Genomic DNA, 57,671 nt, shown 5'->3' with positions numbered 1-57,671 from the left:
TAACTTAAAGTCTTCTTATTTTTCACGAACGCAACGAACCGGATATAGATTTTTTTCTCCGGTTGTACCACTGGTATTAAATTTACCTGTTTGAAAATAGATTACCGAACGTACACTAAAATAAGGCTTTCCAACCGAACTACTCCAATAAGGAACCACCACATTTTGTGCATTTCTAACTCCCATTCCATCCCCAAATGTATATGTCGCTGCTTCATCGTCAGTTGCATCAAAGTTACTTCCCCTGCATATATCCCATATTGCATATAACTCAATCATTGTCGGAATACGCCACCCCTTTCCCTTATCTGTACAAACTTTTATTGCAGCTGCAGTGTACATATTAAGACTTTTACTCTGTGTTGCTTCAACCTCTATAGTATAAGGAGCATCTACCAGATAAGTATCAGAATTACCTTTGTAGTCCCCTCCATAGGGACCAGACAAACCATAATTTCCTCCATCATAATAAAAAGGCAAAGCTGTCGCACTCGAACTATAATCTTCGTAATATTTTTTATAAGAATCTGCAACCGCCTGATTTATCGTTATCGTATTCAACCCACTGGCTTGTTTAACCGTAACCGTATCCGAATGATTACCGCCGGTTACAGCAAGGATAAAATCCGCTGAACGTTCTCCGCCTTCGTTTGCTTGGGCACTAAATGTTACGGTGTGGGAAGTACTTGTCAATTCTCCGCTAGTTACCACAGTAGTTATCGCTTCATCTCCCGTTTTTGCTCTCGTTAATTCCCATGACAATCCAGATGTTCCTGTGATTGTCGCTTCGGCGGAAGAGGCAGTATTTGGTAATTCAATCGTTCGAGGTTCCACCTTGAACACCGAAGCCTCCTGTGATATGGCAGTTCCCTTTGCCATGTTTCCGGCTGCCACCGATATATTCCCGTTGCGTGCCTCTTTGTTTTTGTTTATGCTATTGGTCTTGTAGTTAAAGGTTTGTTTGCCTCCACTCGTAGAACCTGTTGTTTCACCAGTAAAGGTCAGCCAATCCGGGTAAGTGATAATGTAGGAAAGGCCTTTCGTTGCCGTAAAAGCGACAGAACCCGAAGCCTCCGCTGTCGGAGCCAAAGATGTGGGAATTTCATCTACTGTTAAGGATGAAGCCGCCTGCTGAACGGCTATATTACCCGTCGGCCCTTTGGATTCATCTCCCACACGGACTATTATTGCACCCGTACGTTCCTCGGAATTGGGATTGACAGGAACATTAAAAACAACATTTTGAGAATTTGTCGTGGTCTGCCCCGTCGTTTGACCGGTCAGACCAATCCAGTTATCAGCTTCCGAAACTGTTATTTTCCACGATAAATAGGGAGTGGCTGTAAACTGAGAAGACGCATCGATCGCTCCCTCCGCACTTACTTCTACCGGTTGGGTGGGACAAGTGACCGTGGAACCGGTCTGCTCTACGGATATCTCTTTTTTCAGATCGTTATATGTTGAACTGCCGACCGACCCACCTCCTTCTACCGTTATACTTCCCGTTCGTGCTGATGCATACGGGTTACTGGAAGCCGCTTTGACTTTTAGGATTTGTTCCCCTCCTGTAGCTTCATCACCGCTGTTGGCCAGATCGCCTGACGCCCAACTCAGCCAACCGTCGGATAAAAGAGCACGCCAGTTTAGTCCCTTTGTGAGGGTAAATGTTGATTGACCTTCCGAACCGGAAGCGGCCTCCAACGAAATGGCGCCGCCTACATTCAAGGTCGATCCTTCCTGTACGATTTTAATATTTTGTTCCTCGCCGGTTACCGTTGTAACTGCATCCCCTCGAACGGCCGTTCCTCAGGCCGCCCTTTCCAACCTCGGCAGGCACGGTTGTACATCGCACGCAGGTTGCTGATATAACTATTCACCGAATTTACACGCAGTTTCTTTCCTTTCAGATACCGAATAAACTCCTGCACAACATCCTGCGTCACATCCCCCAGCAACCCGCTCTTTCCTCTCTCACGAACGAATGTGGCAAAATGATTTCGGGTAGCACGATACAAATCGGCCGTGCTTTCATCCCCATTACTGCGCTTCTGCTTTTCCTGCTCGAGCATCAGTATGCAAAAATCTTTATTTCTCATAACTTTTTCCTTCTTTATCGTTATTAATCAAAAAGATAAAGATAAACATTCCCGGCTTGCAGATTGTTCGGTTTTCGCGGTTTTCGCTAACTGCACTATCTCTAAAAAAGCATGTTTTAGAAAGAAAATCACATCTTTCACCATCATTTCCTACCCTCATTTCCACCTTTACACAAATTCATTGCAATGATTCTTCCCTATCATCACAATACCTTGTGGAAGTCATCACAATGACTCCAGGTACTTATCACAATGAACCGGACTGGTCATTGCAATGATTTTTTTAACATTACAAAATATCAGGAAATTTACTTCGTGATTATCTCATAAAACGGGGGTAATAGACCTTCCATAAGGCTGGAAGGTATTTCCGGACAGGTAGTTTTCAGGTGACAGATTGTAACTGGTTTTGTCTTATTTCTGCCACTAGCTCTAAAATCATTACGATGATTTTATTATTACCTACTTAAATGTACATTTTATCTTCTACAAATATCTCTACGTCAAACCTTAACTCTTGCAGAAACACAAAAAAATATCCCCTACATTCCTGTTTCCAAATAGAGCCGGGAATGTAAGGGATAATTATCAAAATGACAATTTTCTATTTTGCGAATAACGATAATCGAAACTCTCTAAAAAATTATCGTCATTTCGTTAATTATTGCTAGCAATCCGAATAAAATCCGAACCTATAAAGAATTAGTAATGTTTAATTTATACACCCAGTCAATTCTATTTGGCAATTGATATTTTTTTTATTCAACCTGTATTAATATTAAATGTATATATGTATGGAAACATTCACAAAACAGTCATCCGTGAAACTATTGGATTCAGAAACCTGTATAGATAACAAGGTAGTTATATATAAATCCAGAAGTAAGGCCATTCTATTTATTTTAGTTAGTTTGCTACTGGCAATTGCCGGTAAACTTTTCCTTCACCATCCCGATTATTATGTGGTGGGCTGGAGTTTTATTATCTTGTCCGTTCTATGTCTGATTTTCGGTATCGGCACTTACTTCGACAGAAAACCTTACATTATTCTGACAGAAAACGGTATCACGGAAATGTCCGATATACGTGAAGAAATCGAATGGGACGCAATCCTCAGAGCAGATGAATTCTATTACAGGGGACAATATTTTATACGTCTTCTGATAGACAGGGATTATAAACCAGCCACCGTCCGTCCCACGTGGTTTTGGCGCTTTGACAAACTGTATGAGAAAAACGGAATCAAAGCTATATTTATACGCATAGGCTTTTATGAAGTCAGTGCTATGAAACTAACCGGATTTATAAAGAAGATGATCAGAGCCAATACAGAAAAAAGAGAGGAATTGTTGAACGAAAAACATTTATAACAGTTAATATTCAGACCTTAAACAGAACTTTCCACTTATCAGTTCTGTTTTATAAAAACTAGTATTAATTAAATACCAATTAAACAAATGAGAAAGTTAGTTTTAGCAGCAATAGCAGGCACAGTCGTCCTGCTATTAGCATCCTGCGGTAACAAGACAACCCAGGATAAAGTAAATCACAAAGTAGAAAATGCCAAAGAATCTGTCGACCATGCGATGGACAAAGCTGCGGACAAGATCGACAAAGGGGCTGACAAAGTGAAAGATGCCTGGAACGACACCAAAGAAGATGTCAAAGAAAATGCACAAGAGGCGAAAAAGAATATCAAGGAGGGTTACGACAAAACCAAAAAGGATATAAAAGAAAAACTCGACTGATCTCGCCGGATTACCAAAGTAAAAGGGGGAAGAAAACTTAATTTCTTTCCCCTTTTTGTGTGATCCCCATAACAGATCAAATTCAAGTGAGTACCCCTAAAAAAGTGCTTAATTTGCAAGAGGTCTCTGATTAATCGAGGTACTCCCTTTTTCAGAGTAGGTTACGGTTTAGAGATATACGATTATTCAACATACAGCCTTCTTTTTCCTGGGCATAAGAAATCTGCATGACGCCTAAAAGCGCCATAGATATAATTATTTTATTCATAACTTTTTCTATTTGTTTAAAACGATAGTTGTCTTCTTACTAGAAACGGTATCCCCAACCAAATGCGATAACGGAGTTGTTATCTTTGCCGAATACATATTTATACTCGACATTCAGAAAGTTGCGTTTATCTAAATTATAGGTAAGGCCGGCACCCAGGTTAAACCCGAAATTGGTAGAACTATGTGAATCGAGCGTAGTTTCTTTACCATCATCCCCCTTGATGGTTTGTTTGCCCTGGAAATTATTCTGTAGATTAAAACCGGCTAACGGATAAAGCGACAAGTTATCTTCATGCAAGTTGAAGACATAATGAGCGTTCACATCGATATCGAACCCTGTCACCTTATTCTTCGGAAAGAAAAACATCAGGTCGGGGGCCAGACGTACATGGTTCGTCAGGTTATAGCGCCCCTGGGCTCCGATCATAACACGTTTGAAATCGGTTTGATAACCGAAATTTCCCAATAATGAGAAATCTCCCTTTTGCGCAAATGAACTTAATGAGATTGTCAATAAGACAACTAAACCTATAAACTTTTTCATGATCATTCAATTTAATTAAAAAACTTATTCCTATAAAAGATCACCCTGGTACATACCGCCAGCTACCTTATGACAACCGATAGATGAAATCCAGGGTAATCGGATTCTAAACATGTTCAGACTTCCTAGTTGGAATGTTTATTCGTTTTAGAATTCTTCTTCATGTTTCCGTCAGGCTGATAATGGCTCCACTGCATATCCTTTGCCGGAGTTTTGGAAAGAATCATTTTCTTCCGTTCCTTGGCAAGTTTCTCATCCTTCTCTTTTACCATCTCTTCAGTCCGGTCGGTTCCTTTAGGAGTTACATTAGTCAACCCGTCGGTGGAAGTAACATATTCCTGGGGCTTATCGATATATTGCCACTCCTCTTTCAACTGGGTACTACTTCCTTCATTCCACGGTCCGCGTGCTTCTTCCTCCTTCGACATATCGAAATACAGATTGCTATATTTCGGGTTAGTCTGAAAAATACCCGGCGGGAAATTGGGTTTAATAGAATCCAAAGCTGCTTCGAATTGCTGATAATGGGCAACTTCACGGGTCATCAGGAAATCGAGAGTTTCCTTCACATACGGATCATCCGTAAACGGAATAAGATATTCATACATGATCTTTGCACGAGACTCAGCTGCCAGATTCGACCGTAAATCGACCGTCGGTTCGGCATTGGCTGTGACGTAAGTGGCACTCCAGGGATTCCCGTTACTGTCGGTCAGCGCCGGGCTACCGGGGGCCAAAACCAGGAAATGAGGATTTGTATAAGCCTGGTGAATAAAATCTTCTTTCGCTGCTCTACCATTCATCATCTTATTAATTTCCATATTCTCGACCACATCTTTCATCTCACCGTTGACCGGTCCCAGCAACATCTGGATGGTTGCACCTACAATCTCCAAATGACCCAACTCTTCAGTCGCAATATCCATCAGCATATCGTACTTTTCCGGGAAAGGATTACGGCAACTGAATGCCTGTACAAAATACTGCATAGCGGCTTTCAACTCACCATTCGACCCGCCGAACTGCTCTAATAACAAACGTGCAAAACGTGGATCGGGGGCAGATACTCTGGCGTTATATTGCAAATCTTTTACATGATAAAACATAACTCAATATTTTAAATTACACATTATCATTTCTTCGCATTATCTGCAAAAGCATGTACTTTATTCTTCACCTCATCGGCTTTTTCCGCAAGATTAAAAGTACCGTCGGCTACCTTATCCGCTACTTTTGTTCCGGTTTGCAATGCTTTGTCTTTTGCTTCATCCACTAATTCTTCGGCGTTATCACTGGCCTTATGAAAGACATGACGTACTTTTTCTTTCAGTTGTTTGCCTCTTGAAGAGCAAGAGAAATGATAGACAACTGCACCGATAATCGAGCCCAAACCCAGGCCCATCCAAAATTTTGAATGATTAGTTTCCATAAATCTGATAAGTTTAAAACGATTAATACTAGAACGATAAATTAAATGTCTGCTTTGTGAGGTTTCCTGAAGAAAGAAACGATCCACAGCAGTAAGACAGCCCCTATAACAGAAGTAATAAGACTGCCCAGGATACCGGCAGTTGCAATACCTAACAGGCCGAATACCCAACCTCCTAATACGCCACCGATGATTCCCACCAACAAATTAATGAGGAGCCCGAAACCTCCACCATTCATGATCTTTCCGGCAAGAAATCCGGAAACGATCCCAATAATAATATACCAAATAAAATTCATAATAAAAAATTTAGGATGTAAATAAAATAATTAAATAAATCACCGAGTAGGAGCGTCAGGCCTGACAAAAACTCTACTTATCACCATACACGAGAAAAAACAGGTTCTGTAAAAATATGGTTTGGATAGAGCTATGTTAATTAACGACTTTTTCGAAAACAGAAACATACAAGCCTTTATTAGTCTAAAATTGTATATAGCTGTCAATACATCTGCAACAAACCCGATAATCAGATGCTTCAAGATTATCGTTATTTGACTGGACATAATATAGTACTAGTAAAAAACTGACTGTAAGGTATAATTCGGGACTAAGCCCAACTAAAATTACCTTAATAAATCTTTTTATTTTCATAAATACTCCTTTTCGAACCGGACATTTTAATCTTTCAATTGTTTTTAAAAAGTCGAGGGAATAAGTAGATTCTATTCAGCTAAAACAGTATAGTTTAGGCAGTATTAATATTAAATTTATATATATGGAGACTTTAACAGATCATCCGTCTACGGAACGATTGGATTCGTATGACAAGTATCCGTCTTATTATGGGAGTGACCTGGAACTGGTTTATACACCCGAACAATCTGTTTTCACTTTATGGGCACCGTCTGCAGACCGTGTCCGGCTGAACCTGTATGCGTCCGGTGAGGGAGGCGACCCGGAAGAACAGGTAGAAATGGAAAAAGCCGGCTATGGAACCTGGCGAATCCATATCGACCGTGACCTGAAAGGTTCTTTCTACACCTTTCAGATAGAGAAAAACGGAAAATGGTTGAACGAAACACCCGGTATCTGGGCAAAAGCCGTCGGTATCAATGGGAACCGTGCCGCTGTGATCGATTGGAATGAAACGAATCCGGAAGGTTGGGAATCGGACCGGTCACCAGAACTGAAAATGTATTCCGACATTATTCTTTACGAGTTGCATCACCGGGATTTCAGTATTGCGCCTGATTCAGGAATAGAGAATAAAGGGAAGTTTCTGGCTCTGACGGAGACAGGGACAAAAACTCCCGAAGGAGAAGCTACCGGTTTGGATCATTTGAAAGAGCTCGGTGTAACTCATATCCATATCCTGCCTTCGTTCGATTTTGCCACTGTAGATGAAACAAAGCTGGACGAGAATCATTACAACTGGGGATATGACCCTAAGAATTACAATGTTCCCGATGGAAGTTATTCTACAGATCCGGCCAATCCGGTCGTCCGTATCCGCGAATTTAAAGAGATGGTGAAAAGCCTGCATCAAAACGGTTTCCGCATTGTACTCGATGTGGTCTATAACCACACGGCATCGACCGACCATTCGAATTTCGACCTGACTGTCCCTGGATATTTTTACCGGCAAAACGCCGACGGTTCTTATTCCAACGCTTCCGGTTGCGGAAACGAGACGGCCTCGGAGCGCGAAATGGTGAGGCATTATATCATCGAATCGGTCAAATTCTGGGCCAGGGAATATCATATCGACGGCTTCCGTTTCGACCTGATGGGCATACATGATATCGAGACGATGAACCGCTTGAGAAGTGAACTCCTGGAGATCGATCCGACCATCTTCGTATACGGCGAAGGCTGGGTAGCAGCCGACTCGCCCCTCCCCTTCGAACAACGGGCAGTAAAAGAAAATGTCGGGCAGATGGAAGGTATCGGCGTATTCAACGATGAATTTCGTGACGGGTTGAAAGGCAGTACCTTCGACGAACAGGAGCCCGGTTATGCTTCCGGAAATATCAACGGTCATTTCGAACCGGTCAAGTATGGTATCGTCGGTGGAACCGATCATCCGCAAATCGACTATGACGGATTGCTCTATTGCAATGCTCCTTATGCAGGTGCTCCTTCGCAAATGATCAATTTCGTCTCCTGCCACGACGGTTATACGCTGGTCGACAAGCTAAAATTATCCGTTCAAGGCGACCATGCGGCGGATGAACTCATCCCGATCGACAAACTAGTGCATACCGTGTTACTGACAGCACAGGGAATCCCTTTCATCCGCAGCGGTGAAGAGATCATGCAGGATAAACAAGGGGAACCAAACAGTTACAAATCACCCGATTCCATCAACCGGATCGACTGGTCGTTAAAAGCTAAAAACCGGGAGGTATTCGACTTTATCAGAGGGTTGATCGCACTCCGTAAGGCACACCCGGCTTTCCGCATTCCCACAGTCGAAGGTCTGCAACAATGGCTTCGTTTTATGGACACCGGTGATTCGGGAGTAATAGCCTATACGCTGGGCGAATATGCCAATAACGATGAATGGAAAGAAATCCTTGTCGCTTACAATGGCAATCGCCATGAAGCAGAGATCGGCATTCCGGAAGGCGAATGGAATGTTGTTTGCCGCAACGGACAGATCGACCCGGAGGGCAAGGATCGTTTACTGGGAGGAAGTGTAAAGATTGCAGCTTCATCGGCTCTTATACTCTATCGGCAATAAACGATTCATAGAATTTTATCAAATCAATTAAAATACAAAACAAATAAAAAAAGTAAGATTATGGAAAATGGTGTAATGATGCAGTATTTTGAATGGAATCTCCCCAATGACGGGAAACTGTGGAAACAATTAAAGGAAGAGGCTTCGCACTTGCATGATATTGGTGTGACAGCTGTATGGATTCCACCGGCATACAAAGCAGACGAACAACAGGATGAAGGCTATGCTACCTATGACTTATACGACCTGGGGGAATTTGAACAGAAAGGAACCGTACGAACAAAATACGGCACGAAAGACGAACTGAAAGAAATGATCGACGAACTGCATAAAAATCATATTTCAGTCTACCTCGATGTGGTATTGAACCATAAAGCAGGCGGCGACTTCACCGAAAAGTTCATGGTTGTGGAAGTCGACCCAAACCAAAGGAACAAAGCATTGGGCGAACCGTTCGAGATACAGGGGTGGACCGGTTACAGTTTTCATGGTCGTAAAGATAAATATTCCGATTTCAAATGGCATTGGTATCATTTCTCCGGTACAGGCTTCGACGATGCACAGAAGCGTAGCGGCATCTTCCAGATTCAGGGTGAAGGGAAAGCATGGAGCGACGGAGTAGACGGCGAGAATGGTAATTACGATTTCCTGCTGTGCAACGACCTCGACCTCGACCATCCGGAAGTGATCGCCGAATTGAACCGATGGGGAAAATGGGTCTCCAACGAACTGAACCTCGACGGTATGCGTCTGGATGCTATCAAACATATGAAAGATCAATTTATCGCCCAGTTCCTCGATGCCGTACGAAGCGAGAAAGGCAATGACTTCTACGCTGTCGGCGAATACTGGAACGGGGATATGGAAACGCTGGACAACTATGTGGAAGCTGTCGGTCATAAAGTCAACTTGTTCGATGTGCCCCTACATTATAATATGTTTCAGGCATCACAGGAAGGAAAAGATTACGACCTGCAGAATATTCTCAAAAATACTTTGGTCGAACATCATTGTGAATTAGCCGTCACTTTCGTAGATAACCATGATTCGCAACACGGAAGTTCTCTGGAATCACAGATCGAGGATTGGTTCAAACCGTTAGCTTACGGACTGATCTTCCTGATGAAAGACGGCTATCCATGCCTGTTCTATGGTGACTACTACAGTATTAAAGGAGAGAAATCTCCTCATACCCGAATCATCGATATCCTGTTGGATGCAAGACGTAAATACGCCTACGGCGATCAGATCGACTATTTCGACCATCCGTCGACTGTCGGGTTTGTGCGCACAGGTGATGAAGAACATCCCGGCTCCGGCCTGGTATTCCTAATGTCGAACGATGAAGCCGGTAGTAAAACGATGAGCCTGGGGAAAGAGCATCAGGGTGAAATATGGCATGAAATAACCGGAAGCATCCCGGAAGAAGTTACGCTGGATAAAGAAGGTAACGGAGAGTTTTCTGTTGCTACCCGCAATATTGCGGTTTGGATAAAGAAATAAATAAGAGATGGTTAAGATGTTAAACTAAAAACAAAACAAGAATATGTTAGAATATGAATTATGGGGGAATACGCTGGAAAGCTGGGGTATCTCCATCCTTATTATTGTAGGAGCTGTTGTAGTTGTCAAGCTGATCTCGTTGTTCAGCAGGAAAGTGCTTAAGCCTTTCATCACCCGTACACCAAACCATCTGGATAATGTTATTTATTACTCCCTCGAATCACCCATAAAGTTTGCCGTTATGCTGTTGGGAATCTGGATCGCGATCCACCGGCTGGTTTATCCGGACAATTTCGTGAAGGCGATCGACAATGCTTACCGGATCCTGATCGTTCTGGATATCACCTGGGTCTTTGCCCGCCTGATTGGTGGCCTGCTTGAGATCTACCTGGGAAAAGAATCGACCGGACAGACCCACAAAATGATGCCGATCATCAAACGAACAGCACTTGTTCTCGTCTGGATCATCGGTATTGTGATGGCATTGAGTAATATCGGGGTGAATATCAGTGCTCTGTTAGGTACGCTGGGTATCGGTGGTATTGCATTCGCCCTGGCAGCACAGGATACGGTGAAAAATATTTTCGGCGCTTTCACTATTTTTACAGACAAGCCGTTCAACATAGGTGATACGATCCGTGTAGACAATTTCGAAGGGACTGTGATCGATGTGGGTGCCCGAAGTACGAGGATTATGGACTATGACAAACGTATCATCACTTTTCCGAATTATAAGATCACTGATGCAAACATCATCAATATATCTTCCGAACCGATGCGCCGCGTAGTTTTAAATCTCGGACTGACATACGACACGACACCTGAAAAAATGAAAGAGGCATTGGATATATTGAAAGCCATTCCCGAAAGAGTCGAAAACGTATCCTCCAACCCTTCGGATACTACTGCCGTTTTCACAAATTATGCGGATTCAGCATTGGTTATCATGTATATTTATTTCATTGAAAAGCAGGGAGACATATTAGGTGTAACTTCCAACATGAACATGGAGATACTATCCTCCTTCAATAAAGCAGGTCTCGAATTTGCCTTCCCGACCCAAACGATTTATATACAGAAAGATGAAATTGAATAAACTCAAAGTAGGTGCAAGATACTCTTAAATATCTTGCACCTAAAAATAAGTGATATCTAAATTCATCGTTTCAACAAGAATCAACCTATTCCGGTTGTTTTCCAAAAATCAACCCAAACAGGTTGTTATTTTCATAACACATTTCGCCATCGACTTATGGAAAATCACTCAGAAAGAGAAACTATATTCATTTATCATAGATCAGGTCTTACACATCCTGGTACTGGCTTTCTACTCATCCGAGAAGTGTTATTTAGTCTTATCATACCCCCGAAACTCCCAAACTTATCCATTACTTTTGTCTGAAAGAAGAGATTTTAGACATGAAAACAAAATTAAGCTTCAAGATTATAGCCACTTTGATCAGTATATCACTAGCGGCGCTGTTGTTCTCGCAGGGATACTGGCTGAAAGGATTGTATGACTCGACCTGGATGCAAATCAATGGCAACATAGAGGAAGCTATGCGTATGGCTGATTATAAGGAAATATTTATCCGCATCGACGAACTAACCCAAGGAGATACCCATGGAGAGATAAGTCAAAGTTTTACCTTTTCAAAAGAAGAAGATGAAGAAACTGAAAAAGTAGGGATGATGGATACTTTTGCCGTCCATACGGATAAGAATCCATTCAAAAATGAGGATATATCTAAATCGCTGAATGAATATCTTAGTTTGCTTACCGACCTGGAAGGGCAAATACAACAAGCCCTCCACATGAAAATAGATTCACTCATGCCAGTCAACTATAATAAATACGACAGCCTCCTTTCCATAGAACTCAAACAGCATGATATTTTTGTACCTCACAAGCTGGAAGTCGTACAATTGGTCGACAGCTTGCCGGAGGTAGTAATGAGCATCCAGTCCACCGACTCTGTTATTGCGACAGAGAACTGGGATAAAGCCTCCCAATTCAACTATCCGATCTCTACACAATCGGAGCAATATTACCGGTTAACATTAAAAACTCCTTTTCAACTGATATTCAAACAAATGGCAGGAATACTCATCTCCTCCCTCCTGCTCGTGATCCTGATCCTGATAGCTTTCATCTATCTGATACATACTATTCTCCGGCAAAAGACCGTAGAAGAATTGAAAACGGACTTCACCAACAATATGACACACGAACTGAAAACGCCGATCTCCGTTGCTTACGCGGCCAACGACGTATTACTCAATTACGACAACAACGCCAACGAGAAACAAAAGAAATACCTCGGAATTATCCGTGAACAACTGACCCAGCTAAGCGGCCTGGTCGAACAGATCCTTACGCTTTCGGTAGAGAATCGTAATACATTCCGTCTGAAGCAGGAATCGATTCCTATCACGGATATCATTCCCCCGCTCATTGAACAACACAAGTTGAAGGCCGGTAAGCCTGTCAACTTCACCGTAAATATCCCGGACAACATTGCAGTATTTGCAGACCGTACGCATTTCTATAATATGTTGGGAAACCTGATCGATAATGCAGTGAAATATTCGGGAGACAAACCTTGTGATATCTCCATACAGGCAGAGACACAGGCAAACGGGATCCGTATCTCCGTTACCGACAACGGAATCGGTATCAGTGAAGCCAGCCTGCCACATATATTCGATAAGTTCTACCGGGTACCCAGCGGTAACCTGCATAATGTAAAAGGATTCGGTCTGGGACTCTATTACGTAAAGGACATGATGAGCAAACACGGAGGATCGGTATCTGTAAAAAGCCAACCGGGCAAAGGAACCACATTTACCCTCCATTTTAAAAACTGAAAAAGAAAAGAAAGACTATGGCAAAGATAAAAGTATTACTGGTTGAAGACGAACCGACCCTTGCAATGATCATCAAAGATACATTGGATGGTGAAGAGTTCGACATCGTATTGGCTGCCGACGGCGAAGAAGGCCTGGCTCTTTACAAAGAAGTAAAACCGGATATCATTGTAACAGATATCATGATGCCGAAGATAGACGGTTTCACCCTGATACGTCATATCCGCAAGACCGACAGCCAGATCCCAGTCCTTTTCCTTTCGGCCCGTTCAGCAGCGAATGATGTGGTCGAAGGTTTCGAACTGGGCGGTAACGATTATCTCAAAAAGCCCTTCGGCATGGCCGAGCTGATCATCCGTATCAAAGCCCTGCTGAATAAGATCACGGTCCGTAAAGAAGAAAAGTCGACCTTCAGCCTCGGACAATACACATTCGACTCCATCACGCAAACCCTGCAATATTGTGGAGAAAAGCAACTGTTAAGCAACCGCGAGTCGGAAATACTCAAACGTCTTTGCGAAAACAAGGATCATGTATTACCGATGAAAGATGTCCTGCTCGACCTTTGGGGCGACGACTCTTTCTTTAATGCCCGCAGCCTTCATGTTTTCATTACAAAGCTGCGTCATAAACTATCGGACGATCCCAGTATAAAGATACTGAATGTACGGGGAATCGGTTACAAACTTATCATTGACTAATGAATATGAAAATACTGATAAGCTTGTTACTTCTCTGCTGTACCTCATGGCTAACAGCAAACGACCGGTACGTAATACAAGCGCATATAACAGGCGTAAAAGACGGTACTGTCTTCTTTCTGAAACAATTCGATAACCAGCGGATCATCAACTCCATGCGAATCGAAAAAGGAGAATTCACCATGAAAGGAACCCTGCCCGATATTCCTCAACATTTATGGTTATGCACTACGATAGACGACGAATTCTATTATTGCGACCTGCTTATCGACCGGGACACCCTGTTCATCAAAGGCGACTTATCCGATTTCCCGAACGGATTACATTTCAAAGGAGCCGCCACCCACATGGGATATGCCGTCTATCTGGAAAACACCCACGACCTGAATATAAAAATAGACAGTCTCAGCACCGTCTCCATGTTTTTGCACGACTTGGGTGCCACCGGCAAGAAAAAGGATGATGACAAAAAGAAAAAGACACTCAAGCTATCCTTCGGCGGTGGAAGCCCCAGGCCGGTACGGGGAAGCCAGGAGCTGGAAGTCGATATCGAATTACATGCCGCCCAGCAGGAACGCGATTCCATCCGCATTGACTTTATTGAAAGCAATATGGACAAATATGCCGGCCAATTCCTCCTTACCCGTATCATGAAAAAGTTATCGCCGGACTCATTACGTCAGTTCTATCGCCTGATCCCGGTAGAGATGAAAAAGACGAAATTCGCCCGCCTCATCAGTAACCAGATCAATCCCTATGCAGATGACTGTATCCGGCAGGCAGACAACCTGCTATCATTAAGCGGCAGTGCTATTCAAATCAATAAATATACGGAAGAAGCATATAAACTATATGAACAGGGAGTGCGCCTGGACCCGGAACGAACCGACGGATATATTGCCCTGTCAACGATGTACGAACGCCTGCTCCCGCTAAAAGGGGATGAAGCATACGACATATCCATCTCCTACCTCAACAAATTCATCGAAAGTGATGTCAGGGAGGAAGATCGCGAAGAAGCCCGGAAACGAATAAAAGATATAGAATTTCGCAAATGGCTGTCGACCAATATCAATCCGGAAATGATTGAAGTGAAAGGCAGTACATTTATAATGGGATCGACCTATAAAGAAGACAATAATCCACCCCATAAAGTAACGGTTAAAAGCTTCTCCATCAGCAAATACGAAATAACCAATTTCCAGTTTGCCGCTTTTTTGAAAGCCTACGGAAGTCAGGTGGTAAAAGAAGGGCCGGATGCAGGACAACCCTTATATTATGAATGTAACTGGGGCATCGGACAAGGGAAACCGATCCACGGTTATGAAGCACACCCGGCCATTTATATTACCTGGTACGGAGCACAGGCTTATTGCCAATGGGCGGGCGGACGTCTGCCCACAGAAGAAGAATGGGAATACGCTGCCCGCGGCGGATTATACGGTAAACGCGATCATCTATACAGCGGGGGAATGGAACTCGACAGTCTGGGATGGTATGCCGGAAACTCGGAAGGCAAACCGCATCCGGTCGGCATGAAGAAACCGAATGAACTGGGCATCCATGATATGAGCGGAAATGTATGGGAATGGTGTTCCGACAGTTTTGAAAAGGATGGCAAACTATATGCTGTCGTACGGGGAGGCACCTGGTTCAACGAACGGGCGAGCTGCCGTCCTACCTGTCATTATTATATTTACCCGGGAAGTAAACATTTCAACAACGGATTCAGGATCGTGAAAGATATCCCTTAATCCGTCGGAAATAAAACCTGGCAGCAGGGTTCAACTCAATTTCTTTAGAGCCTGTGCCAGTTGGTCCGGGCAAGAGGTACCCCGTTCACGGCAATCGATGCCCTCCAATCGTTGTATGGCGTCCTGTACTTCCATACCGACCAGTAATTTTGATAAACCTTGTGTGTTTCCTTGGCATCCGCCCACGATCTGAACTCCGGTAATCATATTGTCTTCAGCCTCAACAATCATCATTTTAGAACATACCCCACCTATAGGAGTGTAAGCTATACGTTGTTTACTCATCTCTTTGTACTTTTATATTCACGGGGTGCAAAGGTATAAATAAAATTAAGTACTTTTGCCAATTATAAAAAACTAACAGCATGACTTACGAAGAAACGCTTCACTATCTATATACAAGCATTCCGGTATTTCAACACAGCGGAGCATCCGCTTACAAGCCGGGACTGGACACCAGTATTGCACTGGACAACTATCTGGGAAATCCCCATAAAGCCTATAAGACAATCCACGTAGCAGGGACAAACGGAAAAGGTTCCGTCAGTCATTTACTGGCAGCGATCCTTCATCAGGCGGGATATAAAGTCGGACTTTTCACATCTCCCCACCTGATCGATTTCCGTGAACGCATCCGTGTCAACGGTAAAATGATACCCAAAGAATATGTAATAGATTTTGTAGAGCGCCATCGCACCACTTTCGAACCACTTCACCCTTCCTTCTTCGAACTGACTTCTACCATGGCTTTCGATTATTTCCGTGCTGAAGAAGTTGATTTTGCCATTATTGAAGTAGGCATGGGCGGTCGGTTGGACAGTACCAACATTATCACTCCTATCCTGAGTATTATCACGAATATCAGTCTCGACCATACCCAGTTCCTGGGCGATACGGTAGAAAAGATCGCCTTTGAAAAAGCAGGGATCATCAAACCCAAAGTTCCGGCACTGGTAGGTGAAATATATACCCAAAGCGTTGCACAGGTATTTGCCGATGCAGCTCACAGGAATGAGACACTGGTTTATTTTGCTTCACAGGCAGACCTGCTAAACGAATCATATCTGATGGATACCGGCGAATGGTATTTCGATTCCGTCGAGTACGGACAACTATTCGGTGAACTGGGCGGAGTAGCACAAGTAAGAAATGCCAAAACCGTATTGGCTGCTCTCAATCTGCTTTACACTCAGGGAATCGATATACCTCAGGAAGCTGTACGCGAAGGATTCGAGCATGTCGTTGAATTCACCGGACTAATGGGACGCTGGCAGGTTTTGCAGAAAAAACCGAAAGTGATATGCGATACAGGCCACAACACCGGCGGATGGCAATATCTGAACATGCAGCTGAAAGAAGTAATGAAGCGTTCCCACCATACTTATATGATCATCGGCATGGTAAACGACAAAGATATTAACGGTGTGCTGGACCTGATGCCCCAGGATGCTTTCTACTTTTTTACACAGGCATCCGTTCCACGGGCAATGCCGGCAGCCGAAATTGCCGCCATGGGTATGATGCACGGCCTTAGCGGCGTCACATGCGACTCCGTCGCCATTGCTGTTGAACGGGCGTTAGCCAGAGCCGGCGAAGAAGATACGATCTTTATCGGAGGAAGCACATTCATCGTAGCCGATGCCCTCCCCCTTTTCATGAAAGAAGACAAATAATACAACTTAATAAAAACAAATATCATGGTAAAACAAATTCAAATGAAATTGAGCGAATCCAAAACGGCACGATGGTCGGTTTTGGCACTCGTTGCATTTACAATGCTTTGCGGTTACTTCATCACGGATATGATGGCTCCGCTTCAGGATTTATTACAAACCCCCGTTATGAGCGGCGGCCTTGGATGGAGTGGCGATGACTACGGTAAATTTACAAGTGCATACGGCTGGTTCAATGTATTCCTGTTAATGCTTATTTTCGGTGGTATGATCCTTGATAAGATGGGAGTACGTTTCACCGGTTTAATGGCCACTGGTATCATGCTGGTCGGTGTTTTCATTAAATGGTTCGGTATCTCTCATGATTTCGGTGGTGAAACAGTTTCAATTTTCGGAACCGAATGGGGATATCCTCTACTCATAGCCTCTTTAGGTTATGCACTCTTTGGCGTAGGCATCGAGATTGCCGGTATAACCGTATCGAAAATCATTGTCAAATGGTTTAAAGGTAAAGAAATGGCATTAGCAATGGGACTTGAAATGGCGTGTGCCCGTATCGGAACAGGTTTGGCAATCGGTATAACGCCTATTCTGAGCCGTGCTTTCAATAATTCTATCAGCATACCTATTTTTATCGGACTAATCTTATTATGCATCGGATTCCTGTCATTCATCGTATTCGTTGTAATGGATAAAAAACGGGATCAGGAAATTCTCGACGAAGGTGAAGAAGAGGAAGAAGCTCCTTTCCGTGCCAAAGATATCCTGGATATTATTACCCTTAAAGGCTTTTGGTATGTCGCCCTTTTATGCGTATTGTTCTATTCCGCCGTATTCCCGTTTCTTAAATACGCACCCAGCCTGATGATTAATAAATTCGGTATTGAACCTACTCTTTCCGGAATCATCCCTTCGATCCTGCCGTTTGGTACTATCCTGCTGACTCCATTCTTCGGCAACCTGTACGACCGGAAAGGAAAAGGTGCCACCATCATGATGATCGGAGCAATCATGCTTGTATGCATTCATTTCACATTCTCTGTACCATTCCTGGATAATTGGTTGATAGCGCTTGCATTGGTTATCCTGTTAGGAATTGCTTTCTCGCTTGTACCTTCAGCCATGTGGCCTTCTGTTCCGAAAATTATTCCGGAAAATAAGTTAGGAACAGCATATGCCCTTATTTTTTGGGTACAAAACTGGGGATTAATGGGTGTGCCTTACCTCATAGGTAAAGTACTCGATAAATACTGCATAACCGGTTATGTCAATGAAAAACCGACTTACGATTATACCATTCCAATGATTATCTTTACCTGTTTTGGTATACTTGCACTTCTCATTTCATATCTCCTGAAAAGAGAAGACCGTATAAAAGGTTACGGTTTGGAATTACCCAATATCCAAAAAGATGCAGATAAATATCTGGCTGAAGAAATGATTGGTGAAGGTCAGAGATAAATTCATTATATAAAAAGACAATCATAAGGAGAGCGGTGTCAGTAATTTATGTGATTTACTGACACCGTTCTCTTTATTTATAAAAAGCTGCATCCGGTCAACTCCTGTTTCTTTTAATGATAACTACTATTCTTATCCGACAATTTTCCATATTCGTATCGATTGCTCAAGGTTTATTTTATCTCTTGTTGAATAAATCAACACCGAACTTGTAAATGTTAGACATATACAAGCTGCAAACTTGTAAATCCTACTCAGTATCAGACACTTTTAGCCTATAAATATTAAGATTGAGTGTTAAGTATTAATATTATGCAAAGAATTAGTTTCATTGATTTAAATTACATATTTTTGTATTGTGCTTCAGTATTGAAATACAGCACATAACCGACAATAAACATTCAAAAAGTAAGTAATATGAATGGGATACAATTTCAACAAAAATTATTGAGCTTGCAAGAAAACATGATGAATTTTGCACTTATGCTCACTGCAAACCGGGACGATGCTCAGGATTTGCTACAGGATACAACATTAAAGGTACTAGATAATCAGGATAAATTCGTTGACAACGTTAATTTCAAAGGATGGGTTTTAACTGTCATGCGTAATATTTTCATAAACAATTATCATAAGATTGTACGTGTACAGACAGTTGTTGACTCAAGTGCAGATTTATATAATCTGGATGTTGTCAATGATTCCGGATTTGATTCACCGGATAAAGCATATCAAATCAAAGAGATCACTAAAGCGATCAACGGCTTGAACGATGATCTGAAGGTTCCCTTCTCTATGTTTTTAAGTGGCTATAAGTATAACGAAATAGCAGAAAAACTAAATGTGCCCTTAGGAACTGTGAAGAGTCGTATCTTCTTTGCTCGTCAAGAATTACAGAAAAGGTTAAAGGACTTCCAAAATATGTAATCCCTCTTCCCTTTCCCAGTATAACATAAAAGCGACTACTATTCATTTGGTAGTCGCTTTTGCTATTTTCAAACAAATGTTAGTTACCGATAAATTACATGACAACTATTTATTTGAAAAATAAATAAGTTCTTTTCTTTAGATTTATGACAGCTTCGATTATACAAGCTATACGTTACGTTTGTTTATCCTAATTATTTTGCCTACGTTTGTCTAAAAAACATAATTTAAAGGATCTATTCTATGATTTGTTTTCCTAATGCCAAAATAAACTTGGGACTAAACGTTGTTAGTAAACGGACAGACGGTTATCATAACATCGAGACTGTGTTCTATCCTATCCCTGTGAAAGATGCACTTGAAATAGTGAATGCAGAAAAACTATCTTTCACCCAGACAGGAATACAGGTGGATGCTCCCATGGAAAAAAACCTTGTGATAAAAGCACTGAACCTGCTGAAAACACAATATGAAATACCGTCTCTGGAAATCCATCTCCTTAAAGCGATCCCTTTCGGAGCCGGACTGGGTGGAGGATCGGCTGATGCCGCTTTCATGCTGAAACTGCTGAATGATTTCTGCAAACTGGATATCCACGCAGACGAACTGGAAAAAATTGCAGCTTCCATCGGTGCTGACTGTCCGTTCTTTATCCGCAATACACCGGTATTCGCTACCGGAACAGGGAATATATTCGAACCAGTCGAATTATCATTAAAAGGCTATCATTTCTGCCTGATAAAACCGGATGTTGCCGTTTCCACTCCGGAAGCCTATTCATTAGTTACTCCAAAAGTTCCGGCAATCTCACTAAAAGAGATTATAAACAAACCGGTCTCCGAATGGAAAAACTTAATGATAAATGATTTCGAAAAAAGCGTCTTCAGCAAACATCCGGTTATCGGCCGGATCAAAGAAACACTCTATCAGGCAGGAGCTGTCTACGCTTCTATGTCGGGGTCAGGTTCCTCCGTATTCGGATTGTTCGAAGCACCGACTCAGTTCAAAGAGCAATTCACCGATTGTTTTGTATGGGAGGGACAATTACCATGAATGTTATAGCCGGTTTCTTTGATGCATTAGCAGATCGCTGGGACGAACTTTGCTATCATGCACCAGAAAAAATCAATCAGATACTGGAACAGACCACTCTGCACAAAGGACTTCGCATATTGGATGTCGGATGCGGAACTGGTGTACTCGAACAGTATCTGTTAACTTATTCACCAGCCCATATCACAGGAATAGACATTTCGCCACGGATGATTGAAGCAGCACAAAACAAATATGCTACCCCGATAGTCGATTTCCGTTGCATAGATGTTATGGAACTGAAAGACGAACAGTTCGATTTTATTATTGCCTATAGTGTTTTTCCTCATTTCGAACATCCGGAAAAGGTAATCGGCCATCTGGCAGAATTACTTATCCCGGGAGGCGAACTTGTGATCTGTCACAGCGAAGGGAGGGAAAACATAAACGGACATCACAATAAACAAGCTAACAAAATATCGTTCGGCCTGCCTACAGCCAGGGAAGTTGCCGCCTTAATGGAACCTTATTTTCATATCGAGGCAATGGAAGATACCGACGAACTTTATATGGTCAGCGGAATTCGCTATTAATTAATACAAGATAACATGAATAAATGTACCTATTTACTTTCTGCATTACTTCTCTCCGCCTTTACTCTACAGGCAGCAGAAGATATAAAAGTGATGCAATTTCTGCATACCGGTCCTGTTCCGGTTAATAAACCGATCATGGCAGACAGTCTGAATGTAAACGGAAAACCTTTCGAGATCAAAAATCTGTTGAAATCGACAGTTCCTTTCTACAAAGCATTCGCCAGCGCGACCATTCTGGATGCAGATACAGCTGGAATAATCAGTTTTCAGGCTCCGGAAAAAGGATATGCCCTGCATCTTTTCTCCTTTTATCTGAACAGTGACCGTTATACCAAAGGAACTTTAGAAGTTTCCGGACCCGGTTCTTTCGATGTGTATGTAAATAACAAACCAGTGAGTGCAACTTCTGAACTGACAATGGAACCGCACCGGTATGAAGTGGTTGTGAAATACCTGACAGCCGACAGCGATACCTGTCCGCCTACATTAAAGGCAATCTATAAAAGTAAGGAAGAAGCGAAAGTCGTTGCTTCACTTAATCCGGATAAAAGATATACCTCACGGGATATTCTGGAAGGAACAAACTTTCGTGGCGTCAGCCTGTCCCCCAACGGCAAATATGTATTAGTGAAATATTATACACGCCTGGAAGGTGGAAAAAGCGAATCATACGCTCAATTGCGTGAAGCCGCCAGCGGACGTATCCTTTTGCAGGATAAAGGGTTTATCATGAGTGCCAGCTGGATGCCGACCAGTAATAAAATGTATTTCACCCGTACCGGCATGAATGGAAAGGAACTGGTGACAGTCGATCCGACCAACATGCAGGAAGAGATACTGGCAGATAACCTGCCGGAAGGTAGCTTCAATTTTACCCCGGATGAAAAAACACTCCTTTTCACCATACAGGAGGAAGGTCCGAAGGATGGTCCTGACATGCTCCGTATCCTCGAACCGAACGACCGTCTGCCGGGATTCCGTAACCGTTATTTCATTTGGCGCTACGATCTGCAATCCGGACTATACGAACAACTGACATTCGGACATAACAGTACATATATTAATGATGTCAGCCCGGATAGCCGTTACCTGTTGTTCAGTACCAGTGAAACGGATTATACATCTCTACCTCATTCCAGCAACTCGTTATACAAACTCGACTTGCAAACGATGGCAGTCGATACCCTTTGGGAACATGCCAAATATGTGAACGGCGGAACTTTCTCTCCCGACGGAAAACAATTACTGGTTAGCGGATCGGGAAATGCTTTCGGTGGAATCGGTTTAAATATCAGGGAAGGACAAATCTCAAATACATACGACGGCCAGTTGTTCCTGTATGATCCGGCTACCCGGAAAGCAACGGCACTAACCAAGGATTTCAATCCGAATGTAACTGGTGCACTCTGGAACAAATACGACGGTCAGATTTATATGATGACGGAAGACCAGGACTATCTGCGTATCTATACCTGTAATCCGGCAAACGGGAAAATCAAACAGATCAATGCTTCTGAAGACGTCGTTTATAATTACTCATTGGCAGAAACAGCTCCGGTAATGTATTATTACGGACAAAGTACTTCAAACGCAAACCGTTTGTATGCTTACGACCTGAAAAGTGGAAAGAACCGTCTGATCTACGACCTGTCTGCTGAAAAACTGAAAGATGTTAAACTTGGAGAAGTTCATGACTGGAACTTCACGGCAGAAGGCGGAACAACCATACAGGGACGTTATTACCTGCCACCTAATTTCGATCCGGACAAAAAATACCCGATGATCGTCTATTACTATGGAGGAACTTCGCCGACGAACCGTGCTTTGGAATTCAGCTACTCCATGCATATGTATGCCGCCCAGGGATATGTAGTCTATACGCTCAATCCCAGCGGGACAACCGGATTCGGACAAGAATTTGCTGCCCGCCACGTAAATGCCTGGGGAGAACCGACTGCCGATGAAATCATCCGCGGCACAGAATTGTTCTGTAAAGAACATTCCTTTGTAAATCCTAAAAAGATCGGTTGTGCAGGTGCCAGCTACGGAGGGTTTATGACACAATATCTGCAAACCCGCACCGATTTATTTGCTGCTGCTGTCAGCCATGCCGGTATCAGTGCATTGAGCAGTTATTGGGGAGAAGGATATTGGGGATATGGTTACTGTTCGGTAGCCAATACCGGAACTTATCCCTGGAATAACCCCGAGTTCTTCACTAAACACAGTCCGTTGTTCAACGCTGACAAGATCAAAACTCCGTTATTGCTGTTGCATGGCAATGCCGATACAAATGTTCCGGTTGGAGAAAGTATCCAGATGTTCCTGGCATTGAAACTACTCGGCAAGACAGTGGAATTTATCCAGGTTGACGGAGAAAACCACGGTGTAGCTGATTATAAGAAACGCCTGGAATGGCAGAACACGATCTTTGCCTGGTTTGCCAAATGGCTGAAAGATGAACCGGAATGGTGGGATGCCCTGTATCCGGAAAGAACATTATAAATAAAATTGCAAAGAAAGAAAGGGAGTGCCGATTAACGGTCGCTCCCTTCTTCGTATATAACATATAAGAAACGGCTTATTTCATGTGCGGATTCAATGTATGCCACAGATGGATTTCAGGAATAATACCCATGCTGATCACTTCATCACGCAGTTTGCTCAGATGAACATAACTATCTGCCAGTTCTGCATTTTCTTTCGGTGTTCCTTCTACTTCTTTATAGAAAATACCGTCCTTAGTGATTTCTGTTTCCATAGCCATCATGATATGGTCGAATTTACCGGAGTGAACATATGTTCCGGCAGGCCAGCGGAATGCTTCGCCACCCATAGCGGCACGGATCATTTCGATTGACAGGTAAGACGGACTCTGGAAAGAAGAACGACCGCGAAGTTCGATAATACGTTTTCCACCCTGTATAACTTTCACTTTCAAGTCTTCCCATTGTTCGTCTGTGAGTTCCGGAGTACCGATCAAATCCAATAACGGTTTACCGTCGACAGTTGCAGTAGAAGCAAAAACAGCCATCTGTTCGCCATGCCCTCCATAAGTACGACAACCTTTTACCAGGTTCTGACGGATTCCGAAGTGCTGTGCCAAAGCTGTTTGCAGACGGGTGCTGTCAAGTGCAGCCAAAGTACTTACCTGGGAAGGTTTCAATCCGGAATACAGCAATGTGATCAATCCGGTAATATCGGCCGGATTAAAAATAACTACCACATGTTTTACATCCGGACAATTAGCACGGAGATCCTTTCCGAACTGAGCAGCAATCTCAGCATTACCTTTCAATAAGTCCTCACGAGTCATACCGGCTTTACGGGCTGCACCACCGGATGAAACAACATATTTGGCACCTCTCAGCGCTTCGCTGATATCAGATGTAAAAGTTATGTTTGCATATTCAAATCCGGACTGGAACATTTCTTCTGCAACACCTTCCAAAGCCGGAGCAAAAGGGTCGTAAAGACAAATATTAGAAGTTAACCCCATCATTAAAGCTGTCTGGGCCATGTTAGAACCGATCATACCTGCTGCACCTACGATAGTGAGCTTTTCGTCTGTTAATGCTTTCATACTGTATTGTTTTTTAATAATTGTGTTTGTTAAGAGAACACATATCTTATTGATAATGTTTGCCGTTTCGCCTATATTTTTCTTTTCGGTTACAAAGGTAAAACATCCTTTCCTTATATGCCAATCATTAAATTCTATCCCCTATAAGCTAAAGTTATAGCTCAAATTCCTACCTTTGCAACATGAAAACATTCAGACCGGAAGCATGGTTGCCCACCACCAAGAAAGAAGTTGAAGCGCGTGGATGGGATTATATAGATGTAATTCTTTTCAGTGGGGATGCCTATGTGGATCATCCTTCGTTTGGTGCTGCCGTTATCGGGCGTACCTTGGAAGCCTTGGGACTGCGGGTGGCTATTGTTCCGCAGCCGGACTGGCGCGGAGATTATCGTGATTTTAAGAAACTGGGAACTCCCCGCCTCTTCTTCGGAGTCTCACCCGGAGCGATGGATTCGATGATCAATCATTATACGGCCAATAAGCGGTTACGTAGCGATGATGCCTATACTCCGGATCGCCGGGCAGGAATGCGCCCGGATTATCCCAGCATTGTCTATACCAAAATACTGAAAGAACTTTATCCTGACGTACCGGTCGTACTCGGTGGAATCGAGGCTTCTTTACGCAGGCTGTCTCATTATGATTACTGGCAGGACAGACTCCGGCCGGGTATTCTGGCAGACAGTCCGGCCGATCTTCTGATCTACGGTATGGGGGAACTTCCCATGAAGGAATTGGTTACCCGCTTACAGGCCGGAGAATCTTTTAATTCATTAAAAGATATTCGCCAAACAGTTTATCTGACAGGAAAAGAAGAGATAAAGCCCGATGACATCGTACTTTTTTCACATGAAGAATGTCTTCGCGATAAATTAAAACAGGCTAAAAACTTCCGTCATATCGAAGAAGAATCGAACAAATATAATGCATCGCGTATTCTTCAGCAGGTTGGAAAGCAGACTATTGTAGTGAATCCTCCTTTCCCTCCTATGACGGAAACCGAAGTCGATGCTTCGTTCGATCTGCCTTACACCCGCTTGCCGCATCCCAAATATAAGGGAAAAGTCATACCGGCATTCGAGATGATCAAGTTTTCAGTAAATATGCACCGGGGATGCTTTGGTGGCTGTGCATTCTGTACAATCTCCGCCCACCAGGGAAAGTTCATCGCTTCCCGGAGCAAAGAGTCTATCCTGAAAGAAGTAAAGGCTATCACGGAAATGCCAGATTTCAAAGGATACCTGAGTGATTTGGGAGGTCCTTCCGCCAATATGTACCGGATGAAAGGCAAAGATCAGAGTATTTGTGCCAAATGTAAAAAACCGTCCTGCATCTCTCCTGTCATCTGTAAAAATCTGAATGCGGATCATACTCCGTTACTGGACATTTATAAAGCAGTAGACAGTATGCCACAGATCAAACGCTCATTTATCGGTAGTGGCGTACGTTATGATCTGCTGTTGCACCGTTACGACGATGAAATCGTGAATAAGTCGGCTCAGAGCTACACGGAAGAGTTGATCGCCCGGCATGTATCGGGCCGTCTGAAAGTGGCTCCCGAACATACGGAAGACAATGTTCTGAAAATGATGCGCAAACCTTCTTTCGATCAATTCGGACAATTCAAAAAAATATTCGACCGTATCAACAAGCAGCAGGGACTTAACCAACAATTAATTCCATACTTCATTTCCAGTCACCCAGGCTGCACGGAAGAGGATATGGCGAAACTGGCAATCGAAACAAAGAAACTGCATTTCCAACTGGAACAGGTACAGGACTTCACTCCTACACCCATGACACTGGCTACGGAAATATATTACACAGGTTATCATCCTTATACATTAGAAAAAGTATATACAGCCCGTACCAAAGAGCAGAAACTGGCACAACGGCAATTCTTCTTCTGGTATAAACCGGAATTTCGCAGGCAGATAACCCAGGCGTTACAAAAAATAGGAAAAAAAGACCTGCTTACTAAATTATTCGGCCGGTAAACAATAATATTTCACCTATCCTGCTTGTTAATTACGAAAAAATCGTAATATTGCATTTACTTAATTCATATAAATATGGTAAAAGCACTTTTAGCAGGTATATCGCTTATATTCGTTATATCTGCACAAGCACAAAACGAATTCACGATAAAAGGCAAAATCTCCGGACTGAAGGACAGTACCCAGATTGTCCTTTATCGTAGTGACGGACAAGTCATGAGCCAGATCGCTCAGGATACGGTCATCAATGAATGTTTTACCTTCAAAGGTGAAACCGTCGACAATGCTCCCGAAGCATTAATGGTCTCCAGCCATGACAAAGGGTTTCCAAACACCTGGCTGGATGTATGGGTGGCTCCCGGCAAAGAGACAACCGTTACCGGTAATAATAAACTTATCAGAACATGGAATGTATCGGCCGATATCCAGGAACAGCAGGATTTAAACCGGTATGCCGACGCTTGCCGGGAAGAATGTAGTAAAGAACAGGAAATCTATATACAGTTAATGGATTTGTTCTCCAAAGGAAGGACGGGCAATCCTTCCGAAGAAGAAAAGAATGCGATCAGGAATGAAATGAAAGAACTTCAGAAAAAAACGGATTCATTACGACTGATCTCCTCCCAAAAAGAAATCGAAATAATGCAGCAAACTCCTAAAGGAACAGTCTGGATGGATAAATTGCTAGGCCAATGCAAGCAAAGTAAATACATGGAGAACTATCCTTATAAGGAAGATTTGATTGCTTTATACAACAAGTTATCCGATAATGAGAAAAACTCTCAGGCAGGTAAGGAAATCACGGTATGTCTTTATCCTCCCGTTACAGTGAAAGAAGGCGATGAAATGGCGGATACCGACCTTTACGACCTGCAAGGCAATATTCATCATCTGGCCGACTATAAAGGTAAATATCTCCTGGTCGATTTTTGGAGCCGCGGTTGTGGTCCTTGTATGATGGCTTTGCCGGAAATGAAAGAAATATCCGAAACATGGAAAGACAAAGTAACTGTCATAAGTCTGAGCACAGACACAGAAAAAGGATGGAAAGAGATTTCTAAAACGAAAGATATGTCATGGGTAAACCTGAATGATTTTGGAGGAATGAGCGGACTGGCAGCTAAATATAATGTAAGAGGAATACCTCATTACGTCATTATCTCACCGGAAGGGATCATTCTGCATAGCTGGAGCGGATACGGAAAAGGATTACTTAAACGTAAGCTAAACAAATGGGTAAACAAATCAGACCGTGTTATGTCTGTGAAAAAGGAAGGGAACACGACCATTGTTGATTTTCCTATTGAAAAATCAAGCAATACGGAAACTGTAGAGATCAACAGAATAGAGTTGACCGGTTCTGAAACGATTTTCCATATGAAAGCCTTTAATTCTCCCGGATACTGGGTAAGTATCGGCAAGGATACTTTCCTGAAAACAGAAGACGGTACTCATTATCCGCTAACATCAGCAGACGGCATCACACCGGACGAACGCTTCACAATGCCGGAATCAGGTGAATATTCCTTTAAACTGCACTTTCCCGCTTTGCCGGCCGGAACAAAAACAGTCGATTTCATCGAAGGTGATTGCGATTCCTGTTTCAAAATAGTAGGTTTGTCACTGACTCAAGAATAAAGATACGGACTTACCTGAAAAAAAATAAGGGACTTTTGAAATGTTAAGACAGGACTTTTAAAAACGAAAGTCCTGACTTTTAACTTCAAAAGTCCCTTATTTTTTTGACAGTGATTATCAAGCCTTTACAGCGATCACTTCAATCTCTACCAAACCATTCTTCGGCAAAGTCTTTACAGCAACAGCCGAACGTGCTGGAAAAGCACCTTCAAACTGAGAGGCGTATACTTCGTTCATCGCTCCGAAATCCCCCATATCAGCAAGAAAAACAGTAGTTTTGACTACGTCGCTGATATCAAGACCGACTTCTGCCAGGATAGCCTTCACATTCTTGAAAGCCTGAGCAGTCTGTTCCTTTACAGCTCCTTCTACGAAATTACCGGTTGCCGGATCGATACCCAGCTGTCCGGAAGCGAAAAGCATATTTCCTACTTGTATGGCCTGGCTGTAAGGACCGATGGCGGCCGGTGCATTTGTTGTTGCAATAACTTTTTTCATTGTGTTTATCTTTTTAGTTGTTTTGTTCTTCATTCATACGCTGGCGGACAACCTCATAAATCAGGATGGAGCTGGCTACCGAGACGTTCAGGGAACCGATCGTTCCGAACTGCGGTATTTTCACCATGCTGTCGCAGATTCGCAGGTTATCCATAGAAACTCCTTTATCCTCTGCTCCCATTACGATAGCAACCGGACCGTCATATTTGATAGAAGTATAGTTCTCATAAGCTTTTTCGCTGGCTGCATAGACCTTGACTCCGCTAGCCTGTAAAAAACGAATGGATTCTTCAATGCTTTTCTCTTTACAAACAGGCAATACATGTAACGCTCCGGCAGATGTTTTGATGGCATCCGCATTCACTGTCACGCTTCCTTTAGCCGGAATAACAATAGCATCCACACCGGCACATTCGCAGGTACGGGCAATTGCCCCGAAATTACGGACATCGGTTATGCCGTCCAAAAGTACGATGAAAGGATTCTTTCCCTGTTCATAAACGAAAAGAATAATATCTTCCAGACGCTGATAAGTAACAGCCGGAATAAAGGCGATCACTCCTTGATGATTCTTCCGGGTCAGGCGGTCAAGACGTTCGGCCGGTACACGCTGTACAGGAATATCGCGTCCTTTCAGCACCTCGAACAATTCACGGGAAAGTTCTCCCTGCAACTCGCGCTTAACAAGTATTTTATCTATTTCCTTATCGGCCTGGATAGCCTCGATTACGGCACGTATGCCGAACACCATTTCGTTTTCCTTCATATTCCTTATTATCAGCAGTTTATTATATAAATTGCAAATATATAACCACTATACAACTACAATCTATGCTTATTTTACTGCAAAGATAAGAATATTATATCAACCAGCAGTCATCTGATTATGGCAAGCGGGTAAAAACAAGCTATATATCAGACAACCCACCCGGGGCATATATCAGCCCTTTAGACTTTGGCTCTACTTTATCATTGCCTTTTGTTCGAATAAGAATCGCTCCGGCAAAGCCTAAGGAGGTATACCGTAATGCCTGTGCCGGCGTAAGTCTTTCGATAGAACGAATATCCGCAGGATGCAGAGATTCCAAAGCCCAGGTTGTATCGACTACGTATCCGTCAAGCAAAACAACCAACGTATTCCCATTCCGGGTAATTGAATTACCAATTAAAGCCGCTCCCCGCGTCGTTCGTATCTCATATTTTTCATTTACAGACATTTTTTCATCTTCTCCCTGCTGAATCTCACATATTTCAAATCCGATCATTCGTTCCAGGTAAGGGATTATGTTAGGATACGGTGGATTTTCAAATTCTTTTTCACCCAAATAATTTACGCCATAAAATTCTTTTGTAGAGGGAATGTCTTCCTTTATACGAGCCGTAACAGTGATAGAAGGCAGATGGTAGATTGAAAAAGAATCAATATAGGCAGAAGAAGCAGGCTCCTTTATGCCCATAGAAAATTCTTTATACAAATTTACCACACCCGGAAAAGTATCATTATCCATTATTATCTTATAATCATAACTTTTCCCTTTCTCATTATAGGCTTGCAAAAAGAAACTCTCTCCTTCTTTAAAATCATCAACACCGATAACAAAACGTCCATTTAGAATATCTGCATCATAAGTAAAGCCTTTATCATTATTAATGGCAATCAGATGTCCTTTTTTAAGAGGGCGACCGGATTCTGTTTCAACATATCCTGATAAAGCCAATACATCCTCCGGTTTATAAAGATAATCATAAGAATCCTGCAATATATCCTGCCACATAAAGCGTCCCCATTTTCTGGTTAGCAAATATGTCCTCAATTTATTCGTTGAGTCCATACAAAGTGCCAGATCAGGAATGGGTCGGGACAAATCACTGTTAAGTAATGCTGCCTTTTCTTCTGTTGTAAATTGATTGGCAGAACTGCGCCGGGAATCATAATAAATTAATGTTTCTGAAACCACCCGGTTCTTTTTGTCCAATAAGATACCGGCTATCAACCCCGACGTATAATCTGTAAACGGAATAACACCACTTCTATGTGCTGTATCGATCTTTTGTTGCAAACAGACCGCTCCCCTGTGGAAAAGCATAAAAGAGTAGGTATCGGTATCATCACCGGAGAAAAGTATATTATAACAAATTCGTTCCCTGTTCTGATTTAATTGCAACACAGGTACTGAGGTTACAGACGGACAAGGAAAACGATGTGACCCTATCCGGATATAATAAAGACGAAGAATCAGGAATAAAAGAAAAAGAACCGATCCCATAGCTATCTGTAACCAAATTGGAATAAACCGTATCAGACGAGCCTTTGCACAGAGAAGCAGTTGTTTGTACCGGCAATCCATTTTCATCTTTTACTTCAAAAGCTACATTTTGTAAACTGCCGGATAACAAATGACCGCCTTCAGGGTAAAAATAAACATGGCTGGGAATGTTACCGCTATACCGGGTAGTCGATAGGTTATCGACCGGTATTGTTATTAGGGTAAAAGCTGTTGGAGAAAAATTTTGCATCAAACGAGTATAAGCACGCAGATAATAATTACCGGAAGGCAAATCTGTTTCGAGAAATAACTCTCCCTTAAAACAAGCGGAGTCACACTTATATTTCTGTCGGCACAAAACAGAATCTTCCCTATTTATTAATTCTATATAAACATATTTACTATAAGTTGAGGGTTCTAAAGTAGTCGCTTCCAGTAAGGTTCCGGAAAAAGAAATAGTATCTCCCTGTCTGTAATCAGAATGATCGGTATGCAATAAAATCTTTTCACTCCGCAAAAAAGTAAACGAAGTGAAAAGATTTGTTATACAAACCAAGAGTAGATAACAGAAACCCTTCATGTTTTAGTTTGCTTTTGTGATATTCAATTCAACATGATAATAGCATTGATAGTCATGCCCTGCAACAGTTCCCCGCTTATTAACAACAATATCTAATAATGCGATACCACTTTCTGTGACAGATTTTCTAAGAACAATTTTAATCCTATTACCATCATATCCCCAATCAAAAACAGGAAGAGGAGAATTAATGCCAATAACATCAACAGGTGGCTTGGGTACATATATTGTAACTTCTGTCGCATTAACAAAAGAGACGCTACAAGAAGCCAATAAACCAAGACATGCAGGATCACGACACTCACTATGTGATTGATATTGCGCAAAACCGTGAACAGTTATGCCTAAAAATAACATAAAGAATAAGATTAACTTTTTCATAAGACAATACATTTATTAGTTATAAAAAAGGAAATAACTCTAATTTAATTAACAATTCTATTTGAGAAAAATTATTTCAATAAGCACATTAAACTTGTTAACAAATATACTAATAAATATTATAATTCATATAAAATAGAACAAAAAAAATTATCATTCCAACAATTCTAATATTCAATAAATTACGTCATATAAACTTTTAACTCTTTATTCCTCGAATGAGAAACAATATTCCGGTAATGATCAGTGCAGATGACAAACCTGTATAAAAAACGGAAATAAAAGAGTCCGGCAATAAACGGGAATGACGAATTCCCACTCCTAAAGTGATCATAAAAATCATCACAATCCAACCTTTGGCATCAAAGAAAGAGAAAGGACAATTCTTTTCTCCTTTTTGGGCAATACGACGGCTATGCTTTCTGAACAAACGTAAAAACACAAAATTGAGGAATAACAGAAACACAATAACTGCTTCTCCTACCTTTAACACCGAGTAATGGGCATCATGCATCCACGTAAGAATTCCGATCCGGAGAATATTGACTCCGGCTATAATCCATACGCAACCTGCTATAAATAATAATATCCGCTTATTAACTCTGAACATCCGTCTACTTTTACTGAAATGCAAAAGTACGATTTTTAACGACATATCCTAATCCTGAAAGTTCATGAGGCCTCCTTTTCACTATCCAACTCTTTAATCTCCTTATTCAGAAAAACGGAAAGGATGGTCCTTAAAACAACAATACCGCCAAGGATAGCCAGTTCGTCCAAACTGGGTTCCAAGACGGTTTTAAGAATATCTGAAGCGATCAGCAACTCCAATCCCAATAATAAATAAGTACCTAATTCCGCTCGCAGCCGACGGATATTGACTGTTGAATATTGTCCGGTAAATCGCTTGAGTTCGTTTCCCAGAAAAGAGATAAAAGCGACCAGTGCCCCATAAGTAACGATCAGCAGGCTTACCACACTGATAACCGTAGCCAGAATATTTAGAAAATGCGTGAACATGAGTTTATTCTTTATACTAGGAACAAACTCATGTTCCGGAAAGTTCAATCAGTATTTTCAGCTTCTGCGGTAAACTTCAGAGCGTTTACTTTCCTGCCGTTTATTGTCTTTTTCCTTTTTATCCTTTTCTTTTCTGTCTTTGTCTTTCCTGTCTCTATCACGGTCGCGGTCTCTCCGGTTGTCCGGTCTTTTATCCTTATCGTACCGATCATTTCCCGGTCTGGACGGTTTATTGAAATGCTGGTTATTATTGGGACGATTATGGTTGTCCGGACGCCACTGTCCGTTATCATGATGATTGGGACGATCGTATTTACCCCGATACCACTTACCGTCATCAAAACGCCCATGCCATCGTCCGTTTGAATATTCCCATTGATTATGCCAGTAATGGTCTTCATAACGCCAGCAAATATCAGAGGGACGATAATTCGGATAGTGGGGGTTATTATACCATCCCTGATAATCATGGATACGCTGCGGACGTTCGCGAACAAAACGAACATACAGACGGAACTGCGAAGGAGAAAGAACTCGTTGCAACTTACGGTCACGTTCCATACGCAGATTAAATATCTTCTTGGCAGACTGGTCCCAATAGCGGTAATGCTTACGGGCTTCCTTTTCTATTCTCTGACCGTACTTATGTACGATATTATGATAATCGGCGGCCTGTCTTCCGTTCAGGCGCATGGCCTGTTCCATCCAGAGACAACTCTGGCAATGTGGCTCATTCCAACCAAAACTGATCCAAAACTGAGCTTGTCCCGGCAAACTGCACAATAAAATCAACAAACATATAAAGCTAATCCGTTTCATGACTGTTCATTTTTAGTTAGTAATTACATCTATGACCGTTCTAGATATAAAAGGTTTAATAGACATATCAGCGTTTAGTTTTCAATAACTCTTTTGCATTGGCTATCGAAGCGCCGGTTAGTGACGCACCGCTCAACATGCGGGCAACCTCTTTAACACGTTCTTCTTTATTCAATTTTTTAATGCGGGTTATCGTACGTTCCGTTGTATCTTCCTTATAGACAAAGAAATGATCTTTACCTTTCGCAGCAATCTGTGGCAAATGGGTAATGGTTATCACTTGCATCTTTGTACCCAGATCCTGCATAATATCCCCCATTTTATCGGCGATATCACCGGAAACTCCTGTATCCACTTCATCAAAAATAATAGCGGGAAGAGCTGTGAAGCCGGCAATCATTGCCTTGATGCATAACATAAGACGGGATATTTCACCACCGGAAGCAGTTTGGGCAACCGGTTGCAGTTCGCCACTCTTATTGGCAGAGAAAAGGAAACGAATATCGTCCATTCCATCGCTTTCCGGCTCCGGACGGGTAACAAAACCGATGGCAAACCTCACGTTCGGCATCCCCAGCGGAATAACCATTTTTACCAGTTGAGAGGCAATAGCTTTGGAGGCGATCTTACGTTGCTCACTCAAAACAGCGGCCTGCTGAAGTAATTCCTGATATGATATTTCCAACTGGGCTTTTATACCCTCGATCTGCTCGTCGAAAGAGTCTATATCATGTAGCTGTTCCGTATATTTATCCTGAATGGCAATCAACTCTTCCACTGTCGGAACCCGGTGTTTCTGTTCCAATGTGTACAAAGTGTTCAGGCGTTCGTTCACCCATTCGAGACGTTCAGGATTGAACTCGACATCTTCTTTAAGAACATCGGTTTCTGAGGCCAGGTCGTTCAGATCAATATAGGCAGAACGCAGACGTTCGGCAATCTCCCTGGCTTTTGGATAAAACCTTTCCAACGAATCGGCGGTCGAAAGGGCCTCTTTGATAAGCTGTACGCTTCCCTGCTCTTCGCCATTCAACAATTCTGTTATTTTATATAAGGATCCTTTAATATCTTCGGCATGCGACAATGTCTCCAACTCCTGCTCCAGTTCTTCCTGTTCACCGGCAACCAGATGAGCATCCGTCAGTTGTTCCAGTTGGAAACGGATATAATCCTCTTCCTGGCGGTTCTGATCAGCCTTCTCCGTCAAATCTTTCAACTCCCGTTTCAAAGAGAGATAACGCTGGTATTCTTTACGATACAGGATCAGAAGGATTTCGTTTTCCGCCATTACATCGATTACCTTCATCTGGAAGCGATTATCTCCGAGCAACAGGTTCTGATGTTGCGAATGTATATCGATCAGTCGGCTTCCCAGTTCCTTCATGACGGTAAGCGGCACAGGTGAATCGTTAACGAAAGCACGCGACTTGCCGGATGCAAACAGTTCCCTGCGAAGAATACATATTTCCGGATCATACTCCAGATCATTCACATGAAAAAATTCTTCCAGTTGATATTTGGAAACATCAAATGTTGCTTCGATCACACATTTATCCGAACCACTCTTGATACTTTTCCCGTCGGCCCGTTGGCCCAATACCAGCGACAAAGCCCCTAAAATAATAGACTTCCCGGCTCCCGTTTCACCGGTTATCACCGAAAAGCCGTTATCAAACTGAATATCCAGACTATCTATTAAGACAAAATTCTGTATGAATAAAGATCTCAGCATAATTCTCTTTTACTTTTTAAGTGGCTCCAAACGGGTTGTCATTGCCGGATACAGGTTAGAAAGCATTTTGTATCCTTCCTGCTTTTCGGTCGTAGTTGCTTTGGAATATATGGCAACAACTTCATCCAATTTGGAATCGGCAAACATTTGTAACAGGACAGATGTCGGACGGGTTTTCTTCAATTCCTCCAATGTCGGCAATAAAGACAAGATCGTAGTACGTCCACGATCCACATTAGCAGCCATTTCATCGAGACCTTTCCGGTGATAATTATACCACATGTCACGATATCCTTCCGAAGCATTTTCATTCAATGCTGTTGCTATTGCGTGCCGGTTACGGTCACTGTCAAAGGCTTTCCAACCGTTCCACGACATTTGAGACTGCGCCAGGGTGACAACCTGTTGCGCTTGTTGGAAAAAAGCTGTTCCGCCTCTAGGTGAAAAGCTGTCGAAATCGAGTCCCAGAATCGTATATAAATAGAAAACAACAGTAGCGATCAGGTTACTGTTTAACGTATTCTCCGTATATTCCAACTGTTCGAACTCTGTGTAATCAAAGTCTAATTGTGTATCACGGAAATTCAGCAAAGTCGTTACATAACTTGAGTTGTACACCGGACGACTAGCCTGAATCTGCAATTCAGCCTTATAACTGTTATCAGTAGCCTCGTTGATAATGATATTAAAAGTACAGTCAATCCGTTCGTTGATACCAAAAGTTGCATCCGTCCATTTCCGGGTATTGATAAACTGAGTCAAAGCGTCCTGCAAAGTAGTATATACCTGCTTATTAGTCCCCTGGATCTTATCACTGTTGATTTTGACCTGGGCATTAAACTCGTTTGCTCTATCTTGCGCATAACCGATAAAGGATGTAGTTCCCAACAGGAACAGGAATAACAGTCTTTTAATCATTTTCATTTCAATAATGTTGCCAACTTATTTACGATATCAACAGCTACCCCTTGTTTTGATTTCAACGGATAACCGGTTGTTTCTCCCTGACGGTCGATAATGGATATCTTATTGGTATCGCAACGGAAACCAGCGCCTACGTCACGAAGCGAGTTCAACACGATGAAATCGAGATTTTTCCGCTTCAATTTGCTTTCGGCATTCGTTGCTTCGTTATTTGTCTCCAAAGCAAAACCGACCAGAACCTGTCCTTCCCGTTTAATTGCCCCTAAGGAGGCAGCAATATCTTTGTTCGGAACCAGGTGAAGCATCATTTCCCCTTTACTTTCGCGTTTGATCTTTTCGTCTGCTTGTATCTCCGGACGATAATCGGCTACAGCCGCACATAATATACCGGCATCCGCTTCGGGAAAAGCCGTCATGGCCGCCTGATACATTTCTTCGGCAGATTCCACATCAATCCGTTGTATATTCGGATGCGTGGTCGTCAACGATACCGGGCCGGCTATCAATGTAACTTCGGCCCCTTGCTGTGCACAGGCCTCTGCCAGTGCAAATCCCATCTTCCCGGAAGAATAGTTACCTATAAAACGTACGGGATCAATCTTTTCGTACGTCGGACCGGCTGTTATTACAATCTTTTTTTTTTCAAGGACGGTGCGGGAAGCGAAAAACTCTTCCAGAACAGCTATAATCTTATCCGGTTCCTCCATCCTGCCTTTACCTACCAGATGGCTTGCCAATTCACCTTCAGCTGGTTCGATGATATGGTTTCCGAATGAACGGAGACGGTCCAGATTCTGTTGTGTAGAAGGATGGGCAAACATATCCAGGTCCATTGCCGGAGCGATGAAAACGGGTGCTTTGCAAGACAGGTAAGTTGTCACCAGCATGTTATCGGCTATTCCATTAGCCATCTTGCCGATTGTCGACGCTGTTGCCGGAGCAATCAGCATGGCATCTGCCCACAGTCCCAAATCGACATGGCTGTGCCACGAGCCGTCGCGGTTAGAGAAAAACTCACTGATAACGGGATTACTACTTAAGGCAGAGAGTGTTATCGGTGTAATAAACTCTTTCCCAGCAGGTGTTATTACAACCTGTACCTCGGCACCTTTCTTTACCAATGCACGGATAATATAAGCAGCTTTATAAGCAGCTATACTTCCTGTAATTCCTAATATGATATGTTTACCTTTCAGCATCATTCTTATTCATTCAAATAAATATTCATCCGAAAGGGATTTTAGTTTCATCCGAGAGAAATTTGACTTTCTCCCGGATGGAATTAATTTTCCTCCCGGATGTATCTTTTTCCTTATAAACGCAACAATAAGATATCGCGCGTTACCTTACTGTCAATATTGTGATGTTCACCCAGATGCCAGCCTTGTTTATCCACAGGAGCAGCCAATGCATCCAAGTCGTTTTCTGTAATGCCACATTCACTCAAACGGGTATTCAACCCCATCCGGCGGAAAAAATCTTCGCAGGCCGTGATTGTTTGACGGGCACGTTCTTCTTCCGTTCCGCCGGTTATACCGAAAACTACTTCACCTATACGGGCCAGTTTTACTTGTTTCTCCTTAAACATATATGTCATAACGCCCGGCAAAAGTATTGCCAACGTCTGTGCATGGTCCAGGCCGAATTGGGCAGTCAGTGCATATCCCATACGGTGAGACGACCAATCCTGAGGAACCCCTTGTCCGATCCATACGTTCAAAGCATTGGTAGCGGCCCACATCAGATTGGCACGGATATCATAATCATGCGGATTATCCAACACCTTGAGACCTTCCTCATAGATCACTTTCATCAGTCCTTCGGAAAAAGCATCCTGTACCTTGGCATTAACCGGATAAGTAAGATATTGCTCTACGACATGAATAAATGAATCGACAACACCATTGGCTACCTGTCTCGCCGGTAATGAATAAGTTACTTCCGGATCAAGTATTGCAAACTGCGGAAATACCAACGGAGATGCAAAATTCAGTTTCTCACGGGTTTCGGCACGTGAAATAACAGAACGCTCATTCATTTCGGAACCGGTAGCCGATAATGTCAATACGACACCCAGTGGCAATGCTTTCTTAATCACACCGCCTTTGGATAAAATATCCCAAGGTTCGCCTTCATAATAATAAGCTGCGGCAATGAACTTGGTGGCATCTATAACCGAACCGCCTCCTACTGCCAGCAGGAAATCAATATTTTTCTCTTTAACGACATCAACGGCTTTCATGCAGGTTTCATAATGCGGATTGGCTTCGATTCCTGAAAATTCAGTCACTTCAAAACCGTTCAATGCATTTGTCACCTGGTCATAGATTCCGTTTTTCTTAATACTTCCGCCTCCATAGACCATTAACACTCTACTTCCGGCAGGAATCAAGGCTGATAAACGTGCAATTGTACCTTTCCCGAATACAACTTTTACAGGATTAGCAAACTCAAAGTTATTCATTGCGTTATTTCGAATTAAAACCTCTCAATTTGATTTCGGTAAGAATCTTCTTCGTATTCAGCGGGAAGTCTCCATTCATAATCCAGGAATAATATCCGGGGTCTGTTTTCAGAACTTCTTCCACCAACTTTCCCTTGTATTTACCAAAGTTAATGACCTCTTTACCATCTTCATTGTAGATCATACGACCAGCAAAATCGACATTGTTAGTAAAACTGGAATATTTGGATAAGAAGTCGATATCATTCTGCAAATCGTCCGGATAACGGTCTAACTGAGCTTTCAAAATCTCATAAGTCGCCATTGTATCAGCCTCTGCCGTGTGAGCATTTTCGAGGCTTTTGTCACAATAAAACTTATAGGCAGCCGATAATGTACGTTGCTCCATCTTATGAAAAATGGTCTGCACATCGACAAATTTACGTTTGTTCAAATCAATATCTACCCCGGCACGAAGGAATTCTTCTGCCAGCAGAGGGATATCAAAACGGTTGGAATTATATCCGGCCAGATCACAGCCTTCAATCTGTGCCGCCAGCGATTTGGCTATTTCTTTAAAGGTCGGGCAATCTTTTACATCTTCGTCCGTAATACCGTGAATCGCTGTCGACTCCGGTGGAATGGGCATTTCCGGATTGATCCGTCTCGTTTTTGATTCTTCCTTGCCGTTAGGGTGAACTTTCACAAAAGAGATTTCAACGATACGGTCTTTTACTATATTTATACCCGTAGTCTCCAGGTCGAAGAAGACTATCGGGTTTTTCAGGTTTAATTGCATTTCTTATTTATTAGTCATTCAACATCATTGGCATAAGCAGCATCAGCTGGTCCTCGTTCTCTTCGTTTTCAGCAGGAACAATTAAGCCGGCACGTGAGGGGTCTGCCAATTCGAGAATTACTTCTTCCGAATTGATGTTACTTAATATTTCAATCAGATAAGTTGCCTTGAAACCGATATTCAATTCTGTTCCGTCAAACTGGCAAACAATCTTTTCTTCAGCAGAAGTGGAGAAGTCGATATCCTGTGCGGAAACCACCATTTCACTTTCCTTCAACTGCAATTTAACCAGGCTGCTTGCCGGATTAGAGAAAACAGATACACGTTTCAATGCATTCAGGAAAGAGATGCGGTCAATAGTAACCTTAAACGGATTTTCCTGTGGAATAACGCTGTTATAATTCGGATAACGGCCTTCGATCAGACGGCAAACCATTTCAAAGTTCGCACAGTTCACATAAGCATTGTTATCATCAAACTTGATATTAACCATTTCTGTTTCCTTACCCAGCAGGTTCTTCAGTAGGTTAGCCGGCTTTTTAGGCAAAATGAAAGAAGCTCTTTCCGGTGATTTCACTGAAAGATTACGCAAACGAACCAGCTTATGTCCGTCTGATGCGACAAACGTCAAATCGTCTGTATGGATATCAAAATAGATACCGTTCATCACCGGACGAAGTTCGTCGTCGGCAGTTGCGAAAAGCGAGCGGCTGATGCCGTTCAGCAACATTTGTGAATCCACAATGATTGCAATTGCGTTATCATTCAACGGCTTTTGGAGTGGATAAGTATCCCCTTTCTGTCCGATAAAATTATATTTACCGTTCTGGAAATGGATAAAGATTTCCAGGTTTTCGTCATTGATATCAAAAGTAAGCGGTTGTTCCGGCAGTTCCTTCAACGGATCGAGCAGAATCTTGGCAGAAACAGCGAAAAGTCCGGTACCTTTTGAATTCATCACCTCAACAGAAGTAACCAGACGTGTTTCAGCATCCGAAGCTGTTATAGTCAGTTTATTACCATCAAGGTCGAACAGGAAGCTGTCGAGGATCGGTAAAGAGTTCTTAGACGCAATAACTTTGCTGATAGACTGCAAACGGGATAACAGCGCAGTGCTGGATACATCAAATCTCATGGTTCTTAATTGTTTATATTATTAATTTTATTATTTGACAATATAGTCAGGGCATATCGCAAACGCCCATACAAAAGTAAAAAAATATTTGATTAGTGAGGCTATCTTTTATGTTCTTTTCAGCAGAAAGGAAAGAACAAAAAAAGAGGCCCTTCATATCGAAGAACCTCTTTTCTATATCTTTATTAGGAAAGATTATTTCGCGAAATAATCTTTTACAGCTTCATTAGGAATCATTTCTTCCTGGAAGATGTAAGCACCAGTCTTCGGAGACTTAACCATCTTAATTACTTTTGAGTAAGTACGACCGTCACCTTTCTTAAATGTTGCAACTGCTTTTTTTGCCATCGTTTAAAATCTCCTATTACTTAATTTCTTTGTGTAAAGTCATCTTCTTCAGGATCGGGTTGTATTTCATCAACTCCAATCTCTGAGTAGTATTTTTTCTATTCTTAGTAGTGATGTATCTGGATGTACCCGGCATACCACTTTCTTTGTGTTCAGTACATTCCATGATTACCTGAACTCTGTTACCTTTTGCTTTCTTTGCCATTTCTTATTTTCCTCCAAATTAAGCGTTTAAATAACCTTTTTCAGCTGCTTTTTTAATTGCTGCATCTAAGCCCAGCTTATTGATAGTACGCAAGCCTGCGGCTGAAATATTCAGGCTAACCCAACAATCCTGTTCTACCCAGTAGAACTTTTTAGTAAACAGGTTAACATCAAACTTACGTTTCGTTCTTCTCTTAGAGTGAGAAACGTTGTTGCCAACCATTGCTTTCTTTCCGGTAATTTGACAAATTTTAGACATTGCTATCTTCTTTTTTTATTAACGCAATAAATTAATTACAACTCCTGCTATCTGTCTTCCCTTTCCGAACTAGCATCATGATCAGAACGAAGATTCTAATAGAGTTTCTCTCTTTACAGGGCGCAAAGGTAAAAATTATTTTTGATTATTCCACACAAAACGCCAATAAATTTCACTTATAAATACATACAAGCTTCCGTACAACAAAAATACAACTTTATTGGTTCTAGTAATAATAATAAACATAAATACTTACGTAAAAATTATGACTAGAAACTTTAAAGAAGCAGTAGAACACAGGAGAACCTACTATAACATCACCAACAACTCTCCTATTTCGGACCATGAGATTAAAGAACTCATCGCATTCGCAGTGAAAAACGTACCTTCTGCCTTCAACTCGCAGTCGACACGAATCGTTCTTCTTTTGGGCAAAAATCATAAGAAGTTCTGGGACATCACCAAAGAAGCATTGAAAGCTATCGTTCCGGCAGAAGCTTTTAAAAAGACACTTGCCAAAATAAATACCAGCTTCGATTGCGGATATGGCATCGTCTTGTTCTTTGAAGATATGGAAGTGGTTGAAAATTTGCAGAAAGCATTTCCCAGCTACAAGGATAATTTCCCTGTCTGGTCGCAACAGACTTCTGCCATGCACCAGTTCGCTATCTGGACGATGCTGGAGGATGCCGGTTTAGGCGCTTCCCTTCAACATTACAATCCTTTAATCGATGAAAAGGTGCAAAATGAATGGAAACTCAATCCGAACTGGAAGCTTATCGCACAAATGCCGTTCGGAACACCGACCCAAAAGCCGGGAGAAAAAGAATTCAATCCCATCCAGGAACGTTTCTTTACTTTTGAATAATTTAATTTGCAGGTTATGAAATATGACATAGCCATTATCGGAGGAGGACCGGCCGGCTATACAGCCGGTGAACGGGCCGCCGAAAATGGATTAAAAACAATCCTCTTTGAGAAGAATGCCATTGGCGGGGTTTGCCTGAACGAAGGCTGTATTCCGACTAAGACATTATTATATTCAGCCAAAATACTGGATAGCATAAAGAGCGCCGCCAAATACGGAATCCAGGTAGACAATGCCCCGAGCTTCGACCTGGGCAAAATTATCGCACGTAAAAATAAGACCGTCAAAAAACTGACACTGGGTGTCAAAGCCAAGCTGAACGGCAACGGCGTGACAATCATACAGGGAGAAGCTGTAATCCGGGGAGAGGAAGACGGATATATATTGATTCAGTGCGGCGAGGAAGTTTTTGCGGTAAAGAATATCTTGCTTTGTACCGGTTCGGAAACCGTCATTCCACCGATAAAAGGATTGTCGGAGATTGCTTACTGGACTTCGAAAGAAGCACTGGATGTGAAAGAACTTCCCCGGTCGATTGCTATTATCGGTGGCGGAGTAATCGGAATCGAATTCGCCTCTTTCTTCAACAGCATGAGGGTTAAAGTGAAGGTTATCGAGATGATGCCCGAGATACTCGGTACGATGGATAAAGAGATATCAGCAATGCTGCGGTCCGAATATACCAAAAAGGGCGTCGAATTCTTTCTTGAGACAAAAGTCATCGAAGTCACACCCGACAGCGTGATTGTGGAAAAGGACGGAAAGACTGAGACAATTGAGGCCAACAAGATACTGGTCAGTGTCGGACGAAAAGCCAACACAAAAAACCTGGGCATCGAAACACTGGGCATCGAACTTCTCCGAAACGGCATAAAGGTAAACGAATACATGCAAACCTCCCACCCTAACGTCTATGCCTGTGGGGACATCACCGGCTTTTCCATGCTGGCCCATACTGCATATCGGGAAGCGGAAGTCGCCATCAACCACTTACTGGGACACGATGACCGGATGAGTTATAAGGCTGTCCCGGCCGTGGTCTACACCAATCCGGAAGTTGCCGGCGTAGGAAAGACAGAAGAGGAGTTACAGGCTGCCGGTATTATATATAATGTAGTAAAGATACCGATGACCTACTCCGGACGCTTTATGGCCGAGAACGAATCGTTCGCCGGACTGTGCAAACTAATAACGGATACCGACGACCGTATTATCGGTTGCCACCTTCTGGGAAATCCGGCTTCCGAAATCATCATCGCAGCCGGCATCGCCATCGGGAACGGCTTTACCACCGAAGAATTCAAAAAGAACATCTTCCCCCACCCGACAGTCGGGGAAGTCATCCACGAAAGCTTATATTTATAATGCTTTGCATTCATAACACCCATACAGACGCCTGGTTCAATCTTGCCGCAGAAGAATACCTCCTAAAGAATTTCTCAGAAGATATCTTCATGCTGTGGCAAAATGAACCGGCTGTCGTTATCGGCAAATACCAGAATATACGGGCAGAAACGGATATCGAATATGCCCGGCAAAAACGAATCAGGCTGGCACGCCGTTATTCCGGTGGCGGTGCCGTTTATCACGATATGGGAAACCTGAACCTCACTTTCATCGAAAACAGCAATCAGATACGCTCTTCCGTATTTACCGAAAGTATTATCTGCTTTCTGAAACATTACGGACTACATGCCCGTTCCGACGAAAGGCAGGGGCTGACAATCGACGGCCTGAAAATTTCGGGCAGCGCGCAAGCTATCCATAAACAGAGAATGCTGCATCATGCCACGCTCCTTTTCTCCACAGATTTGGAGATACTCGACCGGGCCCTTCAGCCTTCTCCCGAATATACCGGCGGGGAAGTTACGGCACATCCTTATTACGTTCCATCAGTAAAAAGCCCGGTAACCAACCTGGCGGACAAGCTGCCTGTTTCCGTTTCCATCGACGAATTCAAACAGTCTTTATCCGATTATTTCTCCAACGAAAACACCTCCAGCGAACCATACGAATTCACCTGCCACGACCTGGAAGAAATCCGGTTGTTAAGGAATAAAAAATATGCAGACGTAAACTGGATTTTCAATACTTACACCCTGTAATATAGAACTTTCACCCTCCCTTCCTTGTTCCATTAAAACAATAGAATAAACCCGGACACGTCCGTTTGATTTATTCATCCGGCGATAAACAAAAAGATAAAAGTTAATTATATTATGGCTACATTTGAAATAAAAATGCCCAAGCTGGGCGAAAGCATTACAGAAGGAACGATTATCTCCTGGTCTGTAAAAACCGGCGACTCTATCAATGAGGACGACGTACTCTTTGAAGTAAGCACAGCCAAAGTAAGCGCGGAAATCCCCTCTCCCGTTGCCGGGAAAGTCCTTGAAATATTATTCCAGGAAGGCGACACCGTTGCGGTTGGCACAACCGTTGCCATTATCGGACTCGAAGGCTCGGAAGATGATACGGATAATGATACAGCCGCCCATACGACCATTCCCGAAAAAGAATTTGCTGAAACACCGGCAAATGACAAGAACGTTCCCTCCGCCGCTCCCGTCCCTAAAGCACAGGCCGCCAAAGAAGACGAAAGATGGTATTCACCCGTCGTACTTCAGATGGCCCGCGACGCTAATCTGTCGCAGGATGAACTGGACCGGATTCCAGGAACTGGCTATATGGGGCGCCTGAGTAAAAAAGATATGAAAGATTATCTCTCCGGAAAGAAAGGTGCGACAACGAAAACGCAATCCCAACCAGCCTCACAGACTGTAACTGAAAGTAAACCGGCTCCGGCTTCACAGACCAAACCGGCACAGACAAGTCCGGCATCTTCCGCTCCCGCTTCACAAGTAATATCTTCCGCCCCGGTATCAGCCGGCAGCGAAGACAAGGTGATGGAAATGGACCGTGTAGGCAAGATTATCGCCGACCATATGGTTATGTCGAAGAACGTATCGCCCCATGTGACAACTGTCGTGGAAGTGGATGTCACCAAACTGGTTCAATGGCGCTCACGCAACAAGGAGACATTCCGGAAACGGGAAGGCATCAGCTTGACTTATATGCCGGCCATTACGGAGGCAACGGCAAAAGCCTTGTCCGAATTTCCCCAGGTAAACGCCTCCGTCAATGGCTATCAAATCATTCTGAAGAAACATATCAATGTAGGAATCGCAGTCTCGCTGGATGACGGAAATCTGATTGTCCCGGTTGTTCGCGACGCCGACAAGCTGAACCTGAATGGCCTGGCTGTCGCCATAGACACCCTGGCAAACAAGGCACGCGACAACAAACTCGCGCCGGACGATATTCAGGGAGGCACCTTCACAATCACGAACTTCGGTACATTCAAGAACCTGTTCGCTACACCAATCATCAACCAACCACAGGTTGCCATCCTGGGAGTCGGTTATATAGAGAAAAAGCCGGCGGTCATCGAAACACCGGAAGGCGACACCATCGGAATCCGGCATAAAATGTATCTGTCCCTGTCATACGACCACCGTCTTATCAACGGTGCCCTGGGAGGTGCTTTCCTCCGCCGCATTGCCGATTATCTGGAAAACTGGAATCTTTAATAAGTAAATCAATTAAACATGAAAAAGTACGATATAAAAAATACAGACAAAGAAACGCTGCAAAAGTGGTTCTATCTGATGACACTCGGCCGGGCTCTCGACGAAAAGGCCCCTGCCTACCTGCTGCAATCGCTGGGCTGGTCGTATCATGCTCCCTACGCCGGACATGATGGGATTCAGCTTGCGGTCGGGCAGGTTTTCAAAAAGGGAGAAGATTTCCTGTTCCCTTATTACCGCGACATGCTCACCGTCCTGTCGGCAGGAATGACTCCCGAAGAAATTATACTCAACGGCATCTCCAAGGCGACCGACCTGACAGGCGGAGGCCGCCACATGTCCAACCATTTTGCAAAAACAGAATGGAACATCGAAAATATATCCTCCGCAACCGGCACACATGATTTGCATGCTGCCGGCGTCGGGCGTGCCATGGTTTACTACGGGCACAAGGGAGTTGCTATCACTTCCCACGGTGAATCGGCCACTTCCGAAGGCTTCGTCTACGAAGCAATCAACGGTGCCAGCACTGAACGCTTGCCTGTCATTTTCGTCATCCAGGATAATGGATATGGCATTTCCGTCCCGAAAGAAGACCAGACCGCCAACCGCAAGGTTGCCGACAACTTCTCGGGGTTCAAGAACCTGAAGATTATCCATTGCAACGGCAAAGACGTCTTCGACTCCATGAACGCCATGACGGAGGCCAAAGAGTATGCCCTCAACCGTACGCCGGTCATCGTTCAGGCCAACTGCGTACGTATCGGTTCGCATTCGAACTCAGACAAACATACGTTATACCGCGATGAAAACGAGCTGAATTATGTAAAGGCGGCAGACCCTTTGTATAAGTTCCGCCGCATGCTTCTCCGCTATAAACGTTTCACCGAAGAAGAGTTAAAGGAGATAGAAGACAAAGCAAAGAAAGACCTGTCCGCAGCCAACCGGAAAGCGCTTGCCGCTCCCGACCCTGACCCAGCCACGGTTACTGATTTTGTCTTGCCCGAACCTTATATTCCCCGGAAGTATACAGATGGCATACCACACGATGAAAAGGGAGAAAAAGAGACATTGGTCACTGCCATCAACAAGACGCTGAAAGCGGAGTTCCGGTATAATCCAGACACCTTCATTTGGGGACAGGATATTGCCAATAAAGAAAAAGGCGGCGTCTTCAACATCTCGAAAGGGATGCAGCAGGAGTTTGGCGACGCCCGTGTCTTCAACGCTCCGATTGCCGAAGACTATATCGTCGGCACGGCCAACGGCATGTGCCGTTTCGACCCCAAAATACATGTCGTGATAGAAGGCGCCGAGTTTGCCGACTATTTCTGGCCGGCAGTCGAGCAGTATGTGGAATGTACCCATGAATATTGGAGAAGCTACGGACAGTTCACGCCCAACATCACGCTTCGTCTGGCTTCGGGCGGATACATCGGCGGCGGCCTGTATCATTCGCAAACGATAGAAGGGGCACTGACGACCTTGCCAGGTGCACGAATCGTTTACCCTTCATTTGCCGATGATGCCGCCGGATTGCTCCGGACAAGCATGCGTTCGAAAGGGTTCACCCTATTCCTCGAACCGAAGGCTTTGTATAATGCGGTGGAAGCCTCGGCCGTGGTTCCCGATGACTTCGAGGTTCCTTTCGGCAAAGCACGCATCCGCCGTCCGGGAGACGATATGAGCATTATCACTTACGGTAATACCACGCATCTCTGCCTCAACGTTGCCGAACGGTTACAACGGGAACATAACCGGAATGTCGAAGTTATCGACCTCCGCTCCCTGATACCGTTAGATAAAGAGACTATTTTCGACTCTGTCAGAAAGACAAGCAAAGTCCTGATTGTGCATGAAGACAAGGTCTTCTCCGGTTTCGGGGCGGAAATTGCCAGTATGATTGGCGCCGAACTGTTCCAATACCTGGACGCACCGATACAGCGCGTCGGCTCCCTCTTCACCCCCGTCGGATTCAACCCGATACTCGAAAAGGCAATCCTGCCGAATGAAGAGAAGATTTATAAGGCGGCAAAAGAATTGTTGGATTACTAAAAAAGCAAACGAATAATGAAAAAAATAGGATTATTTTATGGAACCGCGACAGCTAAGACTGCTGCTGTCGCCAAAAAGATAAAGGAAGCGTTCGGAGAAGATATCGTCGATATCATTCCTGTCGAACAATCTGAAGAAAAGGAGTTTAATGCATATGAATATATCATCGCTGGCTCTTCCACCTGGTTCGACGGCGAATTGCCGACCTACTGGGACGAGACGCTCCCCGAACTTACCGGTCTCGACCTGACCGGCAAGAAAGTCGCCCTCTTCGGATTGGGAGACCAGAAGAAGTATCCGGACAATTTCGCCGATGGAATCGGCATTCTGGCAAAGGCCTTCACCGACCGGGGAGCCACCCTGGTTGGAAGGACGTCGCCGGAAGGATACCATTTCAACCGATCCGGTGCACTGCAAAACGGGCAATTCCTCGGATTGATACTGGACATAGAGAACCAGTCCGATAAAACCGATGAAAGAGTCCGGAAATGGGTCGGACAGCTAAAAACCGAGTTTGAGAAGGGTGCCCCTTCTTCCGACGAAGAATTTAACTGCTGATCGTTCCTCGTCAAGAAATACGATAGTTCCACCGCCAATCTTCCGGCGACATCTTAAAGCGTCGCCGGAAAACCCGGAACAGGCCGCTGGGACTATAACCACAACGTTGTGCTACCGCCCGTATTTCAGATTTACTATGCGCTAGCATGTATTTGGCCATCTCCAGCGAATAGTCTTCGATAAACTTCGCGACCGACGTACCGGCCAGCACCTTTATTGCACCGTTTAAATCGGAGACGCTCACTTCAAGTTCCTTGGCATAATACTCCACCGGAAGCGCCCCTCCGGCATGAAGCAACGGCATAAAATGATCGATAAACGTATTGCCGCTCGGACAATAACCGGGAACAATAGCAGGAAGACCCATCCAGCGCTCTTCTTCGGTTGCCGGACGAGGGTCGATGCTTACAAACAGCTTGGTGACCGATATGGTAGGAAATTTATGGCTCATGCGTTGTTCTTTTAAAGTTACGCAGGTAAAGATAAGGGATAAAAAGCGGAGAAACAAGTCCGGACAAATAAAAATATTGCCAGGCTGATTAGCGCGGCAATTTCGGAGTCCTACAATAGTGCCGGCTTATTTAAAAAGGCATTTCCTCCAACTGCAAAAATGCCATACTATTTAGCGAGGCACTGCCGTAGACCTTCAATATTGCCGCGCTAATCAGCCTGGCATTATATACATTATATTTCTTCTTCTGAAGCCTTATAAAAGCCTATCTCCGATAGTTGCGAAACATCCCTTGCCTCGTTTATAATAATCCGGGCCTTATTGCAACGTACAGGAGCAAAGCGGAGAATCAGGGAAGAAATATCGTTTTCGTGGATCAAACCGCGTTTATCGGGAGGCAGATTCAGGAGCAGCAGTGAGTTCTTCCCGACCGAACGGACAAGGTCTCCTTTCCCCTCTTTCCAGGGAGTGGAGGCCACCGAAAAATCGGTATAGGCCGAGGGCCACAGGCAGAGACTATTATTGTATAATCTTATCACTGAAAGGCATAAAAACGGGCTGCCCTAAAATCACTTTCCAGGCAACCCCTCCTTTGTTGTACGAAAAATAAAAAACAGTGGGCTATTCTCTTCCGCCCCCCAAAGCCCTGTAGAGATTAATCACGCTTTGTATCTCAGTAAAACGGTTGGCGGTACGGGTTAGTTGTGCGCTGAGCAGACTCTGCCTGGCGGTCAACACTTCCAGATAGGTGGTCGTGCCGTGCTCCATCAACAGAGAAGTGCTTTTTAATGCTGCTTCCAGGGACGTGATTTGCTTGTCCAGCAAGAAACTCTTTTCACGGCTGGTTTGGCAAGCAGTCAGAGCGTCATTTACCTCGCTTCCGGCATTCAGCAATGATTGCTGGAAGGCAAGGGCCGCCTCTTCCTGTTGCAGTTTGGTAATCTTGTACTGGGCGATAATCTCCCCACGGGCAAACAGTGGCTGTGTCAGTGAACCTACTGCCGAAGCAAGGAACTTGCCTGGGTTTACAATCATCGAACCGGCATTGTTCGTCCATCCCGCGCTACCGCTCAATGTTATCGAGGGATAGAAAGCGGAACGCGCCTGGTTGGTTCCGTAGAAAGCGGCTTCCAGCGTCCTTTCGGCCGAACGGACATCGGGACGGTTTGCCAGCATCTGCATGGGAACACCGAGGGAGAAATTGTCGGGGAACTGTTGTACTCCCAACTCTCCCCGTTCATAATATCGCGGAGTCTCAGCCAACAAAAGGGCGAGACTGTTTTCCACCTGGTTTATCTGCTCCTTCAGGTCCAGCACGGAGGACTGTACCTGGTAATATGCCGCTTCCATCTGCGATACGGCTGATTCGTTGGACAAGCCGGCTTTCATCAGGGCACGGGTGGAAGCAACGGTTTCTTTCCATGCTTCTTCCGTCTGGCGCGTGATGTAAAGCTGCTCGTCCAACATCAGCAAAGTATAGTAGGTGTTGGCTATACCGGCTATCAGCTTGGTGCGGACCGCCTGCTGATAGTCACGGCTTTGGGCAAATAGTGCTTTAGCTTGTTCTTTCGCATTACGCATACGTCCGAAGATATCCAGTTCCCAGCTGGCGGTGATAGGCAACGAGTAAGTCTGCGTTGCCTTACGACCGTCGAAACTACTCACAGATCCCTGCGGCGTAAAGGCGAAAGAAGGAAGGAATGCCAGTTTTGCAGACATCAAAGTCGCTTCGGCCTGCTCCACACGGAGTTGGGCCGACTGGTAATCGGTGTTGTTCTGCAAACCATGTTCGATAAGTTGTTGCAGCTGCGGGTCAGTGAAGAGTTCACGCCATTCCATGTTACCGAAGCTGGCGGTATCTTCTGCCACCACTTCCTCGCCATAGAGATGGTCGGGGACGGTGGTAGCGGGTTTATATTTGCTGTATATGCCGCAACTGCTTAACAAGGCAGATACAGTCGTTAACAGAATTATCTTTTTCATATTCCTTTTATTTATTGATTATTCAACGCCGCCACGTTCGGCTGCACTTCTCTCCTGTTCCAGCAACACCTGCACGTCGGCTTCTTCTTCCATCGGTTTACGTATCTTTTCCTGTAGATATTCAAAGATGATATAGAATACCGGAACCACAAACAGCAACGCCAGTGTTCCGACAGCCATACCGCCAACGACACCCGTACCCAACGAACTGTTTCCGTTGGCACCTGCACCGCTGGAGAACATCAACGGCAACATACCGAAAATCATCGTCAACACCGTCATCAGGATAGGACGCAGACGAACCTGTGCGGCTGAATAAGCCGATTCGACGATCCCCATTCCTTTGCGGCGGCGTTCGATGGTGTACTCCGTAATCAAGATAGCCGTCTTTGCCAGCAAACCAATCAACATAATCACACCTGTCTGCAAGTAAATGTTATTTTCCAATCCGAATATCTTGGCGAACAGGAAGCTACCCATCAACCCGAACGGCACGGAGAAGATAACGGCAAACGGAACCAGGAAGCTCTCATAAAGACAAGCCAGAATCAGATAAATAAGGAATATACAAATAGCATAAATGAAAACCGTCTGTGCACCGCTACTGCCGGCCTCTTCGCGGGCCATACCGCCGTATTCATATCCATATCCTGCCGGCAGACTCTGTGCTGCCACCTCTTCGATAGCCTTCTGCACCTCACCGGATGAATATCCTTCGGCCGGGTTCACATTCGCTGTAATGGTGCTATACAGATTGAAACGGTTGGACGTTTCCGGTCCGAGCACTTCCGTCAATGTCACGAACTGGCTGATAGGAGCCATTTCCGCTCCGTTACGCACGAACATATTATCCAAAGACTGCTGGTCCAGGCGGTATTCGGGCGAAGCCTGCATCATTACGCGGTATACTTTACCGAACTGGTTGAAGTTCGAGATATAAGCGCCACCGCAATAACTGCCCAAGGCATCGAGTACGGTGCTCGGTGAGATACCTGCACGTTTACATTTTGCCGCATCGACATCTACCGATATCTGCGGGAAGTTCATCGCATAAGAAGTATAGGCCATCGTTATTTCCGGACGCTGATTGAGCGCACCGAGAAACTGCATCGACGAATTATAGAATGTAGCCATATCGCCACCCGTTCTGTCCTGAAGGTTCAGTTCAAGGGAATTACCCATACCGTACCCCGGAATCATGGCGGGCTGGAAACTGAATATCTGTGCTTCCTTTATACCGTAGAACTGTGCATTGAGGCGTGCAGCCACGGCATCGGAGTTGTGCTCCTTCCCTTTTCGCTCGCTCCAGTCTTTCAGGCGAACGATAATTGTTCCGTAAGAAGTACCCTGCCCGGACATAAGTCCATATCCGGCAACACGGGCATAGTGTTCTATTTCAGGAGTATTATTCAAAATATCTTCCAGCTTGTTCATTACCTTGTTTGTTTCTTCCAGCGTGCTTCCCGGCGAAGTACTTACGTTCACCATAATAACGCCCTGGTCTTCCTGCGGCACGAGTCCCGTCTTAGTGGTATTCATCAGATAAACCAGCAGAACGATGGCAGCCACCAGCGAAGTCCACACCATCCAGCGATGATGGATAAAGAACATTACACCTTTCTTATATTTACCCAGCACAGCATTGAACGAAGCATTATAAGCCGCACGTACCCGTCCGTTGATACTCGTTGCACTCTTCGTTCCATCCGACGGACGCATCATAATGGCACACAGAGCCGGGCAAAGAGTCAACGCCGAAATCATGGAGATACCTACCGCAGTAGCCATCGTGATACCGAACTGTGTATAGAACACACCCGACGTTCCGCCCATAAATGTTACAGGGATAAACACTGCCATAAATACACAGGTACAGGAAACGATAGCCATCGTCACATCGCCCATCGCATCTTTCGTAGCGAGATAAGACGACTTATATCCGGCATCGAACTTCGACTGCACCGCCTCGACCACCACAATGGCATCATCTACCACCGTTCCGATGGCAAGTACCAAGGCAAACAGCGTCAAGATATTGAGACTGAACCCTGCCGCCACAAGGCAGGCAAATGTTCCGACCAGCGACACTATAATAGAAATAGACGGGATAAGCGTACTCTTCAAGTCCTGCAGGAAGAAGTACACCACCAGGATAACCAGGATGATGGCAATAACAAGCGTCTCCACCACATTATGTATGGAAGCGAATAGGAAGTCGTTCGAACTCATCATCGTGACGAACTCCGTCCCTTCCGGTAAGCTCTTCTCCATCTGCTCCATCTGGGCAGTTATTTGTTTGTTGACAGCGGTTGCATTGGAACCTGCTGTCTGGAACATCATGAAAAGAACAGCCGGTTTACCGTCCATCTCGCTACGGAAACTGTACGTCAACGTACCCAGTTCCACATTAGCCACATCTTTCAAGCGAAGTACGGAACCGTCGCTCTGCGAACGGATAACGGTGTTCTGAAACTCTTCCACGCTTTTCAAACGTCCGCGATACTTCATCGTGAACTGGAAAACATTCTCCGAATTTTCTCCCAGCGAACCGGTAGGCGCTTCGATATTCTGTTCGCCCAGCACTGCCGTCACGTCCGAAGGGACAAGGCCGTACTGCGCCATCCGTTCCGGACGCAACCAGATACGCATACTGTATGTATCACCCAATTCCATTACATCACCCACACCTTCAATACGTTTGATTTGGGGAACAACATTGATGTCCAGATAATTGGCGAGGAAAGTCTGGTCGTAACGACCGTCGGTGCAGACCATTGCACCGATTTGCAGGAAGCTGGTCTGGCGTTTCTGTGTAGTCACACCAATCCTTGTTACCTCCGCCGGCAAAAGTCCCTGTGCCTTGGATACACGGTTCTGTACATTGACAGCTGCCATATCCGGGTCTGTCCCCTGCTTGAAATATACCTGTATAGTTGCCGAACCGGCATTAGTAGCAGTGGAAGTAATATACATCATGTTCTCCACCCCGTTTATACTTTCTTCCAGCGGCATGACAACACTGTTCATCACAGCATCGGCATCGGCTCCCGTGTAAGAAGCGGTTACATAAACCGTAGGCGGCGCAATGTCGGGATACTGTTCCACCGGCAGCGTAAAGAGCGAAATAAGCCCTATCACCAAAATCAGCACGGAGATACAGATAGCCATCACCGGCCGTTTTATAAATATGTTTCCTTTCATATTCTTTTTCTCCTTGTTTTATTTTACGACAGTACCTTCGCGTACCAACCCGGCACCTTCCGATACAATTTCATCACCGGCTTTCAACCCGTCGAGCACGACATATTCGCGCCCGTCGTTAATACCGGCTACGGTTATCAGGGTGGAGACAGCCTTGCCGTCCACAACCTTATAGACAACAGTCTTATCCTGCAACCGGACAGTCGCCCCCTGCGGGACAACGATACAGTCTTTATAAACGCTCGGTATCACTACCGTGCCCGATGCTCCGCTATGAAGCAATCGCGATTCGTTGGGGAATACCACACGTGCCACCACCGTACCTGTCTGCCGGTCGATGACTCCGCTGATGGATTCTATGATTCCTTTTTTGTCGTAAACCGAATTATCGTTCAGCTTCAGTTCCACTTCCGGCATGTTCTTCAATGCATCATCCATGCTTCCGTGCTCGCGGGTCAGGGCCAGCAACTGGTTTTCAGTCATGGAAAAATAAACATACATATCGGAATTGTCGCTTACTGTCGTCAACGGCTGCGGTATACTCGCGCTCACCAATGCACCTGCACGGTAAGGCAATGCGCCCACAACACCATCGCACGGACTTTTCACTTCCGTATAAGAGAGGTTATTGCGTGCATTCAGTTCCTGCGCTTCGGCCTGTGCCAATTGTGCTTTGGCAGAGAGGAAAGTGTTCTCAGCTGTTTGCAGACTAAAGTCCGAAACGACCTTCTGAGCATTCAGTTCCTTATTACTGTTATAGGTCAATTCTGCTGTTGCCAGTGCGGCACGTGCCGCTTCCACGTTAGCAGTAGCCGTTTTGAGAGCTGCCCTGTAAGGCACCTGGTCAATAACGAACAGCACTTGCCCACGACGTACTTTTTGCCCTTCAGTTACGTAAAGTTTCTCGATAGTTCCTGATACCTGAGGATAAATGTCGATATCCTGCCGCCCACGTATCGTCGCCGAATAAGAAGAAGTAAGCTCTTTGTCCGCCGGAGCCACTTTCATAATTGAATAAGAAGATTTCATCTGTGCATCCGGAGCTTGTTTACAGGATGCCATCCACATCATACAACCGACAATCCCTATCAGCCGTATCCATTTTTTACTTGTTTTATTCATACTATTGCTATTAAAAACTGGGACAAATGTAGACGAAAGGAACATAGCCATAGTGCCCCATTTCTCTCCAAGGATGTCTTATTTTCCCCCACCATCGCTTTTTTACGCTAATTTTATACACCCATGCGGAATACAGAACATCAAAGTAGTGAAATAGAACATCTTAGTTGTCCGGTTATTCGCCAAATTTGCAAAAACAAAAATAGAGTGTATGGAAAATGAAGAAATCAAAACTGTCAGTATAGAAGACTTTAAGACCAACGAGCACATCATCGATTATATAGATGACGATTTTGCAATAGTGAACAGCCTGGAAGGAGCTCCAACCGGTAATGATACGGTACGATTAGATTGTTTTCTTCTGGCTATTTGCGTGGAAGGCTGCATTCAGCTGGATATAAACCGCAAAACTTATCAATTGGAAGATGGCGACCTGCTACTTGGCCTTCCCAATACCATCATCAGCCATATTATGTTAAGTCCCAGGAATAAAATCAGGCTTGCCGGTTTCTCCACCCGCTTCCTGCAACGTGTCCTCAAAATGGAGAAAGTGACATGGAATACGGCCATCTATATACATAATAATCCGATAAAGCACGTTGGTGAAAACAAAAATGAAATCTTTTTTTTATTACAAGGATTTAATCGTTGCAAAGATAAACGACGATCCTCATCATTATCATAAAGAAGTAATACAACATCTGTTTTCCGCACTTTTCTGTGAGATGCTGGGAACTCTCCACAAAGAAGCCATCGAACTGGGAGAGGTCGGACATGCGAAAGAGGGGATTAAACAGGCTGATTATATTTTCCGGAAATTCGCTGAAAAGTTATCGGCAGACAATGGCATGCACCGTTCGGTATCTTATTTTGCCGATGCGCTCTTTTACAGCCCCAAATATCTGTCGAAAGTCGTCAAGAAAACATGTGGAAGGACACCTTTGGAACTAATCAACGAAACAGCCATCGAGCATATCAAACACCGCCTGAAACACTCCGACAAATCCATCAAAGAGATAGCAGAAGAATTCAACTTCCCCAACCAATCTTTCTTCGGCAAGTTTGTAAAAGCTCACACCGGCATGTCCCCCGCACGTTATCGTGATGCGAGGGTAGAATAGTTTGTTGTTTTTTGCTATATTTGCTGAGTAATAACCTTTGAACACTATTAAATAGAAGATCATGAAAGAATTTGAAGAAGCACTAGTTTGCAAATGTAAGAATGAGAGAATACCTGAAGAATTCAATTACTTCGGAAAAGTCATTGGCGAATGGGACCTCGACTGGAACGACCGACTCAATACCTCCACCCCACGCCGTATGAAAGGCGAATGGATATTCTCATGGGTACTCGACGGTATGGCCGTACAAGACGTTTTCATTGTCCCTTCAAGAGCAGAGCGGCTCACTGATATTCAGCCCGATGCCGCCTACGGAACCACCATCCGCTTGTTCAATATCGAAAGACAAGTTTGGGAAATATTCTATGGATGCCCCGAAGAATGTGCACGTCTCGAAGCACGCAAGGAAGGTGACGAAATCATCCTCACTGAAATAACCTCAAAAGCTATGAAATGGATTTTCTCCGATATCACCGATAATTCATTCACCTGGCGCAGTATTGCCAAAAGCCCTGCAGGAGATTGGATTACACTCGCAAGAGTCTACGCTACCCGCAAAAAGAAATAAAAACAGCAATCTTTCATATGTAAATAAATTGCGCTCCCTATCTCAAGAGAGCCGTTTAAACCATTAATAAATTGATTTTTTTAGAGTTCAGACAAAACAAAAGAGAGCACTTGTATAGATACAAATGCGGTTGGCTATTATCTTTGGGCATTTTATAATTTTACAACAGCTAAGAAAAAAAA

At 43.9% G+C, this 57,671-nt stretch carries 54 protein-coding genes and 2 pseudogenes; 26 read left to right on the top strand and 30 right to left on the bottom strand.

Annotation, left to right across the window (positions count from 1 at the left end):
• Window positions 1-15: 15 nt before the first annotated feature.
• Window positions 16-1,725, bottom strand: coding sequence for a BACON domain-containing protein (locus HMPREF1535_RS17720; RefSeq protein WP_046147021.1), 1,710 nt, complete (start codon window positions 1,723-1,725; stop codon window positions 16-18).
• A gap of 44 nt (window positions 1,726-1,769) precedes the next feature.
• Entirely contained in the window at window positions 1,770-2,096 is a 327-nt protein-coding gene (locus HMPREF1535_RS17715) for a phage integrase SAM-like domain-containing protein (protein WP_007656285.1), read from the bottom strand.
• Window positions 2,097-2,890: 794 nt separating this feature from the next.
• On the opposite strand from HMPREF1535_RS17715, the gene HMPREF1535_RS17710 reads away from it, so the two are divergent.
• Window positions 2,891-3,466, top strand: a complete 576-nt coding sequence (locus tag HMPREF1535_RS17710; RefSeq protein ID WP_046147607.1) for an STM3941 family protein — start codon at window positions 2,891-2,893, stop codon at window positions 3,464-3,466.
• Window positions 3,467-3,553: 87 nt separating this feature from the next.
• Entirely contained in the window at window positions 3,554-3,844 is a 291-nt protein-coding gene (locus HMPREF1535_RS17705) for a YtxH domain-containing protein (RefSeq protein WP_007656279.1), read from the top strand.
• A 307-nt stretch (window positions 3,845-4,151) separates the two neighbouring features.
• Here HMPREF1535_RS17705 and HMPREF1535_RS17700 read toward each other — a convergent pair whose 3' ends face one another.
• The 4 genes from HMPREF1535_RS17700 to HMPREF1535_RS17685 all read right to left on the bottom strand — a co-directional run bounded on the left by HMPREF1535_RS17700 (window position 4,152) and on the right by HMPREF1535_RS17685 (window position 6,386).
• Entirely contained in the window at window positions 4,152-4,658 is a 507-nt protein-coding gene (locus HMPREF1535_RS17700; RefSeq protein WP_010803256.1) for an outer membrane protein, read from the bottom strand.
• A 125-nt stretch (window positions 4,659-4,783) separates the two neighbouring features.
• Complete coding sequence (locus HMPREF1535_RS17695; RefSeq protein WP_007656272.1) at window positions 4,784-5,764, bottom strand: manganese catalase family protein; 981 nt, start codon at window positions 5,762-5,764, stop codon at window positions 4,784-4,786.
• Between the two features lie 26 nt (window positions 5,765-5,790).
• On the bottom strand, window positions 5,791-6,087 hold the full coding sequence (locus tag HMPREF1535_RS17690; RefSeq protein ID WP_046147020.1) for a YtxH domain-containing protein: 297 nt from the start codon (window positions 6,085-6,087) through the stop codon (window positions 5,791-5,793).
• Window positions 6,088-6,128: 41 nt separating this feature from the next.
• Window positions 6,129-6,386: a GlsB/YeaQ/YmgE family stress response membrane protein gene (locus tag HMPREF1535_RS17685; protein WP_007656269.1), complete on the bottom strand. Its 258-nt coding sequence runs from the start codon at window positions 6,384-6,386 to the stop codon at window positions 6,129-6,131.
• A gap of 479 nt (window positions 6,387-6,865) precedes the next feature.
• Here HMPREF1535_RS17685 and pulA point away from each other — a divergent pair, with 479 nt between their 5' ends.
• The 7 genes from pulA to HMPREF1535_RS17655 are packed head-to-tail and all read left to right on the top strand — an operon-like array spanning window position 6,866 to window position 15,659.
• Window positions 6,866-8,833: a type I pullulanase gene (gene pulA / locus HMPREF1535_RS17680; protein ID WP_046147019.1), complete on the top strand. Its 1,968-nt coding sequence runs from the start codon at window positions 6,866-6,868 to the stop codon at window positions 8,831-8,833.
• Between the two features lie 60 nt (window positions 8,834-8,893).
• A complete protein-coding gene (locus HMPREF1535_RS17675) occupies window positions 8,894-10,336 on the top strand; it encodes an alpha-amylase (protein WP_046147018.1) in 1,443 nt (480 codons plus the stop codon).
• Between the two features lie 43 nt (window positions 10,337-10,379).
• Entirely contained in the window at window positions 10,380-11,432 is a 1,053-nt protein-coding gene (locus tag HMPREF1535_RS17670) for a mechanosensitive ion channel family protein (protein WP_046147017.1), read from the top strand.
• Between the two features lie 49 nt (window positions 11,433-11,481).
• Window positions 11,482-11,856, top strand: coding sequence for a DUF3307 domain-containing protein (locus tag HMPREF1535_RS26515; protein WP_082150414.1), 375 nt, complete (start codon window positions 11,482-11,484; stop codon window positions 11,854-11,856).
• Window positions 11,756-13,204, top strand: a complete 1,449-nt coding sequence (locus HMPREF1535_RS17665) for a sensor histidine kinase (RefSeq protein WP_046147016.1) — start codon at window positions 11,756-11,758, stop codon at window positions 13,202-13,204. Before HMPREF1535_RS26515 ends, HMPREF1535_RS17665 begins: the two co-directional genes overlap by 101 nt.
• Window positions 13,205-13,221: 17 nt before the next feature.
• A complete protein-coding gene (locus tag HMPREF1535_RS17660) occupies window positions 13,222-13,905 on the top strand; it encodes a response regulator transcription factor (RefSeq protein WP_010803262.1) in 684 nt (227 codons plus the stop codon).
• Window positions 13,906-13,910: 5 nt separating this feature from the next.
• Complete coding sequence (locus tag HMPREF1535_RS17655; RefSeq protein WP_046147606.1) at window positions 13,911-15,659, top strand: SUMF1/EgtB/PvdO family nonheme iron enzyme; 1,749 nt, start codon at window positions 13,911-13,913, stop codon at window positions 15,657-15,659.
• A 30-nt stretch (window positions 15,660-15,689) separates the two neighbouring features.
• Here HMPREF1535_RS17655 and HMPREF1535_RS17650 read toward each other — a convergent pair whose 3' ends face one another.
• On the bottom strand, window positions 15,690-15,944 hold the full coding sequence (locus tag HMPREF1535_RS17650) for a TIGR03905 family TSCPD domain-containing protein (protein WP_007656258.1): 255 nt from the start codon (window positions 15,942-15,944) through the stop codon (window positions 15,690-15,692).
• Between the two features lie 80 nt (window positions 15,945-16,024).
• On the opposite strand from HMPREF1535_RS17650, the gene HMPREF1535_RS17645 reads away from it, so the two are divergent.
• From HMPREF1535_RS17645 to HMPREF1535_RS17620, 6 genes are all read left to right on the top strand, one after another.
• Window positions 16,025-17,332, top strand: coding sequence for a bifunctional folylpolyglutamate synthase/dihydrofolate synthase (locus HMPREF1535_RS17645; RefSeq protein ID WP_046147015.1), 1,308 nt, complete (start codon window positions 16,025-16,027; stop codon window positions 17,330-17,332).
• 24 nt (window positions 17,333-17,356) lie between these two features.
• Window positions 17,357-18,793 (top strand): MFS transporter, encoded by a 1,437-nt coding sequence (locus HMPREF1535_RS17640; RefSeq protein ID WP_046147014.1) that lies wholly within the window; start codon window positions 17,357-17,359, stop codon window positions 18,791-18,793.
• A 417-nt stretch (window positions 18,794-19,210) separates the two neighbouring features.
• Complete coding sequence (locus tag HMPREF1535_RS17635) at window positions 19,211-19,720, top strand: RNA polymerase sigma factor (protein ID WP_007656255.1); 510 nt, start codon at window positions 19,211-19,213, stop codon at window positions 19,718-19,720.
• Between the two features lie 243 nt (window positions 19,721-19,963).
• The gene (gene ispE / locus HMPREF1535_RS17630; protein ID WP_010803266.1) at window positions 19,964-20,773 is read left to right on the top strand and encodes a 4-(cytidine 5'-diphospho)-2-C-methyl-D-erythritol kinase; all 810 of its coding nucleotides are present in this window, start codon (window positions 19,964-19,966) and stop codon (window positions 20,771-20,773) included.
• Complete coding sequence (locus HMPREF1535_RS17625) at window positions 20,752-21,345, top strand: class I SAM-dependent methyltransferase (RefSeq protein WP_235438412.1); 594 nt, start codon at window positions 20,752-20,754, stop codon at window positions 21,343-21,345. The genes ispE and HMPREF1535_RS17625 overlap by 22 nt, the downstream gene beginning before the upstream one ends.
• Window positions 21,346-21,360: 15 nt before the next feature.
• The gene (locus HMPREF1535_RS17620) at window positions 21,361-23,853 is read left to right on the top strand and encodes a S9 family peptidase (protein WP_046147012.1); all 2,493 of its coding nucleotides are present in this window, start codon (window positions 21,361-21,363) and stop codon (window positions 23,851-23,853) included.
• Window positions 23,854-23,929: 76 nt separating this feature from the next.
• On the opposite strand, the gene HMPREF1535_RS17615 is transcribed toward HMPREF1535_RS17620, so the two are convergent.
• The gene (locus HMPREF1535_RS17615) at window positions 23,930-24,931 is read right to left on the bottom strand and encodes a malate dehydrogenase (protein WP_046147011.1); all 1,002 of its coding nucleotides are present in this window, start codon (window positions 24,929-24,931) and stop codon (window positions 23,930-23,932) included.
• A gap of 182 nt (window positions 24,932-25,113) precedes the next feature.
• On the opposite strand from HMPREF1535_RS17615, the gene HMPREF1535_RS17610 reads away from it, so the two are divergent.
• On the top strand, window positions 25,114-26,928 hold the full coding sequence (locus HMPREF1535_RS17610; protein ID WP_046147010.1) for a YgiQ family radical SAM protein: 1,815 nt from the start codon (window positions 25,114-25,116) through the stop codon (window positions 26,926-26,928).
• Between the two features lie 75 nt (window positions 26,929-27,003).
• A complete protein-coding gene (locus tag HMPREF1535_RS17605) occupies window positions 27,004-28,566 on the top strand; it encodes a TlpA disulfide reductase family protein (protein WP_046147009.1) in 1,563 nt (520 codons plus the stop codon).
• A gap of 117 nt (window positions 28,567-28,683) precedes the next feature.
• On the opposite strand, the gene HMPREF1535_RS17600 is transcribed toward HMPREF1535_RS17605, so the two are convergent.
• From HMPREF1535_RS17600 to rpmB, 17 genes are all read right to left on the bottom strand, one after another.
• Window positions 28,684-29,064, bottom strand: a complete 381-nt coding sequence (locus HMPREF1535_RS17600) for a RidA family protein (RefSeq protein ID WP_046147008.1) — start codon at window positions 29,062-29,064, stop codon at window positions 28,684-28,686.
• 13 nt (window positions 29,065-29,077) lie between these two features.
• Complete coding sequence (gene rlmB, locus HMPREF1535_RS17595; RefSeq protein ID WP_046147007.1) at window positions 29,078-29,830, bottom strand: 23S rRNA (guanosine(2251)-2'-O)-methyltransferase RlmB; 753 nt, start codon at window positions 29,828-29,830, stop codon at window positions 29,078-29,080.
• A 142-nt stretch (window positions 29,831-29,972) separates the two neighbouring features.
• Window positions 29,973-31,232 (bottom strand): hypothetical protein, encoded by a 1,260-nt coding sequence (locus tag HMPREF1535_RS17590; RefSeq protein WP_148499119.1) that lies wholly within the window; start codon window positions 31,230-31,232, stop codon window positions 29,973-29,975.
• Window positions 31,192-31,911, bottom strand: a complete 720-nt coding sequence (locus tag HMPREF1535_RS17585) for a hypothetical protein (RefSeq protein WP_148499118.1) — start codon at window positions 31,909-31,911, stop codon at window positions 31,192-31,194. Before HMPREF1535_RS17585 ends, HMPREF1535_RS17590 begins: the two co-directional genes overlap by 41 nt.
• A gap of 3 nt (window positions 31,912-31,914) precedes the next feature.
• A complete protein-coding gene (locus HMPREF1535_RS17580; protein WP_148499117.1) occupies window positions 31,915-32,292 on the bottom strand; it encodes a hypothetical protein in 378 nt (125 codons plus the stop codon).
• Between the two features lie 199 nt (window positions 32,293-32,491).
• A complete protein-coding gene (locus tag HMPREF1535_RS17575) occupies window positions 32,492-32,902 on the bottom strand; it encodes a hypothetical protein (RefSeq protein WP_046147003.1) in 411 nt (136 codons plus the stop codon).
• 62 nt (window positions 32,903-32,964) lie between these two features.
• A complete protein-coding gene (locus HMPREF1535_RS17570) occupies window positions 32,965-33,312 on the bottom strand; it encodes a DUF1622 domain-containing protein (protein ID WP_007657176.1) in 348 nt (115 codons plus the stop codon).
• A gap of 57 nt (window positions 33,313-33,369) precedes the next feature.
• A complete protein-coding gene (locus tag HMPREF1535_RS17565) occupies window positions 33,370-34,131 on the bottom strand; it encodes a hypothetical protein (protein ID WP_010803273.1) in 762 nt (253 codons plus the stop codon).
• 67 nt (window positions 34,132-34,198) lie between these two features.
• Window positions 34,199-35,863 carry a DNA repair protein RecN gene (gene recN / locus HMPREF1535_RS17560; protein ID WP_046147002.1) on the bottom strand — a complete coding sequence of 555 codons (1,665 nt, stop codon included), beginning with the start codon at window positions 35,861-35,863 and terminating at the stop codon, window positions 34,199-34,201.
• A 9-nt stretch (window positions 35,864-35,872) separates the two neighbouring features.
• Entirely contained in the window at window positions 35,873-36,787 is a 915-nt protein-coding gene (gene porD / locus HMPREF1535_RS17555) for a type IX secretion system protein PorD (RefSeq protein WP_046147001.1), read from the bottom strand.
• Window positions 36,784-37,986, bottom strand: coding sequence for a bifunctional phosphopantothenoylcysteine decarboxylase/phosphopantothenate--cysteine ligase CoaBC (gene coaBC, locus HMPREF1535_RS17550; RefSeq protein WP_046147605.1), 1,203 nt, complete (start codon window positions 37,984-37,986; stop codon window positions 36,784-36,786). The genes porD and coaBC overlap by 4 nt, the downstream gene beginning before the upstream one ends.
• A 113-nt stretch (window positions 37,987-38,099) precedes the next feature.
• Complete coding sequence (locus HMPREF1535_RS17545; RefSeq protein WP_046147000.1) at window positions 38,100-39,251, bottom strand: iron-containing alcohol dehydrogenase; 1,152 nt, start codon at window positions 39,249-39,251, stop codon at window positions 38,100-38,102.
• Between the two features lie 4 nt (window positions 39,252-39,255).
• Window positions 39,256-40,029, bottom strand: a complete 774-nt coding sequence (locus tag HMPREF1535_RS17540) for a 3'-5' exonuclease (RefSeq protein ID WP_007657182.1) — start codon at window positions 40,027-40,029, stop codon at window positions 39,256-39,258.
• Window positions 40,030-40,039: 10 nt separating this feature from the next.
• On the bottom strand, window positions 40,040-41,164 hold the full coding sequence (gene dnaN / locus HMPREF1535_RS17535) for a DNA polymerase III subunit beta (RefSeq protein WP_007657184.1): 1,125 nt from the start codon (window positions 41,162-41,164) through the stop codon (window positions 40,040-40,042).
• 195 nt (window positions 41,165-41,359) lie between these two features.
• Window positions 41,360-41,512: a DUF4295 domain-containing protein gene (locus tag HMPREF1535_RS25480; protein WP_005638125.1), complete on the bottom strand. Its 153-nt coding sequence runs from the start codon at window positions 41,510-41,512 to the stop codon at window positions 41,360-41,362.
• Between the two features lie 16 nt (window positions 41,513-41,528).
• Entirely contained in the window at window positions 41,529-41,717 is a 189-nt protein-coding gene (rpmG, locus tag HMPREF1535_RS17530) for a 50S ribosomal protein L33 (RefSeq protein WP_007657199.1), read from the bottom strand.
• An 18-nt stretch (window positions 41,718-41,735) separates the two neighbouring features.
• Window positions 41,736-41,975 (bottom strand): 50S ribosomal protein L28, encoded by a 240-nt coding sequence (gene rpmB / locus HMPREF1535_RS17525; protein WP_005638129.1) that lies wholly within the window; start codon window positions 41,973-41,975, stop codon window positions 41,736-41,738.
• Between the two features lie 265 nt (window positions 41,976-42,240).
• On the opposite strand from rpmB, the gene HMPREF1535_RS17520 reads away from it, so the two are divergent.
• From HMPREF1535_RS17520 to HMPREF1535_RS17495, 7 genes and pseudogenes are all read left to right on the top strand, one after another.
• Complete coding sequence (locus tag HMPREF1535_RS17520) at window positions 42,241-42,843, top strand: nitroreductase family protein (protein ID WP_046146999.1); 603 nt, start codon at window positions 42,241-42,243, stop codon at window positions 42,841-42,843.
• Between the two features lie 15 nt (window positions 42,844-42,858).
• On the top strand, window positions 42,859-44,208 hold the full coding sequence (lpdA, locus tag HMPREF1535_RS17515) for a dihydrolipoyl dehydrogenase (RefSeq protein WP_046146998.1): 1,350 nt from the start codon (window positions 42,859-42,861) through the stop codon (window positions 44,206-44,208).
• Window positions 44,208-44,948: a lipoate--protein ligase family protein gene (locus HMPREF1535_RS17510; protein ID WP_046146997.1), complete on the top strand. Its 741-nt coding sequence runs from the start codon at window positions 44,208-44,210 to the stop codon at window positions 44,946-44,948. The genes lpdA and HMPREF1535_RS17510 overlap by 1 nt, the downstream gene beginning before the upstream one ends.
• A 114-nt stretch (window positions 44,949-45,062) precedes the next feature.
• Window positions 45,063-45,561 (top strand): annotated as a pseudogene (locus tag HMPREF1535_RS26510) (biotin/lipoyl-containing protein); the annotation flags it as partial.
• Entirely contained in the window at window positions 45,555-46,433 is an 879-nt protein-coding gene (locus tag HMPREF1535_RS26505; protein ID WP_392391977.1) for a dihydrolipoamide acetyltransferase family protein, read from the top strand. The pseudogene HMPREF1535_RS26510 and the gene HMPREF1535_RS26505, both read left to right, overlap by 7 nt.
• 18 nt (window positions 46,434-46,451) lie before the next feature.
• Window positions 46,452-48,485 carry an alpha-ketoacid dehydrogenase subunit alpha/beta gene (locus HMPREF1535_RS17500; protein ID WP_046146995.1) on the top strand — a complete coding sequence of 678 codons (2,034 nt, stop codon included), beginning with the start codon at window positions 46,452-46,454 and terminating at the stop codon, window positions 48,483-48,485.
• A gap of 15 nt (window positions 48,486-48,500) precedes the next feature.
• Window positions 48,501-49,043, top strand: coding sequence for a flavodoxin (locus tag HMPREF1535_RS17495; protein WP_046146994.1), 543 nt, complete (start codon window positions 48,501-48,503; stop codon window positions 49,041-49,043).
• Between the two features lie 10 nt (window positions 49,044-49,053).
• Here the strand turns inward: HMPREF1535_RS17495 and HMPREF1535_RS17490 are convergent, their stop codons facing one another.
• From HMPREF1535_RS17490 to HMPREF1535_RS17470, 5 genes are all read right to left on the bottom strand, one after another.
• Window positions 49,054-49,494, bottom strand: a complete 441-nt coding sequence (locus HMPREF1535_RS17490; RefSeq protein ID WP_046146993.1) for a helix-turn-helix domain-containing protein — start codon at window positions 49,492-49,494, stop codon at window positions 49,054-49,056.
• A gap of 233 nt (window positions 49,495-49,727) precedes the next feature.
• Window positions 49,728-50,033 (bottom strand): hypothetical protein, encoded by a 306-nt coding sequence (locus tag HMPREF1535_RS17485; protein ID WP_046146992.1) that lies wholly within the window; start codon window positions 50,031-50,033, stop codon window positions 49,728-49,730.
• An 82-nt stretch (window positions 50,034-50,115) separates the two neighbouring features.
• Window positions 50,116-51,477: a TolC family protein gene (locus tag HMPREF1535_RS17480; RefSeq protein ID WP_046146991.1), complete on the bottom strand. Its 1,362-nt coding sequence runs from the start codon at window positions 51,475-51,477 to the stop codon at window positions 50,116-50,118.
• A gap of 18 nt (window positions 51,478-51,495) precedes the next feature.
• On the bottom strand, window positions 51,496-54,678 hold the full coding sequence (locus HMPREF1535_RS17475) for an efflux RND transporter permease subunit (RefSeq protein WP_046146990.1): 3,183 nt from the start codon (window positions 54,676-54,678) through the stop codon (window positions 51,496-51,498).
• An 18-nt stretch (window positions 54,679-54,696) separates the two neighbouring features.
• Window positions 54,697-55,800 (bottom strand): efflux RND transporter periplasmic adaptor subunit, encoded by a 1,104-nt coding sequence (locus HMPREF1535_RS17470; RefSeq protein ID WP_046146989.1) that lies wholly within the window; start codon window positions 55,798-55,800, stop codon window positions 54,697-54,699.
• A gap of 211 nt (window positions 55,801-56,011) precedes the next feature.
• Between HMPREF1535_RS17470 and HMPREF1535_RS17465 the strand changes: the two are divergent.
• A pseudogene (locus HMPREF1535_RS17465) lies at window positions 56,012-56,921 on the top strand (helix-turn-helix domain-containing protein).
• A 61-nt stretch (window positions 56,922-56,982) separates the two neighbouring features.
• The gene (locus tag HMPREF1535_RS17460) at window positions 56,983-57,489 is read left to right on the top strand and encodes a hypothetical protein (RefSeq protein WP_046146988.1); all 507 of its coding nucleotides are present in this window, start codon (window positions 56,983-56,985) and stop codon (window positions 57,487-57,489) included.
• Window positions 57,490-57,671: the final 182 nt, after the last annotated feature.

It is taken from the genome of Parabacteroides goldsteinii DSM 19448 = WAL 12034 (assembly GCF_000969835.1).
GTDB lineage: Bacteria > Bacteroidota > Bacteroidia > Bacteroidales > Tannerellaceae > Parabacteroides > Parabacteroides goldsteinii.
The sequence above is the reverse complement of the archived record's forward strand: the minus strand, read 5'-3'. Positions and strand labels throughout refer to the sequence as shown.

Bases quoted from the DNA above. Each gene is read 5' to 3' on its own strand.
- HMPREF1535_RS17715 (WP_007656285.1), bottom strand. From the start codon at position 2,096: ATGAGAAATAAAGATTTTTGCATACTGATGCTCGAGCAGGAAAAGCAG.
- HMPREF1535_RS17710 (WP_046147607.1), top strand. From the start codon at position 2,891: ATGGAAACATTCACAAAACAGTCATCCGTGAAACTATTGGATTCAGAA.
- HMPREF1535_RS17705 (WP_007656279.1), top strand. From the start codon at position 3,554: ATGAGAAAGTTAGTTTTAGCAGCAATAGCAGGCACAGTCGTCCTGCTA.
- HMPREF1535_RS17700 (WP_010803256.1), bottom strand. From the start codon at position 4,658: ATGAAAAAGTTTATAGGTTTAGTTGTCTTATTGACAATCTCATTAAGT.
- HMPREF1535_RS17695 (WP_007656272.1), bottom strand. From the start codon at position 5,764: ATGTTTTATCATGTAAAAGATTTGCAATATAACGCCAGAGTATCTGCC.
- HMPREF1535_RS17690 (WP_046147020.1), bottom strand. From the start codon at position 6,087: ATGGAAACTAATCATTCAAAATTTTGGATGGGCCTGGGTTTGGGCTCG.
- HMPREF1535_RS17685 (WP_007656269.1), bottom strand. From the start codon at position 6,386: ATGAATTTTATTTGGTATATTATTATTGGGATCGTTTCCGGATTTCTT.
- pulA (WP_046147019.1), top strand. From the start codon at position 6,866: ATGGAGACTTTAACAGATCATCCGTCTACGGAACGATTGGATTCGTAT.
- HMPREF1535_RS17675 (WP_046147018.1), top strand. From the start codon at position 8,894: ATGGAAAATGGTGTAATGATGCAGTATTTTGAATGGAATCTCCCCAAT.
- HMPREF1535_RS17670 (WP_046147017.1), top strand. From the start codon at position 10,380: ATGTTAGAATATGAATTATGGGGGAATACGCTGGAAAGCTGGGGTATC.
- HMPREF1535_RS17665 (WP_046147016.1), top strand. From the start codon at position 11,756: ATGAAAACAAAATTAAGCTTCAAGATTATAGCCACTTTGATCAGTATA.
- HMPREF1535_RS17660 (WP_010803262.1), top strand. From the start codon at position 13,222: ATGGCAAAGATAAAAGTATTACTGGTTGAAGACGAACCGACCCTTGCA.
- HMPREF1535_RS17655 (WP_046147606.1), top strand. From the start codon at position 13,911: ATGAAAATACTGATAAGCTTGTTACTTCTCTGCTGTACCTCATGGCTA.
- HMPREF1535_RS17650 (WP_007656258.1), bottom strand. From the start codon at position 15,944: ATGAGTAAACAACGTATAGCTTACACTCCTATAGGTGGGGTATGTTCT.
- HMPREF1535_RS17645 (WP_046147015.1), top strand. From the start codon at position 16,025: ATGACTTACGAAGAAACGCTTCACTATCTATATACAAGCATTCCGGTA.
- HMPREF1535_RS17640 (WP_046147014.1), top strand. From the start codon at position 17,357: ATGGTAAAACAAATTCAAATGAAATTGAGCGAATCCAAAACGGCACGA.
- HMPREF1535_RS17635 (WP_007656255.1), top strand. From the start codon at position 19,211: ATGAATGGGATACAATTTCAACAAAAATTATTGAGCTTGCAAGAAAAC.
- ispE (WP_010803266.1), top strand. From the start codon at position 19,964: ATGATTTGTTTTCCTAATGCCAAAATAAACTTGGGACTAAACGTTGTT.
- HMPREF1535_RS17625 (WP_235438412.1), top strand. From the start codon at position 20,752: ATGGGAGGGACAATTACCATGAATGTTATAGCCGGTTTCTTTGATGCA.
- HMPREF1535_RS17620 (WP_046147012.1), top strand. From the start codon at position 21,361: ATGAATAAATGTACCTATTTACTTTCTGCATTACTTCTCTCCGCCTTT.
- HMPREF1535_RS17615 (WP_046147011.1), bottom strand. From the start codon at position 24,931: ATGAAAGCATTAACAGACGAAAAGCTCACTATCGTAGGTGCAGCAGGT.
- HMPREF1535_RS17610 (WP_046147010.1), top strand. From the start codon at position 25,114: ATGAAAACATTCAGACCGGAAGCATGGTTGCCCACCACCAAGAAAGAA.
- HMPREF1535_RS17605 (WP_046147009.1), top strand. From the start codon at position 27,004: ATGGTAAAAGCACTTTTAGCAGGTATATCGCTTATATTCGTTATATCT.
- HMPREF1535_RS17600 (WP_046147008.1), bottom strand. From the start codon at position 29,064: ATGAAAAAAGTTATTGCAACAACAAATGCACCGGCCGCCATCGGTCCT.
- rlmB (WP_046147007.1), bottom strand. From the start codon at position 29,830: ATGAAGGAAAACGAAATGGTGTTCGGCATACGTGCCGTAATCGAGGCT.
- HMPREF1535_RS17585 (WP_148499118.1), bottom strand. From the start codon at position 31,911: ATGAAGGGTTTCTGTTATCTACTCTTGGTTTGTATAACAAATCTTTTC.
- HMPREF1535_RS17580 (WP_148499117.1), bottom strand. From the start codon at position 32,292: ATGAAAAAGTTAATCTTATTCTTTATGTTATTTTTAGGCATAACTGTT.
- HMPREF1535_RS17575 (WP_046147003.1), bottom strand. From the start codon at position 32,902: ATGTTCAGAGTTAATAAGCGGATATTATTATTTATAGCAGGTTGCGTA.
- HMPREF1535_RS17570 (WP_007657176.1), bottom strand. From the start codon at position 33,312: ATGTTCACGCATTTTCTAAATATTCTGGCTACGGTTATCAGTGTGGTA.
- HMPREF1535_RS17565 (WP_010803273.1), bottom strand. From the start codon at position 34,131: ATGAAACGGATTAGCTTTATATGTTTGTTGATTTTATTGTGCAGTTTG.
- recN (WP_046147002.1), bottom strand. From the start codon at position 35,863: ATGCTGAGATCTTTATTCATACAGAATTTTGTCTTAATAGATAGTCTG.
- porD (WP_046147001.1), bottom strand. From the start codon at position 36,787: ATGAAAATGATTAAAAGACTGTTATTCCTGTTCCTGTTGGGAACTACA.
- coaBC (WP_046147605.1), bottom strand. From the start codon at position 37,986: ATGCTGAAAGGTAAACATATCATATTAGGAATTACAGGAAGTATAGCT.
- HMPREF1535_RS17545 (WP_046147000.1), bottom strand. From the start codon at position 39,251: ATGAATAACTTTGAGTTTGCTAATCCTGTAAAAGTTGTATTCGGGAAA.
- HMPREF1535_RS17540 (WP_007657182.1), bottom strand. From the start codon at position 40,029: ATGCAATTAAACCTGAAAAACCCGATAGTCTTCTTCGACCTGGAGACT.
- dnaN (WP_007657184.1), bottom strand. From the start codon at position 41,164: ATGAGATTTGATGTATCCAGCACTGCGCTGTTATCCCGTTTGCAGTCT.
- HMPREF1535_RS25480 (WP_005638125.1), bottom strand. From the start codon at position 41,512: ATGGCAAAAAAAGCAGTTGCAACATTTAAGAAAGGTGACGGTCGTACT.
- rpmG (WP_007657199.1), bottom strand. From the start codon at position 41,717: ATGGCAAAGAAAGCAAAAGGTAACAGAGTTCAGGTAATCATGGAATGT.
- rpmB (WP_005638129.1), bottom strand. From the start codon at position 41,975: ATGTCTAAAATTTGTCAAATTACCGGAAAGAAAGCAATGGTTGGCAAC.
- HMPREF1535_RS17520 (WP_046146999.1), top strand. From the start codon at position 42,241: ATGACTAGAAACTTTAAAGAAGCAGTAGAACACAGGAGAACCTACTAT.
- lpdA (WP_046146998.1), top strand. From the start codon at position 42,859: ATGAAATATGACATAGCCATTATCGGAGGAGGACCGGCCGGCTATACA.
- HMPREF1535_RS17510 (WP_046146997.1), top strand. From the start codon at position 44,208: ATGCTTTGCATTCATAACACCCATACAGACGCCTGGTTCAATCTTGCC.
- HMPREF1535_RS26505 (WP_392391977.1), top strand. From the start codon at position 45,555: ATGAAAGATTATCTCTCCGGAAAGAAAGGTGCGACAACGAAAACGCAA.
- HMPREF1535_RS17500 (WP_046146995.1), top strand. From the start codon at position 46,452: ATGAAAAAGTACGATATAAAAAATACAGACAAAGAAACGCTGCAAAAG.
- HMPREF1535_RS17495 (WP_046146994.1), top strand. From the start codon at position 48,501: ATGAAAAAAATAGGATTATTTTATGGAACCGCGACAGCTAAGACTGCT.
- HMPREF1535_RS17490 (WP_046146993.1), bottom strand. From the start codon at position 49,494: ATGAGCCATAAATTTCCTACCATATCGGTCACCAAGCTGTTTGTAAGC.
- HMPREF1535_RS17480 (WP_046146991.1), bottom strand. From the start codon at position 51,477: ATGAAAAAGATAATTCTGTTAACGACTGTATCTGCCTTGTTAAGCAGT.
- HMPREF1535_RS17475 (WP_046146990.1), bottom strand. From the start codon at position 54,678: ATGAAAGGAAACATATTTATAAAACGGCCGGTGATGGCTATCTGTATC.
- HMPREF1535_RS17470 (WP_046146989.1), bottom strand. From the start codon at position 55,800: ATGAATAAAACAAGTAAAAAATGGATACGGCTGATAGGGATTGTCGGT.
- HMPREF1535_RS17460 (WP_046146988.1), top strand. From the start codon at position 56,983: ATGAAAGAATTTGAAGAAGCACTAGTTTGCAAATGTAAGAATGAGAGA.